This window comes from Alkalicoccus saliphilus, from assembly GCF_003044065.1.
Lineage (GTDB): Bacteria > Bacillota > Bacilli > Bacillales > Salisediminibacteriaceae > Alkalicoccus > Alkalicoccus saliphilus.
On record NZ_PZJJ01000019.1, the window covers coordinates 1 to 57671 of the forward strand.

Here is a 57671-nt window from a genome sequence, read left to right on the forward strand (position 1 = left end):
CTCATCTGTCCATTCGATAGACATTCAGGGTCTCCCTGATTGTCTATCGAATGCCACCAAGCGAGAGCGCGGTAGAAGAAACGATCAAATCCCAATTATACGTGTCTAGTTTCTTGACAGAGTATCAATCCTAAAACACTTTTCAAAGGGAGTTCATCATCAATTCTTTCTAAATCATCAAAACATAATAATATATTCCTCTTAATATTATTATTTATATATTCTTGGACTTTATTAATACTTTCAGCTAAATCCATACTAGCTCCAACCCCTAATCCCCCTATATTAATACTATTTATATTTTTTAAAAGAGATGTGGTAGTGCTTATCACTTTTCCTGTGTTTATTCCCTTACCTTGATTTGAAAACTTAATTAAAGAAATAACTTCCATGAAAACTTTATCTGAAATCTCTTCCAGAGTTCTGATCCCATTTAATGAAATATAGATAATTTGCCATTCGCCGTCCTTTTTTTCTAAATGCTGCCTCACATCATTTTTTAAAAAATAAGTTTTTCCGGAACCCCAGTTCCCATTTACATGAATGGCGTAATCGGTATCTTTTCTTTTTAAATAATTTTCTAATATTTTATAAAACGATTCCATATAAATCCCTCCTTTATTTATGTGAGTTATGAGCGTTTTTTTTACTAAAGTTAAAACTGTACGAGTATATTTGCTTATTTTATTCAAGAAATCTTTATGCTTTAAAAACTTTTTATTCTTTTTAAAACAGTAGATTTTTAAATAGTGTCTTTTACTTTAGACACTGTGTTAATGGGTCTGAAAAATTCATTCTCTTCGTATTTATACGAAGCTTTCTCAAGTCTTTTCCTGAAATACTCTTCCAGCTCTTCATCCGTGCAGTAAATAAAGCAGCCTTTCTGCCCTCTTGTCATGAGTGTCCGGTACGTGTTTCGTATAATCTCATCAGCCAGAGAAGCAGCTTTTTCTGGATCTTCTTTCTGCATTTTTTTAATGCCTTTTAAAGAACTGTCTGTTTTTGCCCGTTTAGAGGAATCCGTGACGACTTCCCCATCTCGGTAAACGAGATCGTCGCCGATAATGACCCCTACATATTCAAACTCCAGCCCCTGGGAAGTATGAATGCAGCCGATTTCGTTGACCGATTCCGAATCGATCGCCCACGTGGCGGTGTTTCCGAGATTCCAGCTCATTTTAAAACCATACTCCTCTAGAACTATGTCGTAATAATTGGAGTCGGCTTTTCCTTCCTTCTCCCAGTTCCAGCAGTAGCCTGCGACGAGCCTGGCTTTGTTTCTTTTTTCGTTCAGCTTTTCAATGTCCTGTTTCAGCTCCAGGGGATCGGAATACACCCGGAAATCGTAGGAGGCTCCCATGTGATGCGTGTTTGCTGTTTCACGGATTTCGAGCACATCATCCAGCCAGGCAAGGTAGCCGTCGGAACCGTTGCACCGGAACTGGGAGTCGAGCTTCATTGTGGTTATGTTTGCTCCTTCCGCTTCCGCAAACCGTTTAATTTCATCCATACTTCCCTTATCTTTCAACGTCACCCGCTGCCGTTCATCGATAAAATAAATGGCGAGCTTGGAGGCGTTCATGATTTCTTTCGTCTGGTTCTCCCCTAAATGAGAAAACATACCCGACTTTTCATTCAGACGGTGGGCTTCATCGACAATCAAACAGTCGAATTCATCTTTAGGAGCCTCCACGTACGATCCTGATCCTTTAAATAAATTATCAATACTGCCCTTCTTAAAATCCTGTTTCAGCTTTGTCGCATAGATATTTCTCGGTGCGGCGTTTTTTGTTACGTACTGTGCCACAAGGTGCTTTTTTGTCATTTCCACCAGCAGATTCACGGCCAAAACCGATTTTCCAGTACCGGGCCCTCCTTCGATCACAAGCACTTCCTTCGTTTTTGTTCTCAGTGCCTGATCCGCCAGCTGCAGGGCGGTCTCATACACAACTTTCTGGTCATCGATCATGACGAATTCCCTGTTTCCTTTCAGCATGCTGTTAAGAGCATCCTGGAGTGACTTGGACGGCCGGATTCTGCCATTTTCGATCTGATAAAGGTTTTTCTTCTGGTCCCCTTTATGAATATACTGCTTAATAAAATCCCGGAGTTTCCCTGCGTCCCCTTTAACGAACACCGGAGCCTGATCTACGTAAAACTCGTAGAGAGGAGCTGTCAGCGGATCTTCTTTCTGATTGATATAGTTATGTAAATAAGCACACGGGTAAATCTGTAGGTCGTCCTTCTGCGCATTTTCATTATAATCTTCAATTAAGGCAGCGTAAGACCACGCCTGATACGACGGGTGGGTTGTTTCGTGAAGACCGCCCCTGAACATCGTTTTGACGATCGCTTCTTTCCCTTCTATTTTCTCAACCGCTTCCCACTGCTTAAGCTCCACAATGACAATTGATCCTTTGCTTTCTTTGTATCCGGAAATAAGCATGTCGACCCGCTTGGAGGTGTAAGGAATTTTAAACTCGATCGCTACGCCGGCATCCTCCGGAATGTCCCGGTCCGACAGCACCCGATACATGTACTGCATGGAATTATCCCAGGAGCGCACCTCGCTTTTGTTGACCCGGCCCACCTTCGATTCATAGTTATCACATATATGCTTAACAAGCTCGTCCTGAAAGACGTCCTGCAGAAAATCCCGTTTCGTCGCCTCATAAATAATCATTTAATCACCACGTTCTATCATTATAGTTTGTATATTGAAAATATTAACATTGTATAGGCCTATTTTATCACATTAAATGAGTTTCGTTGGGATATCTTGAGAGATTGACAAAACTACTTTTAGTTTTGCTAATACCGATAAAAAAATCTATTAAACCAGAGTTTATTTTCCTTATATTCATTCTAAATTACAGTATTAAAAAACTCTCCCATTAATCCAATTAGGTTATGGGAGAGCCCTTCATTATATATAAATTAAAACAGACGTTTGCGACCCGGTGAATTAAACGTTTACCTCTAATGAATGCAATCTCTTTCTCGTATGCAGCAAATAAGTGTAAACTTTGTCTATAGAGTTATCTTTAAAGAAGAATACTTTTAAAATAATTACCATTCTAAAGGTTGTTCATTATTCCAAACGTTCAATTTAATTTCTGTCATCTCGTCCATAGTAGATTTTATGCCTTCCCACTCATACAAATCATTATAAGCATTTTCACTAAATCAGCTTCCTTAAAAATACATTTTTTCTTCGTTTAACACCTCATTCTAATTATCTTCCTAAGACACCACCATCGACTGGAATAAGTGTCCCTGTTATATAGTCGGAAGCTTGAGATGATAAAAACAAGGCTACACCCTCTATATCCTCCGGAGTCCCCCAACGTTTGGCCGGAATGCGATCTTCCACTTGTTTTTTTCTAACGGCATCTTTCATTAAATCATCGTTCATAGTTGTTAACATATATCCTGGAGCAATTGCGTTCACTTGAATATTATACTGGGCCCATTCATTGGAAAGCGATTTAGTTAACTGCATAACAGCACCTTTACTGGCTGAATAAGCAGAAGAATTGTAGGCACCGATAATTGAGACTATCGAACCGAAATTTATTATTTTTCCACCCTTATTTTTTTTCATACTTGCAGCTGCCAATCTGGAAAGCTCAAAAACTGCACGAACATTTACACCCATTATTTTGTCCCACATATCTATTGGAAAGTCTTCTGCAGGATGACGTTGAATTAAACCGGCACTGTTTATAAGAATGTCCATCTCTCCGTTAAGTTTTTCTAGAGCTGCTTCATACCCTTGTCTTAAACTGTGCGAATCCAATAAATCGGTTTGAAAAACATGTAAAGAAGGTTCTGATGGAAACAAATTAGGGAGCTCTTTTATATTTTCATCAATATCAAGAACTGCTATTTCTACTCCTGCTTTATGAAAAGCTCTGACTAGCGACAAACCAATACCATTTCCACCTCCGGTAATAATAGCTTTTTTTCCGGTAATATTAAACATAGGTTCACTTCCTTTAAAATCACTTAAGAATGTAGGGGCTTATTAAGTGCAAAGTTCGCAACTTCTAATAAAATTTCAGATAAAGAAGGATGCGGCTGAACCATCTCAGCCATTTCATCTATAGTACCCTCAAGATACATATAAGCAGAAGCCTGACTTATTATCTCAGTTACATTAGGTCCCACCATGATCACTCCATAAATTTCCCCCAGATCTTTATTAAACATGATTTTAGTGAAACCATTATTTACTCCCAGCGTTCCTGCTTTTCCATTACCTTCTAATGGTAATTTTTTTGTTGTGTAAGTGATTTTTTCATTTATTAACTCCTTTTCAGTTTTCCCCACACTTGCTACTTCTAAATTCGTGTAAACGCATCTAGGCATGACACTATAATTTATACGTTCTCTTTTCTCATATAAATTATTAACAGCAGTTAGACCTTCGGCGCTTGCTGCATGAGCTAGTTGCCAACCTCCTATTACATCTCCCACAGCAAAAATTCCTGGTTCACTTGTTTCCATAAAGTCATCTACTAAAATGGCATTTTCCTTTGTTCTTAAATTCAGCCTCTCTACCACTTCAGTGTTAGGCTTTCTTCCTGTAGCTATAAGTATTTTATTGAAATTTAATTGGATAGTTTCTTCTTCATTTCCTTTACATTCAATAATTACTTCATCGTTATGAGACTCCATATTTTTTACAGAGGTATTCGTGTAAATAGATACTCCTTTTTCAGATAAATATTCTTGTATGAGATAAGCAGCTTCTTTGTCCTCAGATGGAATAAGTTGTTCACCCATTTCAATAACTGTCACTTTTGTACCAAAAGAAGAAAATATATCTGCACATTCAACTCCGATAATCCCACCTCCAATGATACACATAGAAGCAGGTATTTCTTTTAAATCAAAAATGGAGTCTGTCGTTTCATATTTAATTTTTTCTATGCCTGGGATTGGCGGAATAAAAGGTTGAGACCCGGAAGCTATTATAATTTTCTTACCCTGAAGGTTTTCGCCACTGGAAAGAGAGACTATTTTATCCTCTGAAATTTCGGCATAACTCTCAAAATGGTCTATATGATTTTTTTTCAACAAATAGTCAATTCCGCTTCTGAGTTTGGTGAGGATATTATTTTTATGTTCTACCATTTTTGGCATCGAAATTGATACTCCTGAAAAATCTATTCCTTTCTCTCCAGAATTTTCTACAGAAGTTAAAACATCTGCGTTTTTCAAAAACGTTTTGGAGGGAATGCAACCACGATTCAAACAGGTCCCCCCAAGCTCCCTCGCTTCTACTAATGCTGTTCTATATCCCTTGGTAGAGGCACGTAAGGCAGAAACATATCCCCCCGGCCCACCGCCAATAATAATTAGATCGTATTTCTCCATAAGATCTCTCCCTAAATAAGTAGTTTAAAAGGGTCTTCCAGCAGGCGTTTTACGTCACTTAAAAAGGCAGCTGCCGGGGCTCCATCCAAGGCTCTATGATCAAAAGATAAGCTGACACCCATAATAGAACGAACAGTTACCTCTCCTTGTTTTACTGCTGGTTTTTTTGATATTTGTCCAATTCCTAGAATTGCGGCATTTGGCTGATTAATTATAGGATTGAAATGATCCACTGCATATTTACCTAAATTACTTACAGTAAAAGTACTCCCTTTCATTTCTTCTCCCTTTAATTGGTGAACTATTGCCCTCCTTCCAAGGTCTTTTGTTTCTTTCGTAATATCAGAAAGAGTTTTGTTGGTGATATTTCTTATAACAGGAACTACTAATCCATCCTCAATAGCTACTGCCATTCCTATATTAACTTTTTCATGATACGTAATTTGATCCTTGTTAAAAGAAATGTTCATACCTGGGTGTTTGTGAAGAGTGTCTCCTACTGCTTTGAGAATAATGTCATTAAAAGAGATTCTAACCTTCTCTTTTTCTTCTATAAGTGGCAATAACATATTTCTCAACTGCACAGCTTCTGTCATATCAATTTCGCTATAAAGCGTAACGTGAGGTGCTTCGAATGCACTTTTTTTCATACTTTCTGCGATGGCTCTTCGTAAACCTTTGATTGGTTTAACCATTTCACTTCTTTCTTGAGAGGTGTCCGCTGGTGAGTTAGAAGATAGAGTTAATACATCTTCTTTATTTACTTTTCCGTAATGACCGCTTCCCTCGACCTCATTAATATCGATATTCTGCTTTTCTGCTACTTTTTTAGCTAAGGGGGTAGCTCTTTTGGCAGGCTTCGCCTCCTTTTCTGATTGATATATTAGAATATCTTTTTTCTGTATACGACCGTTTGGTCCAGTTCCTGTCACTTGGTCTAAAGAAATGTTCTCTTCTTCTGCTATTTTTCGAGCGAGAGGAGTACGTGGAGTTTTAACATTACTTTGCTGTTTTTCCTCTTCTTTGTTTTGACTCCCTTCCACCTTCGCTTTCACCTTCTCTCCTTTCTCTCCTATGTAAGCTATGGGAGTATGTACTGGCACTGCCTCATTTTCCTCAAATATTATTTTTATTAAATGTCCTTCATGTTCTGCTTCTACTTCCATCGTAACTTTATCGGTTTGAATTTCTACTAGAGGATCTCCTTTTTCAATAAACTCTCCAAGTTCCACAAGCCAGCTCACTATAGTACCTTCTTCCATTTGTGCGCCCAGTTTGGGCATTAAAACTTCTGAAGCCATAACGATCCCCCTCCTTATTTTCCAATTAATTCTTTCACTTTTCTTATAATGTCTTCCACTTGAGGTACTGCTGCTTTTTCAAGTTTTGGATTATAAGGGATCGGGGTTGCCTTTCCTCCTAAACGACCCACTTGTGCATCTAAATAATCAAACGCTTCGCTTTCAGCGATCATACTTGCTATTTCGGCTCCATATCCGCTTCGTTGAACACTTTCATAAACCACAAGAACTCGATTAGTTTTTTTAACCGATTCGATAATAGTAGCTTCATCCAGAGGAACGAGTGTGCGCGGGTCAACGATTTCTACGTCGATGTTTTCATCAGCTAACTTTTCAGCTGCCTCAATAGACCGAGAAACCATTATGCCTGTAGCTACAATAGTCAGGTCTTCACCTGACCTCTTTATTGCTGCTTCTCCTATATTAATTTCATACGCTTCTTCAGGAACTTCTCCTTTTGTACTGTAAAGCAATTTATGTTCATAAAATAAAACTGGATTATCGTCATTTATTGCAGCTTTCATTAATCCTTTAGCATCGTAAGCAGAAGATGGCTGTACAATTTTCAGACCCGGGACATGAGTCATCCATGCTTCCAAACTCTGGGAATGCTGAGCTGCGAAGCCAGCTCCAGATCCTCCTGGTAATCGAAAAACTACAGGAACTTTCGCTTTTCCTCCAAACATGTACCTATTCTTCGCAGCTTGATTAACAATGTTATCCATAGCTATCATTACGAAATCTGAAAATTGAAATTCTAATATTGGCCGCATCCCAGTCATTGCGGCCCCCACTGCGGCTCCGCTTACAGCTGCTTCTGATATCGGTGTATTGCGCACTCGAAAAGGACCAAATTCTTCAACCATTCCATTAGTAAGTCCAAAAGCACCGCCATACACTCCTATATCTTCTCCCATAATAAATACATTCTTATCATCTCTCATTATTTGAGACATAGATTCTCTGATAGCTTCTAGATATGTTATCTCTCTCATGTATATACACTCCTCCCATTATGCAAAAATATCGGTCATTAATGAATCCAAATCTGGTTCCTTACTTTCTTCCGCAAATTTCACAGCTTCCTCTATTTCTTTAGTAACTTCGTTTTCTATTTCCGCTATATCTTCTTCTGACAATACATTGCCCTCTAATAATTCTAATTTCATGCGAGTAATTGGATCTTTATTTTTTCTCCACTCTTTTTCTTCATCACGTGTTCGATACTTTTTTGCGTCACTTCTTGAGTGTCCTTTCCAACGATATGTTTGAGCTTCAATAAGTGTAGGTCCCTTGCCTTCTCTGGCTCTATTTACTGCCTGTTGTGTAGTTTCTGCTACTTCTTTCACGTTATTTCCGTCGATAGTAACTCCTGGAATTCCATAAGCCGCCCCACGCTCAGCTATATTTTCGATATTCACCATTTCTTTAATAGAACCAGACATCCCGTACAAATTGTTTTCACAAAAGAAAACCACAGGTAACTTCCAAACAGAAGCCAGATTAAGGGATTCATGAAAAGCTCCCTCGTTTGTAGCTCCGTCTCCGAAAAATGAAACTACCACATAACCTTCTTCTTTCATTTGCGAAGTAAGGGCTGCGCCTGTAGCCAGGGGAAGCCCCGCTGCCACAATACCATTGGCTCCTAAATTTCCGACTTCCAAATCAGCAATGTGCATGGAACCGCCTTTCCCTTTGCAATATCCTGTTTCTTTACCTAAAAGCTCTGCCATCATTCTTCGAATTCCTGTGCCTTTTGCTATACTGTGTCCGTGTCCACGGTGTGTGCTGGTAATTTTGTCGTTGTCAGATAGAGGGAGACATGCGCCTACTGCTGTAGCTTCCTGCCCTACACATAAATGCATGGTTCCGTGAATTTTACCTTCTTGAAATAATTTCTCCACTGTTTCTTCAAAGCTACGTATAAGTATCATGTCTTTAAGCATTCCTTTTAGCACTTCTTTAGTAAAAGGTTCTTTTTCATTGATTTGACTCACTTTAGTTCCTCCTCTAAATATATTTACTACTAATAATTAAGAATGCAATTTTCGTGCCATTTCAAAAGTGTTGGTAAATAAGTATTCAAAAAATAAAACGATGCAAAAATGAAACGCTTTCATTGCATCAATGCATCATATACAATAAAACACATAGGGAGGTGACGACATTAATAATTTTTTAAAACAAATTAATAACATTGGAACTTTAACTCTAAGCCGACGCGGTGAGGTTTTGTATTCTAATAATCTCGCTAAAAAATACCTTTATCAATTTGAAGTTATTAGTAATACTGTTTTACAAGGAGGGACTAATTTTTGTTTAAATGATTACCCTTCCGAGATCAACAGCTTTTCTTATCGGGATCAATATGTCGTTTTCATACATCCTATGGATAAATTAGTTAGATTACAAAAAGAAAAAGCCTCTCTAAAAGAGGTTCGGCAAGAATTAAACGAAGTTATTAATTCTTCTTTTGATGGAATTGTGATAAGTGATGAAAACGGAGTTATTATTCACCAAAATCCTTCCTATGAAAAAATTACTGGTTTATCTGTAAAAGATTGTGTGGGAAGAAGCTTGAGAGAATTAGAAGAAGAAGGCATTATCGATAACTCAGCTACTTTAAAAGCATTGAAAGAAAACAAAGGAGTTACTATTACTCAAAAAATCAACACCGGTACAATGGTTTTAGTCTCCGCAGTTCCTATTAGAAACCGGCATGGCGAAATAAAAAAAGTTGTAAACAATGTTCGAGACCTAACATTGCTAAACCAATTGCAACAGGAGATTGAACAGTTAGAAAAGCAAAAAAAAGAGATTGATAAAGAGCTTAAAATGCTTAAAAAACAGAAAAATCCTAAGCTGTCGATCATTGCTCAGTCAAAAAGTATGAAAGAAGTAATTAATCGATCATTAAGAGTTGCAGATATAGATTCGAGCGTTTTGATCCAAGGAGCTTCTGGAGTTGGTAAAGAAAAAATATTGGAATTAATCCATCATAATAGTGTAAGAAAAAGCCATTCTTTGATTAGAATCAATTGTGGAGCACTTCCTGAAAATTTATTAGAATCTGAGTTATTTGGTTACGAGAGCGGAGCATTTACAGGAGCTAATAAAAAAGGGAAAGTAGGACTACTAGAGGCGGCAGATAAGGGCACTGTATTTTTGGATGAAATAGGAGAGATGCCTTCTTCGCTGCAAGTAAAGCTTCTCCGAGTGCTACAGGAACACAAAGTGACTAGAATAGGTGGGACGAAGGAAACTTCTATTAACATAAGAGTGGTTGCAGCTACTCATAGAAATTTAGTGAAACTTATAGAAGAAGGTAAATTTAGAGAAGATCTGTATTATAGATTAAACGTTATACCCATTCAAATCCCTTCTTTAAAAGATAGGAGGGAAGACATTATACCCCTTATTTACCACTTTCTACACGTGATAAACCAAAAATATGGGATTCACAGAAGAATATCGCCTGAAGCATTAGACATGTTTAAATATTATGATTGGCCAGGAAATGTAAGAGAACTAGAGAACTTTGTAGAAAGAATTTCTTTAATGACTGCAACCACTGAAATTGGGATGGAAGATGTAAGAAAGGAACTCCAGGGAAACGACGCTCTTCAAACAGCTGCCGACAAGACAAAAATAAAATCCCCACCAGTTAAACCTTTAAAAAATTCACTAGCAAATTATGAATCCCAAATTATTAAAGAAAGTCTAGGCAAACATGATAGTATTCGCAAGACAGCTTTGGCATTAGAGGTGGATCAATCTACTCTAGTAAGAAAAATGAAAAGATATGGAATTGAAAAATAACTTTTTATGAAACTACTATAAATATAGTAGGCATGCATGTAAAAAAAGACCTTTACAGACAATTAAATTGTCCTAAAGGTCTTTCTTTATTTCTATTGATTTCTTATTCTTTTAGATATGTTCCTCTTTTAAGTAAATTTTATATTAGCTTGAACCAAATCGAAAAGATCGGTAAAAAAGAAATAAGCAGTACTGCTAGTATCATTACAATAATAAAAGGAATAGTTGATTTTGAAATAGCACTTATTGATATTTTTGATATTTGAGAAGCGGCAAATAAGTTTAAACCTATAGGGGGGGTAACTAGTCCTATAGCTAAATTCACCACCATTATGATCCCAAAATGCACAGGATCGATGCCCATGCCAACGGCTAACGGGAGTAATAAAGGGGTGAGTATTAATATCGCCGCCGAGCCTTCAATAACCATACCCACCAGGAGCAAAAAGATGTTTATTATAATTAAAAAAACATAAGGATTTGTTGTAATATCCCCCATGTAATTTGAAAGCATTTGAGGGATACCATTTATTTGAATGAAAAAACTAAATGCACCAGAAGTTCCAATAATAATCATAATTATAGAAGTTGTTATAGATGAGTTTATTAATGTGTTTACGAGTTTTTTGAAATTCAATTCCCTGTATATAAATCCAATCACAAAAGCGTATGCTACTGCTATAATCGAAGCTTCTGTTGGAGTGAAAACACCACCGTATATTCCACCTAATACAATTACTGGCATTGCTAAGGCTGGAACAGCTACGACAAAGCTCTTCAACAAATCTTTAAATGAACATCTAGGTTCCTTTGGTAAATTATTTTTCTTTGCATGATTTTTAGAATATATGTAGGCATATATCAATAAAGATAATCCCATAATAATTCCAGGAACAATCCCGGCTAAAAACATATCGCTAATCGAGACTTCTGCACTGATCCCATATAATATTAATGGAATACTAGGTGGTATAACTATTCCTAAGGCCCCTGAAACAGCTACATTGGAACTTGCAAATCCAGTATTATATCCTTTCCCAATCATTGCTGGTATCATAATAGTTCCTATAGCAATAACTGTTGCTGTACCTGAGCCTGAAATAGCCGCAAAAAACATAGCAGTGACAATTGCTACCATTGCTAAGCCGCCATGAAAGTGTCCAACTAACTTGGTCGAGAAATCTATTAGTCTTTTAGCTATTCCTCCTGATTGCATTAATCCACCAGCAAGAATAAAAAATGGGATAGCCATTAAAGGAAAAGAGTTCAAAGAGACCAGCATTCTTTGAGGAACAATTGACAAATCAAGTGTTTGACTCATGATAATTCCAAGCATGGTAGATAACCCTAAAGCCACTGCAACTGGGACGCTTAAAAACAGAAATATAAATAATGAGATAAAGAATAGGAGAATCATGATCTCACCTCTTTCGCGTCTTCAAGTATATTTGCCACTGCATTAATCACTAGAAAAAACCCACCTAATGAAAGGGCGAAATAAAACCAAAACATAGAGATTCCAAGCCCTGGAAGCCTTTGTCCTGACACACTTTCTGCTAAAGTAAATCCATAATAAAGCAAAATAAAGTAAAAAAACAAAGATAATAAATTAACAAATAGCTTTAATCTGCTTTTATTCTTTTTTTGAAGAATCTCTGGCAGTACTTCAACCGCCAACAATTGTCCCTTCCTTAAGGCTAATGCAGAACCTAGCAGTACAATATACAACATTAATATTCTTGCTAATTCTTCGGACCAAGGAATAGAAGTTCCTATGAGATACCTGCTGAACACCTGCCAGAATATCGTTATAGACATAATTGCTAAAAATGCTGCTAAAACATACCCTACAACATTATTAATATTGTCAACCACTTTTATATAATATTCACTTATTGCCTTCATTCTTCCCCCCCCTTGTAAAAGGAAACATAAGGTGACGATTCTTCGTCACCTTTTAAATTTTATTGGTTGAAATTCTGTATCCGTTCAATCAAATCTTCTCCAATAACTGGCCCCCATTCATCATAAACTTCTTGAGTCATTTCTCTGTACTCTTCTTTTTGTTCGTCTGTGAATTCGTAGATTGTTTGGCCGCCTTCATTTTCCAAGTATTCCATAGCATCTACTTCCATTTGATCGATTGTTTCACGACCTACATCCCGTCCATATTCTGCAGCTTCGATAAGCGCTTCTTGATGCTCATCTGACATCGAATTAAATTGATCAGCACCCATAGAAATAGGTGCAGCTACAAACCTAGCATCAGTTATAGTAATAGAGCTTTGGATTTCATCAAATCCTCCGGTTTCTAAAACCATAATGGCTTGGTCATGTCCATCAATAACGCCCTGTTGCAAAGCTGTATAGACTTCAGGCCAAGCCATTGGTGTAGGGTTTGCCCCAACTGCTTCCCATGTATCAATTTGTACTTCACTTTCCTGTACTCGAATAGTATAGTTTTCCAAGTCGGAAATTTCTTCTATGTCTTGACCTGCACTTCCAATCACTACAAATCCATTTTCAATCCAAGACAATATCTTTACATTAGCGGCTTCTTCAAAGCTATCAGCTAGCTCTTCCCCAATTTCCCCGTCCAATACACCCCTGGCATGTTCTTTTCCTTCGAAAATGTAAGGAAGATCAAAAACAAGCATTTCTTCTTCAAAAACTCCCATAGGTCCACTGGATTGTAAAGCTAGGTCAACTGTCCCCTGTCCCATCATTTCATACACTTCTCTTTCTCCACCAAAGGCGTTACTATAATGTATGTTAACGCTTACTTCATTATCGGTAAGTTCCTCCAGCTTTTCTCTAAAAGCTGAAGCTCCAGCGTCATTCTTAGTGTCTCTTCCTTCAGGAAGACTCATATCTAAAACGATTTCCGCTTCTTCATGAGCTCCCGATGTATCTTCCTCAGAAGTATTATTGTTTTCATTAGCAGTGTTATCAGCACTTGCTTCATTGTTATCGTTTCCGGAAGCTGTATTAACCTCTTCATCTCCTGAATCTGCATTATTGAAACCACAAGCCGAAAGTACAAAAACACTAGAAAGCACGGAACATACAAATATTTTTTTCAATGTATTTCCTCCTAAAAGTTTATTTATAGTTATCGGGGATTAAAAGGGTTTTAAAACCTATATTTTTTTCTGCTAAATCAAAGCCTTCTACCCAATTCGAAAGAGCAACTTGATTTGAGATTAAATCTTTCACATTAATTTTGTTAGTCCGTAATAAGGTCAAAGACTTGTGCCATGAGGCAGCAGTCGTACCGAAGCCATTAATCATTTCCAATTCTTTCATTAAGATCAAGTCCGCATCTATTGAAACATTTTTTCCAAAGAGACCCACTTGAATTAATTTACCACTCTTTTTCGCTAAACTTATACAGTTTGTCAATGAAGATTCTACACCAGCACATTCCACTGTAACGTCAAATTCCTTTTCGCTAATACTTATATCGTCAGGAATATGATCAGTTATCCAAGTTTTTTCGGCCCCCAACTTTAAAGATAATGCTAAACGATCTTTATCCTTTGCAGTGCCTAAGACAGTAACATCAGCACCATTTGCTCTGGCAACTTGAAGTGCCAGTAGACCAATAGTTCCCGGTCCTGATATTAAAACAGAATCTCCGGCTTCGATATTCGTTCTTTCACTCATACACCTTACTACACAAGCAAGTGGTTCCGTCAGAGCTGCTTCTTCATAACTCAAGTTATCAGGTATAGAGTATACACTGGAAGCTGGAACGGACAAATAGTCTGCAAATGCTCCATTTATTCCCGACCCAATGGATCTTCGCTCTTTACATAGCATCATTAACCCTTTCCTACAATATTCACAACTACCGCAGGTATCTATGGCAGTCAAAGCTACGACCCTGTCCCCAGAATTTAAAGTTGAAACATGATTCCCCACCTGAACTATTTCACCCGAAAATTCATGACCAAGGATAACAGGTGGGTTGATAGGATATTCACCTTTTTTTATATGAAGGTCTGTTCCACATATTCCGCAGGCCTTTACTTTAATTAACACCCATTCTTCTCTTACTACGGGAAGTTGAGATTCTATTAACTCCATCTCCCCATCACCTATTGCTTTTTTAATTAAAGCTTTCATTCACTTCCCCCTTTTGCATTGATGTATTTTTGCATCACTAATGCAAGAATGCGCTTACATTTCGAGAAATTCAAAGTTTTAGTGACTACAATTTTAGAAGCAGGAATATTTGCAGCTCTAACAATGTGATCACCTACCTGTAACTATCACTCATTAACAGCCATTTTTTTAACCGGCAAGTAATGAAATTCGTAATACGTAAGAAGCTGAATCGTGCTAAAGGAAATTGCTTTACATATTCTGCTTTTTTAAATTTAAACCGCCGCCTCTCTGATAATTGTGGATGGTTGGGAGCCGTAATTTGTTTAGGATATAATAGTTATTCAATTTTTATATTATCCCCCTTTCTTAATATTAATAGTATCTGCAAAACCCATGCCAAAAAAGAATGAATTTTATTGGAATTTCTAAGAATCCCTATACTAGAAGAGGTTTCTATTCATAAAAATTTCTTGAGTCAGGTGAATACTTCGTTTTTTCATTAATAACAACAGCATAATAATTATGAAAATTAATAAATATGAAAACGATATGCAAAAATGCAACACTTTAAATTGTATTTTCATTTAATATTTGATTCCTAATTTCTTTCGGAGTTCATATAATATACTGATGTTGGAAATCAAACAAAGCAAATTTTTTTAATAGAAGGTTAGATTGGTCATCTATGACACACATATAATGAACAATCATTAAATTTTAAAGAAAATGGGATTATGGATGTTAGCTGAAAATATTAGTTAAGTAATTTAAACATTTACTTCTAAGAAAACACTCTTATTATAAATTGACAAAACCAGAGCGATACCGTTCTCTAATTAACCATACTGGAGCAACGTGTGATCATGCTCCTATATCTCTTTAATGGTGAGGACAGTTTATCAAGGGTGGAAGTGAGTAAGGCTTTAAGTATTTCTTTACAGAGAGTGTATCAGATGGAGAAGTTGACTTTGAGAAAGCTCAAGCTGAGTATGGAAATCAACTTTTGATTTCACTTATAATAATCGTATATGTGCTTTAGAAGCTCATTCTAATATAGCCTCCTGTAAAAATTCACGCCTCTCTGCCTCAAAAATTATCATCATTCCATCACCACGATTGATTTGTATAGTCTTCAAAAAGAAAATAATAATTTTGCATAGATCTATTCCCTCGTCTCAAGAAAACTGTAACCGTCAAGTGTAATTTAGCAGTTACAAAAACTTAGTTGAAACAGGCATAGGGATTGAATAAACATTATTTAAATTAGGCCTCCACTGCTTATATGTAGTAAAACAGAACTTTTTAAGTATTAAAAATTAAACGGAATGGTCTAACTTTTTCTATTTCTAAAAAAGATGAACAGAGATTTTAAATCCCTGCTCATCTTTTTAAATACCTTAAATTCACTATATTAATCATGCTATTCTTATAGTTTAATCTTGAACAATAGATTGAATAAATATATGTGGTTTCTTCAACTTATCTTTCATCATCTCTATCTGTTGGGTGAGGGGGTGGAGTCGATAAGTCCGATATGGCCTGTCGTAAATCCTCCGTCATATTTATTTCTAAGGATTTTAGAGCTGTATCTAATTGATCCACGTTTCTTGCCCCTATTAAAGGAGAGGTAACTGTAGGTTCTGATTTCACCCAAGCTATGGCTAAAGGTACGGGATCAAATCCATTATCATAAGCGAATCCAGTAAATTTCTCCGCTATATTATAATTAATTGTATCAGCATACCTCTTTGAGTAACTCTCTTGCTCAATTATTCTTCCAATTTCCGGTTTTTTCCCTTGATTATATTTACCTGTTAAGAGACCGGCTCCTAAAGGACTATAAGGCATAACTGCGATATTTTCTGAGCTAGCCAAAGGAAGTATCTCAACTTCCACCTGACGTTTCACCAAACTGTACATTGGTTGTATAATTTCAAAACGAGCTAAATATTCTTTCGCTTGCACACCTAAAGCAAGTGCAATCTGCCACGCTGCCCAATTACTAACTGCGGGATATACTATTTTCCCTTGCTTTTGTAAATCATCAAGAGTTCGCAGAGTATCTTCCATTCTAGTGTTTTCATCAAATTTGTGTAAAAAATAGAAATCAATTCTATCAGTATTCAACCTTCGCAAACTATTTTCTACTTCGCTCATGATATGGTGTCTAGAGAGCCCCTTGCTGTTAACATCATTACCCATTTGATTATACACTTTGGAAGAAATTAAAACTTCATTCCTGCAATTCGAAATACATTTTCCAAGTATTTTTTCTGCTTCTCCCTCTGCATATTTATTTGCACAATCGAAAAAATTAATTCCTGCTTCCCTAGCCTTATCAAACATCTTCATCGACATTTTTTCGTCTGCACCGGCTGAAAAAGACATAGTACCAAATGCGAGTTCTGAAACTTGGATACCAGTTTTTCCTATACTGCGGAAATTCATTCTACGACTCCTTTTAATAAGCGTATTTTTGAAGCAGAAAGTGCAATAACAATAAATTGATCTCTAGTATTAAGCAGATTTAAGATATAATTATTACTCCATTTTAAGAGTTCACTACATTTTGTGTTTGACTTTCCAAGAAGCTTTTTACGTTTTCTACACTAATATTTAAAAGTCTTTCACGGGCTTCTTTCGTTCCCCAAGAAATATGAGGAGTAATTATACAATTAGGAGCGGTTAACAAAGGATTATTTTCTTCGATTGGCTCTTTAGACACCACATCTAATGCCGCTCCTCCAACCTTTCCTTCGTTAAGTGCTGCTGCTAAGTCCTCTTCATTAATAAGAGGTCCCCGTGAAGTATTTATAATCATTACTCCCTTTTTCATTTTTTCAATGCTCTGTTTATTAATCATTTGGTACGTTTCATCAAAAAGAGGGGTATGAAGGCTAATTACATCCGCTTCGGATACCACTTCCTCCCAAGATTTGTAGGCTAGAGTATCACTTTCTAAACTTTTATCCGGATACTTATCATATGCCAACACTTGCATTCCTAAAGATTGGACTACTTCTCCGAAAGCTCTTCCTATGCGACCGTACCCAACTATTCCTATCTTTTTCCCTTCAAGTTCTACAAGAGGATGTTTCCAATAGCACCAATCTTTATTTCTCGACCACTCCCCCTGCTTCACGCTATGGTTGTGTTCTCCTACATGATGGCACATTTCAAGAAGAAGAGCTGTCGCCATCTGAGCAACTGAAGAAGTTCCATACGTAGGAATATTGGTTACAACTATATTATTGTCTTTAGCAGCTGATACATCCACTACGTCATAACCGGTAGAAAGCATTCCTATATATTTCAGTTTAGGTAGCGCTTCAATAACCTCCTTGGTAATGGGAGTTTTGTTTGTAAAAATCACTTCGGCATCTTGAGCTCTTTCGATGACAAGTGATAAATCTTCCTTCGAATAAGTCGTACGATCATAAATTGTTACATCCATCAGTTTTTCTAAAGGCTCCCAGCTTAAATCTCCTGGGTTTAGTGTATAACCATCTAACACTACTGCTTTCATAATATTTCGCCCTCCTTTTAAGTGATTAGCTGTTATAAAGTTTCGTATCAAATATTTTCGTTTTTCATAACTTCTCCAAATAACTCTTCGTCCGTAGGTACTTTATAATTTTTTATTTCTTTAGCTACCCAGGTAGTATTTATATAATGTTTGTACGTGATGTTTTCAGACGTAATATTATTTCCCCACGTCCCACATCCTAAATTAATGGTAAAAGGCATCCCATTATTCCAATTTCCCGCGTTGGATTTTCCAACAGGCATATTAACTGCTACTCGGCTTGTTTTAGTTTTTAATGCAAAGTCTAATATTCTATCTTCTAAAGCACTGTGAATGCCACACGAATGCCCTGCTCCACTATAAGCTTGAATATTATTCACCTTATCTATGGCTTCGTCGAATTTTTCATATTTATATACAGCAACGACTACAGATAACTTTTCTCCTGAAAAAGGGTACTGCGGACCAATTCCTTCTTCTTCTACAATGAGCCAAGTTTTATCTTCTGGTAACTTAAAACCTGCTTTTTCAGCTATAAAGGAAGCCGGCTTTATAATTACTTCTGGATTCAAGTTCCCATCTTTCCAAAGAACCGCTTGTAATTTTTCTTTTTCTTCCAGACTACATACATAGCCTCCCGAAGAAGCCATGGCCTCTAAAGTCTTATCATAAACTTCTTCTTGAATAATCGTTGCGTTTTCAGTAGAACAGCCACTAGCTAAATCATTCATTTGTGCTTCCATGATTTTATGAGCTGCCTCTTCTACTTCTGCGGTTTCATCAATAACCACTACTACATTTCCAGCCCCAACCCCATAAGCCGGAGTTCCAGAGGAGTAAGCCGCTTTCACCATTCCAGCTCCACCAGTTGCAACTATTAAATCACAAGCTTGCATTAATTCGTCTGTTTTACTAAGGCTTGGTTCTTCAATACATAATAGGAGATCTTCAGGGACATTTAACCTCTTAAAAAGTTCTCTAATTTCGTTCACAACTTTTAATGTGGTTTCCTTGGCTCTAGGATGGGGAGCACAAATCATAGCATTTCGCCCCATAATAGCATTCATCATACCGATAAATACAACACCTTCTGGTACTGTCATCGGAACCAGAGAGGCGACTACCCCTACTGGCTTGCCAATTTTAATTAGTTGCTTTTCGTGATTATCTTCAATTACCCCTACCGTTTTTGCATGTTTAATATCTCGCATAATACCTCTCGCACGAGCTTGTGTGCGATTGATTTTACTTTCAATATCTCCAATTTTTAATTCCTCATAATTATAGTGCGCCCAATCCTCTGCTTTTTTTACCGCAAACCAACCGATACTAGCTGCAATATTTCGCACTTCTTCTTGGGTATAACTATCAGCCATTTTTTGCGCTTCTTTTGCTCGATATACTAATTTGTCTATCCCTTGTGATGTACTTTCCGTTTTACTCATATCAAATACTCTCCTTTAGAATGTATTTTATAAAGTTGATTAATTAGTTAGTAACCAACAGCCTCACCTTTAGCAACGAGCTTTTTAGCTCGTTCAGCGATAGGGTTGTCAATCATTTTCCCCTCGAACATACAAACACCCTCACCTGAATTTTTAGCCTTTTCAAAAACTCTCAGTAGTTCTCTCGCTTTCTCTATCTCTTCTGCCTTAGGAGTAAAGACATCATTCACAATTTCCACTTGACTCGGATGTATACATGTTTTACCAGTAAAACCGATACTTTTCGCGTAACTTGTATCTTTAATCATATTTTGTTTATCACCAATATCTGTAAAAGGAGTGTCCAGAATATCTATCTTACAAGCATTACCCGCATGAACAATAACGTTTCTAGCATATGCCACTTCTTTTCCTTCTGAAGTTCTCTCAATTCCTAATTCATTTGTTAAATCCTCTGCTCCGAATTGTACCCCTGAAATTCTTTCACTAGCGGAGAGAATGGAAAAGGCATTCGCAATACTATAACTTGTTTCTAGCAATGGGATGATATTAACTTCAAAATCCTGAATATCGAACCGTATTTCTAATGCTTTAATTAAAACATCAGCTGTTTGAATAGCATGTTCGTAAGCTTTAGGTATGATAATAGTGTTGGGCTGTTCTTCAACTACTGCTTCTAAATCGAGTATTCCATCCCGAGTAGTAATGTCATTTATTCTTATCATCACTTCTTTATTAATTTCTTTAAAAGAGCCAATATGTTTTTTAACTAACTTTCTGGCATTTGACTTCTCCGTAAGACTAACCGCATCTTCTAAATCTAAAATAATGCTGTCAGCCTCTATTTTCAGCGACTTTTCAATCATTTTTTCTGAATTACCTGGCACATATAGTAGAGATCTTCTAATTGATTTGTGGACCAATTTGTGACCCTCCTTTTTAAGCTACTCTTTTTTATTCGGTTCAATAATAGCCCGGGTAACTTCCTTAGTAGCAGCTTTTCTCATAGCTATTTGAGATTCGTTTAAACTATATGTCCTGTCTGTTAAACTATCGAAAGGATATTTTTCGGAATACTTCTCCAGAAATTTCAGTGTTTTGTATAGATACCAGGGCTGGTACCTCAAAATCCCTTTAATAGTCAGGCATTTTCTTGTGATTAGTCCAGGAACAATCGGAATGTTCTGACTTTCATCCACACTGACATTTCCTAGTTCAATCACTGTACCTCCTAATTTTGCAATACGAACTGCTTCATTAAATGCTGCAGGGACCCCGGCAGCATCCAGTACAAAATCAGCACCTTCTCCATTTGTTATATCCAAAATTTTCTCTTTTCTTTCTTCTATACTAGGGAAACTATTCATATCAATTACGTGCGAAGCTCCAAATTTTGTGGCCTCTTCCAAACGAGCAGCCACACTGTCAATTACAATAACATTAGCACCCATCGTATCTGCTATAGCGGAAGCAAAAAGCCCTAATCCGCCTGCCCCTTGAACGACGAGCGTATCATTTACTTTCAATCCCGCTTGATCTATAGCGTAGACCATTTGAGACATTCCACAGTTAGCGCCTGCCGCTACGTTATCAGGAACTTTGTCTGGAACTTTATAAAAATATTGATTGGATTGAATAACATAGTGAGTAGCAAACCCTCCAGTAAAGTGCGGATGTTTTTCGGCTACTTGGCCTTGATAATCACTGCCATGAGTGCAAATATTGAAATGTCCGTTCAAACAGGCCGTACATTTCTGACAGGTAAGGTAATATACTGGTACTACTCGATCACCCAAATTAACTTTCTCACCTGAATAATCTGTTTCCACACCTTCCCCTAATTCAATAACTTTTCCTACCATTTCGTGTCCTAAGACATGGTTTTTAAACAAATGCTTACCTTCCCACATGTGTATGTCGGATCCACATATATTACTTTTTGTAACTTCTATATTCAGACAGCCTTTATCTGGTTTTGGCAACTGATATTCTTTTATTTGAATTTCTTCTATTCCAGTCATTGCTGCTACTTTACCTTTCATTTTTCATTCCTCCCAAGATATAATAATTTTTCTTGTGTTAACGGGCCTTTTTATACTCTCCCTTACAATTACTGCCACCATAAGGTAAGGGCAGGAACATAAGTTATAATTATTAAACCAATTATTGAAGGTATTAGAAACCTCACTATATAAGGCCACATTTCTACCAACGAAGATTTGTTGATTCTAGCTGATACAAATATATTTGCTGCCATAGGAGGGGTTATTAATCCAATTTGTATATTGGTCACTAAGATTATCCCAAAATGAATTGGGTCTATTCCGAAATTCATTGCTGATGGGTATAATAAGGGCGCCATTAACAACACTGCTGCGTTCGTTTCCATAAACATACCAACTAAAAATAGAACTAAGTTGACAAATATTAAAAATAATAAAGGATTTTCAGTAATTGTAGTAGTAAAGTTTGCAATAGTTTGAGGAACTTGCATTAAAGTCATCACTCTATTAAAAATGCTTGCGAAAGCTATTATTACCATGATAGAAATTGAAATTAAGGAAGCTTGATAAAATATATTTGGTATTTTATAGACAGAGACTAACCTACCTAACACAATTACTAGCAAAGCATAAACTCCTGCTATTGCTGCTGCTTCTGTAGGAGTAGTAATTCCTGAATAAATCCCTCCCAGAATAATTACCGGAAGCAAAGCTGCTGGTAAAGATTTAAGTGTTAATAAAGGGGCTTTTTTAAACAAATCTTTATCAAAACTTGACTTTCTTTCCATTTTTCCTGCTTCCTCATTAGTTAACACGGTAGGAATACTTAACCAATGCACAATCATATAAATAAGCGCCATCATAATCCCTGGAACGATTGTTGCTAAAAAAAGATTAGAAACAGAAGCCCCAACAGCAGCACCGTATACAATTAGTGGAATAGATGGAGGTATAAGCACTCCTAATAAACCAGAACAACCTGTAAGAGCTGCTACATACCCTCTCTTATAGCCTTTATCTATCATTCTTGGTCCGACGCTACTACTCATAGCAGCTACTGTAGCAATAGAAGATCCTGTCATAGCCCCTAGAAAAGCACTAGATAGCAAAGTAACGTGACCTAATCTTCCAGGAAGCCAGGATAGGAATACTTCTATTAGATCGATTAACTTATCGATTAGTTTTCCCCTGTTCATTAATTCCCCAGCTAATATAAAAAAGGGAATAGCTAAAAGCGGAAACGACGCGACGGCGTAATAAGGCATCGAAGCTATCATACCGAACGGTAAATCTGCCATCCAAGCTCCCAGTAACCCAGCAAGAGCAAACGTAAAACCAATCGGTACTCCTATTATTAACAACAATAGTAGTAAAACAATCATTGCTGAGAGAGTCACAACTCTCACCTCGCTTCTATATTAAGGATTACTTAGTTTGCAGTTTTATATTTATTAAACAAAACCATAAGATTTCCGATCGTATGAACTAACATCAAAACAAGACCAATAACTAAGGAGGTGAAGGGGACAGCCAGAGGAATACGCAAAGCCATTGTAGCTTCCCTATTTTCAAAAAAATACATTAACAAAGCGAAGCCTATATTTAGAAGTATCGCTCCAATGATTAACATAGCTATATTAGATAGCACATCAAAAATAAATACTATTTTCTGTGATTTTATTAAACTAGTAATTTCAATTAGAATATGCCCCTTCGTGTAAACCAAAAGTCCTGTTCCAAAAAATGTCATCATAGCGAAAGAAACTAAGCTAATATCGCTAGTGTCAGGTATAGGCAGGTTAAAAAACCTGGAAAGAACTTGTATAAACACCGAAACGAACATAATCATCATCATTAAAGTCACTAGTATTTTTTCTAATTTGGATAAATTTTTCTCTAATTTAGAATAAAAATTTAACAACCACATTCCCCTCCTTTGAAGGCTTTCTCTTTTAATGTCTCCGGGTAAAAATCATTTCACCCGGAGACAATTAAGTTAAGTCAGGTTTTGTTAGTGATCGTTACTCTCTTGCTTCCTCTACTTCGTTTCTTAACTCCTCAATATTTTCACTGCCATATACATCTTCTAATTCATCCCACAAGTCCATTCCAATCTCTTGAAAAGTCTCAAGTTGATTGTCGTCTAACTCAATAACTTCTACTCCCTCGCTTTCCATCATTTGTGCATACTCTTCAACTTCAGCCCTTTGAGCCTCAATTTGCCACTCCTGTGCTTCTTCTGCCGCCTCTTCCAAAGCAGCTTGATGCTCCTCTGACGAGTTCCCCCAAATTTGTTCACTCATAGCAATAGTTCCAGTAGCAAAAACATGGTTTAATCTAGTGTAGTATTCATTCGTTTCATGTAGGTTGTTATCATATGTTATGAGCAACCCATTATCTTGCCCATCTACAGTACCTTGTTGCAGCGCTGTATATAATTCTGGCATAGCTACTGTAACTGTTTGGGCTCCTACTTCTTCAAAGAAAGACATTATTGCTTGAGAGCCTGGCACTCTTAATTGCAGGCCATCAATGTCCTCTGGATTTTCAACTGGACCACTAGAATTAGACAAACCACGGAATTCTAATTCATACCAACCTAAAGCCCTAATATTGTTATCTAGCAGAGTTTCTTCCATCGTTTGCGGAATAACTCCATCTCCATAATATATTTCATCCGCTTCTTCATAAGATGAAACTATATACGGGAGGTAATGAAAATCTAGCATTTGATCCATTCCCGAAAGAGAACCTTGATTAAGAAAAGCAAATTCTAAATTACCGCTCCCTAAATCTTGGCCCAGTGATTCATCACTTCCGATTTGTCCGCCCGGAAATACATCAATTGAGATTTCCCCATTAGTCTTTTCTTCTACTCTTTCAGCAAACATTTCAGCACCTTGATGTTGAATACTGTCTTGGGCAGCTACCATACCAAGTCTATACTCTCCTCCATTCTCATTTGAAGAAGCCTCAGTCGTATCATTCTCCGAATTATCAGCTGAATCATTTACGTCTGCGCACCCTAACAAAGCTATACTAGAAAATGCTACTCCTGTTATTACGAGCTTATTTCTTTTCTTTTTCATAGAAATTACTCCCTTCAATTTTTTGTTATAATAACTTAAAATAACTTCTAAATTCTCAATAAGTTATCTTTTATACTAATTTCTTGTGACAACTCTTCTCACTAGTGTTCCAAAGCCGCATGGTTCGTTCGGTTGTACTTTCTATAAGTGAAATCCCATTTTTTAAAGAATATTCCAGAGTTTGTGGAGAGGGAATTATATCTACAATTGCATCAATACCATGTTCATAAGTCTTCTCAGCTCCTTCTCCTATACTTCCCACTAAAGCGATAACTGGCAGGTCATATTTTTTTGCTTTTTTGGCTACGCCCACAGGAACTTTTCCATTAATCGTTTGAGAATCTATTCTTCCTTCCCCTGTGATCACTAAATCCGCATCTTTTAAATAATCTTCGATATGCATGAGATCTATAAGCTTATTTACGCCGGAAAAACTTTCCGCTTTACAAAAAGCAAACAGCCCAGCTCCTACTCCCCCTGCCGCACCTGCCCCAGCCATACTTAATACATCTACCGAAAGTTGTTCTTTCACGATTTGACCGTAATGCTCTAAATTTGAATCAAGCAACTCAATGGTTTTAGATGTAGCACCCTTTTGGGGGCCATACACGTAAGAGGCTCCATTTTTGCCGCACAGGGGATTTTTCACATCTGATAAAATTGAAATATTCGACTTTTCGATCCTTGAGTCTATTAAGGAAGTATCAATCGTTTCAATTCTGCTTAACTCAACTCCCCCATAGCCAATTTCTTGACCAGATTTGTCTTTAAAACTAACACCTAATGCCTGAGCCATACCTACTCCTCCATCATTGGTTGCGCTCCCCCCTACTCCTAAATAAATTGTTTTACAACCATTATCTAATGCGTCGATTATTAGCTGTCCTGTACCATAAGTAGTCGTTGTAAGGGGATTTAATTCGTAGTTACTTAATAGAGGGAGACCTGAAGCAGCTGCCATTTCAATTACTGCTATATTCCCGGGTAACACCCCATATTTCGCTTTCACTTCTCGACCAATCGGATCTAAAACGTTCGCATATTTAAACTCCCCCTCTAATGCACTTACCAATGTGTCAACTGTTCCTTCACCTCCATCGGCAATAGGTATTTTTGTAACCTGAACGTCATCACGATAGTATCTAAGACCTCTTTCCACTGCATCGGCCGCTTCAAAGGTTGTGCAACATCCTTTGAAAGAATCAATGGCAATCACTATTTTCATTAAGCAAAACCTCACTCTACAATGTTATCGCTTACATTTTTGATTATTTGAAAGTTTCAGTTATCTTTCTTAATGAAAGTATAGTTAATATTTTATGATAAAACTATATTACAAATAACATGATTTCAGTTAATTAGTTATCACGCATAACATATACTGAAAATATTCCTTTTAATAGTTAGAGGCCAAATATAAGAGAAGCATATCTTTATAGATTCTTAGATCATAATCTGTTTTGTCTTTTAACTTTTGTATTTTATATTGAACGGTGTTTTTGTGCACATGATTTTTTTTAGCTAATAAATTTAACGAACCATTTAATAAAACATAGTCTTGTATAAAATTAACAAACTCTTTAATTTCTTCATTAGTGCATTCCGCAAAAACTTGGTTTTTTAGAGTCTTTTTGTATGCTTCAGGAATTTTACTAATTGCTACATTTAAAGCCGCTTTATAGAACGGATATACACCTTCTCTTTGATTGAGAGATTCAAGTATGCTTATGCATTCGTTATAAGACTTTGGTATATCCCCGTAAAAATCATAAGTGTTTCCTATGGTACTTAACAATGATACTCCATGAATTTCTTTTAATTTAGAAATTAAATATTCTATTTCTTTTGTCACCGACTCAATATCTAAATTAGTGATGATAACAAAAAGATTGCCGTTATAAACAGCCAAAATATTTCTGTAACTTAATTTATCCAGAATATAATTTGTTACAATATTTTGTTTTGCATCGTTAATTTTACTATTAATTAATTCATTTCCCGTTTCTACTACCTTAAGCAAAGCAACGTTATAAGGTCCTTTAGTATTTAAATTATATTTTTGTAGTCTTTCTTCAACATTAAAAAAAGAAGAGTGTAAATTACCACTTATCAAATCGTTAACAAATAGTAACTTTACCTGCTCTCTGCTAGTTCTATTCCATAAATCAAAGTGTTCATACAGAACCATTTCAGTCATTTTTTTAATAATTCGTGCATACTTAACTACTTCATTTGGGTTTCCTGTGAGCCCTACTACTCCAACCAATTCATTCGAAAAATATATTGGAAGATTAACTCCTTTTTTACAACCCCGATATTGTTCATCATATTCCACTATAATTTCTGTACCATCGTTTTCAATTACAATTAAAGCTCCTTCATGGTAGCCATCGACTCTTTGTAAGTCTGTACTTGCAATAATAAATCCATTATTATTAATAATATTAATATGGTATTCTATAGCATCTTTTAATTCCAAAATGATTTTTTCAGCAATATTTTTGTTTAGAAACATAATACTGGCTCCTTCTCCCATATTACTTTCTTAAAAATGCTGTGAGACTTTAATAGAGCATACTTTATCACACTAATCCCATTCATTTTAAAGCTCTTTGAATAAACTTTCTTTTAAAAAGTTGTTCGTTTCTATTGAATATACTGAATATATTTCACCACTATATTTATCTTTTAGCTTATGTACGAGTCTTATAATTTCATTATTACAATGAAAAGGCTCTTTTTATTGCTTTTAAACACAATTTATATTATCTTCACTATTTATTTGATTGTTTTTAGAAATTCTTTCAAATGGGGTTTGGCTATTTTCTAAAGCACAGATGACCTGTGCTTTAGAGTAGTTTATTCTTGAGTGGCATTCGAAAAATATTTAATCCAAATCAATATTTACCCCATTCACTTTCAATTGAAAGACCCCTACTTGCTGAAAATCCCCCGTATACTCCGTCTTTAAAATATAATCAAATGGATCCCCAGCGTACTCAAATTCACCTTTAGATAAAGTTCTCAAATTTGTGATTTCTACGTCTGCTTGATTCTCGTCAATATCTAGAAGAGAAGAGTCTTCAACATTTTCATTAAAGAAGTCTTTTATCGTGCTTTTAACATCACTTTCTTCTATCGATACATCGTTTGTTGACTGACCAAAATCATAAGCAATGACATCGTCCATATGGGTTCTCATGAATTCCTGCAGTTCGTCTGCCGATTCATTATATTCGCCTGCTAGTTCTTCGAAAAGATCTTCTTCCGGCTTATCTGGATAGGATACAAGATAGTCCATAATATCGTTGTATTTCTCGTAATTTTCTTCGCTGATTTCTGATTCTGGTTCGTCTATATTTGTAGTGAATGTTGTAGTCATTTCCGTGTTGAAGATATCTTTTTCTTTCTCCACCGTTTCCTCTTCCCCAGTTATCGTATTCGTTTCTTCCTCTTCATTCGCTGCTTCATCCGTAACTTGTTCTTCTTCCTTTTCTTCTTCACTGTTCTCCGTTTTATTTACTGCCTCGTTTTCAGGCTCTTCATTAGTTGAACTTTCTTCATTATTCTCCGATTCTTCCAAAGTTTCCTCATAAACATTCTGGTTATTTTCTTCGGCTGCGATTTCTTCTTCCGTGTCCCCTCCTATAAGGATGGAAGCACAGGAGCCGAGCATTAAGATATAGGCAGCAGAAGCTGTGGCCATTTTTGTTTTGCTTCGGCTACGAAATCCAAAAATTTTGTTGTACCAGGCTCTTTCCACTTCAATAAATGTAAGGTCGGTATTTAATTTCAGGTATCCGACGATGCTCTTTCCATCACTCATGAGCTGAATAATCCGTCTGCTGTCATCAAATATGAGTTCTGTTTTCATCGCATAATTGTCTACCGTGACCTGTTCATACTCCTCCAATCGTATTTTGTTATGTATAAATACACTATTTAAGGCTTTCTGCATTTTTTCTTCTTTTTCGCCATCTTTGTAAAACAAACCAGCATCGGTTATTTTGAAAGTAACAATTTCCTCGTCATTGACAGCTGAATAAAATTGGCCTGCAAACCCGGCTTCCGGAAAGCTGGATTCAACCACGTGGATGTGAGGAATAGCGTTTCGTTCACAGTAAGTTCGAATAATCTCGGGCGCTTTAAGCATGTGCCTCTTTTTCTTTTCTTGTTTCTCGTTTCCCATACGCTCCCTCTTCTCTATTCTTATTTTCTCTGTATTATACCTTAATTATCCAGAATAAAGTGTCTTTACGTACTTTTTAGAGGGAAAATTTGTATATGGTTATTAAGTATTATATACTTTTTTGCTTTGTTCTACCGATTCTACAGCCGCCTATTTTATTAATATAAAAATAACCCCTGGAATGTTTTCCAGAGGCGTAATAAAAGAAAGTTTGGAGCCGGGATAGATTAGTTCCCTTGCTTTGCATAAGCTATTACTGCTGGTTTTGAAGTCGCAGCTGAGAGGTGTTTGAATTAAGCCCGAAAGCCTGCAGGCCGATTTCCGCCAGTCTGGCCTGTCCCGCTTCGGTCGGATGGACATCTCCTGGTAAAACGTAAGTCGCCTGGTCATTGCCGAAGGCGCTGTAGGCATCCGCCAGATAAACATTTTGATCTGATAGAGTCAGCTGATCCAAGGTGGCGTTGATCTGCGGAAGAAAAGCATTCGCGAGATCATGGAGCGGATCACCTACCTGGAAAGGGTTGTACACATTGTATAAAACGACTGGTGAGTCTGTCAGCGAGCGGATTTCCTGGAGTATTTGGGCGATATTTTGAAAAACATCACTGTCGTTCAGCTTCTGCTCCAGCAGTTGCTGAAACAGCGCCTGATCCCCGCCGCTTTCTGCCGCTGCCGTCCGCAGGATATCGAGCAAATCGTTACTGCCGATGGTCACTGTGACATAATCCGAGTGAATAAGAGCCTGCCGGTACTTTTGATCGGTCTGCAGGGCAGTCAATAACTCATCCGAATCCCATCCCGAAACGCCGAGGTTACGCACCCGCAGATCACTCAGCTCCCCGATCACATAAGGATAGCTGACCTTTGCCGGATTTTGGTTCGTCTGTCCGAGATTGAACCCGAACGGTATCGAATCCCCCACAGAAACAAGCGACTCTTTCGCATTATCACTTTTGGCAAAAACAGCAGAAGACGGCAGAAGACTTGCCAGAAAACAGATAAGCAGAACAGCAGTAACGAGTTTTATGAACCTTTTCATCAAACCCCTCCCTTTTTTGTACTTCATATACAGTATAAGTCCAAAAGTCAGAATATTCTACCAATATTTTACGTTTGATTACTTGTTCTGCCTGGACAGGTACAGCGGTACGGGCGGGAATGCTGCGTCGGCTGCCCGGTTCCTGTGCCATTTATCAGTTCCGGACCGCTTAGGCGTCTTTAGATCGGAGACCTTTTCCTCCCTAATACAACCTTCTCTATACACAAAGGTACCCACTCCTAACGTTTGTGATGTTAACCGCTTTCGATAAGACGATCCGCCGTCTGCTCGCTGCTTATTGTTCAGCACTTTCTTGGCTTATTGGCTCCCCCTTGCTGGAACGCTTAATACAGCTTAGTATAGTGAAATAGTCAGAAATCTCATACGCAGACCTTTCATTACATACTAAAACGACAGGAGATGACTTCATGCTGAAGGAAAAAGTCCATATTGCTGTACCTACCGCCTTTTTTGAAGACGAATCGTTGAATGTCCATGGAACGATCGATCACATTAAAAATCTGCACCATCAGGGGATAAAATCGGTTCTTGTGTGCGGTACGACCGGCGAACAGCACAGCCTGAGCCTGGAGGAAAAAACAGCCCTTCTGGACGGGCTCGTTTCAGAGAAGGAACTGTTAAACGAAATGGAGGTTCTATTCGGGGTCGCTTCCATCCGGCAGAAAGAAGCGGAACTACTCGCTGACAAAATCAGCACAACGAATATCTCGGGAGTGATGCTCGGTTATCCTCCTTATATTATTCCCTCCCAGGAGGAAGCCGTCGCTTATTCCAGGAGTATTATCCAAAGGAGCAGCAAACCCGCGATTCTGTACAACAATCCGAAAAGAACCGGGTTCGACTTGTCGACTGCGAGTATTGTTAAATTAAGCCGCCTTGACAGCGTCATAGGGATTAAAGAAGCCGGAAATAAAGAAAAAGTGACAGAAATGAAGCAGCTCATCAATAAACAGGCGTTTTATTTTTATATCGGTGGAGAAATCGACGCGGCGGCAAAAATAGCCTCCGGGTTCAACCGCCTCTCCTCCATGGCCGGCAATATCGCACCTGTGGAATTTAAAAACTGGTTTCTTAAAAAGCTTGCGGATGAAGATCTCACGGATCAAGAAAACGAAACCATCAAAGGTGTCACAGCAGAGGTTAATGAAGGAAATCCGGTCGTGAACATTAAGCGGCTGCTTCATGAGGAGGGGATTGATCTTGGAACCTGCCGGAGTCCAATAGGCAGTGTTCATCGTTAAGAACTTCCAAGCGACAGGAAAACGGGAGCGGCTGATCAGCCGCTCCCGGTCTTTTCATTTTTATTTGTCATTCAGCCGCCGCACTTTATAAAAAAGCCTTCATTAGTACGTCAAATCGTACTTCTTAATTCTTCGCATGATGGCCGACTGTGTAATCCCGAGGGCCTCCGCAGCCCGCCGGGTCGTTTGATGCTTTTCCAGCGCCTGATACACGATTTCTCTTTCCATTCTTTCCACCGCTTCCGGAAGCGTCTCCTTCTCCTGCATATATTTATGAGCGCCCCCGGCGTACGATTCCCTCATTTTTTCCGGAAGATCTTCTTCTGTAATCTCCTCGAATTTTGAAGTTATCACGAGCCTTTCCACGAGATTTTCCAGTTCGCGGATGTTGCCCGGCCAGGAATAATTCTGCAGTTTGTCGATCAGTCCCGGAGCGAATGATTTGTTCTGGCTGTGTTTTTTATTAAAATGAGTCAAATTCATATGCAGAAAGGAAACAATGTCCTCCTCCCTTTCCCGGAGGGGCGGAATGCGTATCGGAAGAATATTTAAGCGGTAGTATAAATCCTCCCTGAACGTTCCTTTCTGCACCATCTCAAAAAGATCACTGTGCGTGGCGGCAATAATACGGATATCGGCGCTCTGCACGCTCGTCGCCCCGACTGGAAGAAATGTTTTATTCTGCAGAAGCTGAAGCAGCTTCGGCTGCAGATGGAGGGGCAGTTCACTGATTTCGTCTAAAAACAGCGTCCCTTTGTCCGCCATCGTGACCAACCCCGTCTTTCCCCCCGCGTGAGCTCCTGTAAAGGAACCTTTTTTATAGCCAAACAGCTCGGATTCGATCAGCGTTTCCGGGATCGAGCCGCAGTTAATGTGCACCAGGGGATGTTTACAGCGGTCGCTTAATTCATGAATCTGTTCTGCAACCGTGTTTTTCCCGACGCCGGTTTCCCCCGTTAAAATAACCGTCGTATTCACTCCTGCCGCTTTTTGAATCAAATCCATCAGTACCGTAAAACTTTTCCCTGCCCCTAAAAACTGTTCATTTATTTGAGAATGTTTTTGGCTTTGAATATGACGGATCTGCTGGCTGTAGAGCTTCAGCAGGTTTTCTGTTTCTTCAAGCTGATTGGATGTTTCCACCGCCTGGGTAATATCCCGGGAGTGCGCCATGATTAATTCTTCCCCGGAAATCGTGATTAAATGCCCTGTCACCATGTACTTTCTTTCTTTGGAAGAAGATTGAATCGTCGAGATCGTGTTTCTTTTCTCCAGCACCATCCGTGTAACCGAAGGCTGCATAATTCCCTGCCTTTCCAGATCCACTACGTTTTTTCCGATCATTTCCCCGCGGGGCATATCAAGAATTTTTTCACTCGCATCGTTGAGCCAGAGCGTCGTTCCTTGATTATCAATAAAATACAAGCCGTCATTAATGACGTTTAAAACAGAGGTGTACACTTCGTTTTGAAACATCTTCTTTATGCTCACAGGACCAGCTCCATAAAAAATAATTTGTAAAATTTTCTGACAGTAAATGAAATTTTTAAAATAGTCAGATATATTGAGTTGATTTCGACTCAATTGACAGAAATCCGCCTCGTTAAATGAGTCGATATCAAATCACATTGATTCTTTTTCGACTCAAATACGTATTTTAAACTTATTTTAGTCGTTTTTTACGCCGAATACTACCTGTTTCTCAGGAAAAATGCCATTTATTGTTGGCATGCATCTTGCTTATACTCTAGGGTAGATTGATCCGGAGGTGAAAAATATGAACATGGATGTTTTTATTCTTTTCTTTAATGCCTTTATGACGACAGTGCTTTCTTCTGCGGTTGTCATCTGGATTTTACGCAAGCAGTATCTTCCCGTTATAAGGCAGTTGGAAGCGGAGGAAGAAGAAGCTGAAGATAGTTCAATGGAAAGTGACCGAAAAAAAGAAGCATCAAAATAAGGGGGATGATGTCAGATGACGGCAGTTATATTTTTTGTAGTGCTCGCTTTATATGTAATCATCGGCGGTTTTGTCGCCCGTCTCGTTAAAAACAAAGACGATTTTTACGTCATGGGAGAAAGAGGTTCGACCGTTTTGATTGTCGGAACGCTGGCTGCCACGTATTTAAGTGCGGTAACTCTCCTCGGTATAGCCGGCCAGTCGTATGCGGAAGGCCCGCTCGTTATTGCCGCCTTAGGTTCTTTCGGCGCCTGGATAGGAACGCTTCTGGCGGTGATTTACATAGGTCGTAAAATGAAGGCTCTTGGATGCAAGACAATGCCGGATTTCTTCGAAAAACGGTTTAAAAACAAATCAGTCAGTATTATTTCTCTCATCATTATGATTATTGGTCTGTTAGGGTACGGGGTTATTCAATTGATCGGTGCCGGCCTCGTGCTTAGTGAAGTAACGGGAATATCCTTTCCGTTTATGATCGTTCTCTTTACGATTGCGCTGCTTGTTTTTTGTGCACTTGGCGGCATGTACGGAGTTGTTGTTACGGATACGATCATGCTGTTTACGATGCTTGCGATTTCCTGCATTATCGCCCCAATGATTATCGGTCAGGCAGGGTTTGCAGATATGAAAGCGCTGGCAGACACGATTCCTTTTTACTGGTCGATTGAAGGAGCGGAGCAGCGGCCGCTTGGGTGGTCCATTTCGCAATTTCTCGTCTGGATTTTGTTTTTTGCCTGTACTCCCGCGCTCGTATCGCGTGTTTTCCCGGCTAAAAACGATTTCGTTATTTTAAAAGCTGCCGTCATCGGGGTGTTTCTTGCTCCTTTCATGCAGGTCATCGTCTTCTTGGCTGCCGGCGGCATGCGGGTGCTTGAGCCTGGAATCGAAAACACGGATAACGTGATGGTCATCGGCTTTTTGAATCACGTACCGGCAACGCTTGGCGGCATCGGCCTCGCCGGATTAATGGCTTCCATCATGTCCACGGCTTCCACTTTGTTTGTTCTTACAGGATTTGCTTTAGCGCGTGACTTGTACGAAAACGTGTACGGAAAGAAAATGAGTGACGAAAAAGGCCTGCTTGCCGGACGGTACGCGCAAATTATCGTCGCGATTATTGTTTGTGCCATCGCTATCGCTCGTCCTTCTGCTATTTACTGGATTTCCATTTACGCAGGAGCTATTTTCGCTGTCGGCTGGCTGCCGACTGTCGTAGGCGGTCTCGAATGGAAACGGATGAACAGCAAGGCAGCTGTCGGGAGCATGCTGATCGGTACAACGTCCTTTGTAGTAATTGATGAACTTGCCCGGCGCGAATTCATTACTCTGCCGGTGCATATCGATTCGCTCATGATTTCTTTTGCTGCAGGGGTAATTTCCTTAATTGTTATCGGCCTTTTAACGAAGCCAAACCAGTATGAAATGGACTATTTCAAGGAAATGAAGCAGACAAGTTTATCCACCAAAACGATCAATGACATATTAAAGCAAGAAAACGGAGCAGCAAAGCTGAAGAAAGAATACAAGCAGACGATGGTGATTTCCATTTCCTTTATCGGGGTGGCTGCCGTTGTCTGGGGGTACTTCCTGATGATGCTCGGTTAATAAATACAGCTAAGGAGCGATAGTAATGACTGCAGTAGATGTTCATGAACAAATAAACAAAACGTTTCAGAAAGTCGATGACTTATGGGAGGAAGAAGTAGAATTTCTCCAGCATATCGGCCGGTTCCCAAGCACGCTTGGGAATGAAGGAGCGTTACAGCGGTATCTTGCCGGTTATTTTCAGGATGTGTTAGAGCTGGAGGTGGATTCATTCGTTCCTGATGTAAAGGAGCTTTCGACCCACCCCGCCTTTTCCCCGCCGGAATGGTCTTACGACGGGCGTCCGGTCGTCGTCGGGAGCGCCAGACATCACGGGACTAAGAAAGGAAAAAGCCTTATCTTCCAAGGACATATTGACGTTGTTAGCCCGGAACCTTCCGCTGCCTGGGATTATGACCCGTGGTCTTCCACGATCGTTGGAAACAAAATGTTCGGCCGCGGTATCCAGGATATGAAGTCCGGCGTCGCTGCGATGATATTCGCCTACCGGGCGGTAAAGGAAGCAGGGATCAACCTTGGAGCGGACGTCAGCTTACAGACCGTTATTGAGGAAGAATGCACGGGCAACGGAGCTTTAGCTGCCCTGATGAGAGGTCACACTGCCGACGGCGCTTTAATTCCGGAACCTTTCGCGCAAAAAGCAGTGAAAGCCCAGGTAGGTGTTATCTGGGTGAGGGTGAAAGTTTTCGGCGTAGGTGCCCACACGGAACGGGCCGACCGGGCGGTGAATGCGATTGAAAAAAGCACTCATATTATCGAGGCACTCGGAGAGTACCGGAAGTATATTAACGCGAAACCTAAACATAAAGATTTTGAAGAGCACGCCCATCCTTTAAACGTTAACATCGGTACGCTTCATTCCGGCGCCTGGCCGTCTTCCGTTCCTTCCGAATGTACACTGGAAGCGAGAGTCGGCTTCTATCCGGGAGAAGATCCTGAGGATATTAAAAAAGAAGTAAAGGAATGGATTTTAAACGCGGCTAAAGAAGATGAGTGGCTGAGAGAGACCCCGCCTGAAGTAACCTTTTACGGATTTCATGCGGAGGGAGTTTCTGTAGATACGTCATCGGAGCTTTTTGAGCAGCTGGATGAAAGTCACCAGCTCACAACGAATCAGCCGCTTGAAACAACTTCCATTACGTGTACAACAGATATTAAATACTTTAACCTTCATTACGGCATCCCGGCTACCTGCTACGGGCCGCTCGGCGGAAACATGCACGGTGTCAACGAGTGGGTAGATTTGGAAAGCGTCAAAGAAGTAACGAAAGTATATGCCGACTTTTTGATACGCTGGTGCGGCGTTCAGGAATAGAAGCTACTTCCACGCTGTTTACTGCAGCACTCTGGAACGCAGACTATTACTACTAATTAAAATGCTATATGAAGATTAGTTTTGGACCTGGAAAACTTCGCTTCCTCTCGGCGGCTTGCCGTGGAAGAGATATGGAGGGACTCTAGAGCGATGAAGGACGAGCCCCAATCTGATCGACAAAAGAAAGACAGAATTAGCTGAGGCCGGTCCGCTCGGAAAGCCTCTCTATGGAAAAAAAGCGGATATTCATTTTGTATTTTCAAAGCAGCCCACTAAAAAAGGAATGATCGCCGTGTCAATTAATGAAGCTCGTCTGTACGACAGATTTCAAACAATGAACCGTATTGGAGAAACGGAGCGGGGCGGGCTCCACCGCCTTGCTTTAAGTGATGAAGACAAGCAGGCGAGAGATCTTCTCGTCGACTGGTTTAAAGAGCTTCATCTTACTGTCCGGGTCGATGACCTCGGGAATATATACGGAATAAAGCCGGGAAGCGATCCTTCTGCAAAACCTGTCGTGATTGGCTCTCACCTGGATTCTGTACCTAAAGGCGGCAAATACGACGGAACGCTCGGCGTACTGGCCGCACTCGAAATCGTGGAAAGTTTAATCGATGAGGGCGTCTCTCACGAACAGCCTGTCATTGTTGTGAATTTTACCAACGAAGAAGGAGCACGCTTCCCTAAACCGATGATATCCAGCGGTGTTCTCTCAGGTGTGTACCAAACAGAAGATATGTTTCAACTGGCGGATGATTCGGGGATCACACTCGGAGACGAATTGAAGCGGATCGGCTATGCCGGAGAAAAAGACTTCCGCCTTAAGGACGTGGATAAATTTATTGAACTGCATATTGAACAGGGGCCTGTACTGATTGAGCAGCAGGCTGCGATTGGAATTGTTGAAGGAATACAGGGACTTTCCTGGCATGAAGCGACGTTTATCGGAGAAGCTGATCATGCAGGTCCAAGCCCGATGAGTACGAGAAAGGATGCGGCGGTCGGTGCTTTTAAAGCTATGACCGCTCTCCATGAATGGGTCCTGTCTCTGGAAGATGAAACATCCATCACGTTTGGGCGGATTGCCGTAGAACCTCATGTAGTCAATGTGATCCCGGGCAAAGCGGTTTTTTCCATCGACATCCGACACCCTGAAAAAGAAATTCTCGAGCAGCGAATAGATAAGATGAAACAGATCCTCACCGAAACAGCTCTCCGTTTTGATCTGGACAGCCAGCTGGAAGATTTATCATTCATGCCCCCTGCCCCTTTTTCACAAAAACTTGTGCAGGATCTTGAGAATGTCTGTCTTTCAGAAAAAGTTTCTTACCACCGGATGTACAGCGGAGCGGGGCACGATGCGATGTACATGAACCGCCTGGCCGAGACGATCATGCTGTTCGTGCCGAGTATCGACGGAAAAAGTCACAATGAAAAAGAAGAATCCAGATGGGAAGACATTCACCAATGTGTGAAGGTTATGTATGAGCTCGTTAAAAAACAATTGTAAAATCAGCAGTAGAGCTTCATAAGTTATAGTTATTCCCCGTTGACCAGGAAAGGACATTTTCGTCTTTTCCTGGTTTTATTTTGCATCCACACTCTTCTGTTTACTCCTCTACTTGTAGTCGGTCCAGTCTGAAAACAGTTACAATACTACCCTCCCTTCTTCCATTCACCTGTTATACAATTATGAATAATCTATTCAAATATGAATAATTTCATTGTTTAAATATTTCCAATAGTTAAATTACTTTATCAGCGGTTTATTTATGATATTTTTTATCCTTTCCTACTGCTGTAGTGGTTATAACTTTTATTTGGTTATTCATTTTTAAATAATTCGGAGGTTTTACGGATGACTCATGACCAGACAAGATCCCATCACGAAAGTGAAGCTATTTTACAGGCGTTAAAAGATGACCTGCTTGTTACCGACAGAAACGGAACGATTATGTCGGTCAGTGACGCAACGAAAAAACTGTACGGGATAGAAGACCGGGACGTGCTCGGGACAACCGTTTATCAGCTGGAAAAAGAAGGAGTTTTTACACCGATCGTCACTCCCGTCGTCATCGAGCAAAAAGACCGCGTCAACGTGATTCAGACGACATGTTTCGGGAAAAAACTGCTGATTACCGGGGTGCCCGTATTTGATGAAAACGGCGACGTGTGGCGGATCGCTTCCTATTCCCATGACGTCACCGAAATGGCGAAGATGGAAAATCACCTGAAAGACGTCCAGGACGAAATGGCCCGTGTCAAAAGCGAACTTGATCAGCTTCGGCGGAAAAGTCTCGGCTACAGCGGTTTTTTTGCGGAATCTCAGCTGATGAAAAACTGCCTGCAGACGGCCGAACAGGTGGCGGATGTCGATGTGAATGTTCTTCTTCTCGGGGAATCCGGCGTCGGTAAAACGCACATCGCGAAAATGATTCACCAGACGAGCCCCCGGCGAAACGGACCTTTCATTGAAGTAAACTGCGGCTCAATCCCCGAGTCTCTCTTTGAAGCAGAGTTTTTTGGTTACGAGGGCGGTTCCTTTACCGGAGCGAGCAAAAAAGGTAAACCCGGCCTTGCAGAAACGGCCGAAGGAGGCACGTTATTTCTTGATGAAATAGGCGAACTGAGCCTTCCACTTCAGGTGAAAATTTTAAAATTTATTCAGGAAAAACAGTTTTACCGGGTCGGCGGAACGAAGCCGAAAACGTTGGATTTCCGCTTGATATCGGCTACCAATCAGCCTCTGGAGGAGCAGGTAGCGGCAAAAGCATTTCGGGAAGATCTGTACTTCCGTCTCAGTGTCGTACCGATTCATATCCCTCCGCTCCGGGAGCGGCCGGAAGATTTGACGCCTCTTGTCACCCACTTCATGAAAATGTTCGGTGAAAAATACGACCGAAACAAACTGCTGGATGATGCGGTCATGCAGGAGCTCTACCGGCAGAAGTGGCAGGGCAATGTGCGGGAGCTGATGAACTTAATTGAACGGCTCATCGTCACCTCCTCCTCCCACGTGATAACTAAAAGTGAGCTTCCTGAAACGTACAGGCAGTTTACCACTTCCCTTCCTCCCGGTGCTGAAATGCCTCTGAAGGATACGCTGGAAAAAGTGGAGGAACAGGTGCTGCGCCAGGCCAAAGAGCAGTGGGGCACCACCGTTAAAATGGCCGAGGTGCTCGGTGTCAGCCAGCCCTCTATCGTGCGAAAATTAAGAAAGTACGGAATTTAGTGTTAATGTGGCACAAACCTTGCATGTATTAGAGGGGTAAGAAAGCGAATACAAAACTTTTGTTTTTATCCCAACTGAGAAAGGTGTGTGCGTGTCATTGAATGAGCAAACCCCCATGAGAGAACCTGACAACTCGAAAGACATCTCTCAAATTATGAACCGGTCCAACAAAATGAAGTTTATCATTCCCTCCCTGTTTGGTCTGCTCCTGTTTCTTGTTCCGGTGCCCTACGCCGGCCAGTGGACGATAGGAGTCGGCATTCTCGCGGAATTCTTCCTTGGTTTATTTGCCGGAGTCATCCCGCTGTTTATGACAGGGGTGCTCCTCCTGTCCATTATCCTGACGGTTGCTGCCCGCGTCGCGAGCCCGGACTGGATAATGAAATCGCCGTTCCTTGCAGGACTTTTTCACGTCTCGAATTTCTGGCTGATCATGCGTCTCCTTGGTGCGGTGTTTGCCGTGATGGTGCTTTTCGAGCTCGGTCCTGGCTGGATCTGGGACGAATTCACAGGCGGTACGGTGCTCTATGAATTAATCCCTGTACTTACGACATGGTTCTTTTTTGCCGGCCTGATGATGCCTCTCCTTCTTGAGTTTGGGCTGATGGATTATATCGGTACCGTCGTAAGAAAAATCATGCGGCCGGTATTTAAAGTGCCTGGCCGGTCGTCTATCGATGCGGTCGCTTCCTGGATGGGAAGCGGGACCGTCGGGGTGTTAATTACGACGAAGCAGTACGAAAGCGGCTTTTATACGAAGCGGGAAGCTGCTGTTATTGCGACCAACTTCTCGGTTGCTTCCATCGCGTTCAGTCTTGTTGTTATCAGCTTTATCGGGCTGGACCATATGTTCGTGCAGTTTTATATTACGGTCGTTGTGTCCGGGCTGATCGCAGCGGTCATCTGTCCAAGAATTCCACCGCTCTCCTGGAAGAAAGATACGTACTATGAAAAAGTCGGCCAGCAGATTTCTGAGGAGGCCCCGTCCGGCATTTCGCGCGGGCGCTGGGCGTATGAAAAAGCGGTTTCCAGAGCTTCTGAAGTAAAAAGCGCCGCAGGCGTTGCGAAAAGAGGCTTCCAAAACGTCCTCGATATCTGGTTCGGACTGATTCCGCTTGTTATGGCTCTCGGAACGCTGGCGCTTATCACTGCCGAGTACACGAATTTTTTCGTCATCATTTCCGCTCCGCTCGTGCCGCTGCTTGAACTGATGAGAATACCGGAAGCAGATGCAGCTGCGCCGGCGATGGTCGTCGGGTTTGCGGATATGTTCCTGCCGGCTGTTATCGGAAGCGGTATTGAGAGTGAACTCACTCGCTTTATTGTAGCTGCTCTTTCTCTTACACAGCTGATTTACATGTCCGAGGTCGGAATTTTACTGCTTCGTTCTAAAATTCCACTGAACCTGCTCGACCTGGTAGTTATCTTTATTCAGCGGACCCTTATTACGCTGCCGATCATTACGCTGATGGCCCACTTTTTATTCTTTTAAGGAGGAAGGGCTGCTGAACGTACGTTTATTTTTAACTAAAATTAAAAAAAGAGGTGTCTCTCTATGTCAAAAAACTGGGACGAACTGTCTGCAAAAATGCCGGAGCGCCTTGCCCCGAGCATGGCCAAGGATCACCCGAACCTCCCCGTCGTAAAAGAAGAAGGCTGCTACTACTGGGGCCGGGACGGCAGAAAATATCTGGACTTCACTTCCGGCATTGCTGTTACGAATGTCGGCCACCGTCACCCGAAAGTAGTGGAGGCCATTAAAAATGCCGCGGATGAACTCACCCACGGTCCAATCGGTGTCGTACAATACGAATCGATTCTTCAGCTCGCCGATGAGCTTGCAGAAATTATGCCCGGGGACATCGACTGTTTCTTTTTTGGAAACAGCGGCACCGAAGCAATCGAAGGAGCGCTCAAGCTCGCGAAATACGTCACCCGCCGCCCTTATATCGTAAGTTTTACCGGCTGTTTTCACGGCCGGACGATGGGAGCTCTAGGCGTAAGTACATCAAAGAGCAAATACAGAAAGTACCTGCAGCCGGACAATCTTTCTTATCAAATCCCCTACTACCGGCCGGCTGATTTTGAAAACGAAGATGGCACGATTGATGAAAACAAAGCGATCAGCCAATTAGAAAAGGACTTTGAAAATTTGTTTAAATACAGTGTTTCACCGGATGAAGTGGCCGGGGTTATTCTCGAACCTGTTCTTGGAGAAGGAGGCTATGTCATGCCCCCTGCGTCCTGGCTGCAAAAAGTGCGGGAATTATGCACGAAACACGGCATGCTCCTTATTTTTGATGAAGTGCAGACCGGTTTCGGCCGCACCGGCAACTGGTTCGCGGCGCAGACTTTCGACGTCCAGCCGGACATTATGGCCGTGGCAAAAGGCATTGCGTCCGGTATGCCGCTGAGCGCTACCGCAGCGAATCATAAGCTCATGCAGCAGTGGCCGATGGGCAGCCACGCGACGACATTCGGCGGTAATCCGATCGCCTGTTCTGCCGCTCTCGCGACAATCGACGTGATTAAAGAGGAGAAACTGCTGGAAAATACGGTAAAGACCGGTGAATATGCGGTTCAGAAGCTTCAGCAGCTGCAGGAAAAGCATCCCGTCATCAACAGAATCCGTCACCTCGGTCTGATGATCGGACTTGAAATCAAAGACCTCAACACCGGCCATCCGGACGGGGAAGCAGTTCTCCGCATTCTGGATCTGGCCCTGGAAGAGGGTGTACTTTTCTACCTGTGTGGAAATGAAGGAGAAGTGATCCGCATGATTCCTCCGCTTACCGTAACGACGAGCCAGATCGATGATGGAATTCAGGCGCTGGATAAAGCACTGACCCGCTTTGCCGAGGAAAAAGGTATTCCATCACAAGTATAAACAACAAAAATTTCTATTTTACCCTTATATAATCAACTTATTACTAAAACAACTCTATTACTGGAGGATTCTATGATTAAATATCAGCCTAAAGACTCGTCTCTATCCCCCCGTTTCAGCGGGATTCGCACGTTTATGCGACTGGAACATGTCCGTACAGAAAAAGATGTAGATTTTGTCGTTCTTGGTGTCCCCTTTGACACCGCGGCATCGAACCGCGTCGGAGCCCGCTACGGCCCGCAGCACGTGCGGGACGCATCCGTGCTTCTACGTCCGTACAATCCGGATCAGGAAATCAACATTTTCGACTACTGCTCCGGCGTGGATTACGGAGACCTTGATGTCGTACCGGGAAACATCCACCGGACGTATGATCAAATGACCGAAGGACTGGCGCCTCTTCTTGAGAAAGGAGTTGTCCCGATCATTCTCGGCGGAGACCATTCGATTTCATTAGGAAACCTTCGAGCATTCGCCAAGCAGTACGGCCCTGTCGCGATGGTGCATTTCGACTCCCACGGCGATACATGGGACAATTATTTTGGGGAAAAGTATATGCACGGTACGCCGTTCCGGCGGGCTGTGGAAGAAGGCCTCATTGATACAGATCATTCGATTCAGGTCGGCATGCGGGGGCCTCTTTACGGACCCGGGTGTATTGAAGATGCGAGAGAACTCGGCTTTGAAGTCATCACGATGCGGGAGTCGAGAAATCTCGGGCAGAAAGAAGTCATCCAGCGCATCCATGACCGCGTCGGCCCCGACCGGCCGGTGTTTGTCACCTTCGACATCGACTTTGTCGATCCGGCCTACGCCCCAGGAACGGGCACTCCGGAAGTTGCCGGTCCGACAAGTTTTGAAGCACTGGAATATGTACGAAGCCTCGACGGCTTGAACATGAAAGGGTTTGACTTAGTGGAAGTGCTTCCGGCCTACGACACCGGAGATATTACTGCCGGTCTCTCTGCCGCCGTAGCCTACGAAATGATTACGCTAGTGGCTTTGCAGAAAAGACGCAACGAACAGTAATAAGAAAAAAGGGACTGCCTCGATGCCGGGCAGTCCCTTTCCATTTATAAAAGCGGACAGTTTGGAATTCCGTATTTGATAGAACAAGGGAACTTCTTTATTTTTCTTTTTGGTCTATTAAAGCTCTAGGTGATTATTGAGAGTTGCCTGCGGCTCTTTTTTCTTCGCTTGCCGCGGAGAAAGCCTTCAGCTATCCCCTCCTTCCGTCCGGGAGGATCTTCACGCTTTCTTTTTCCGCAGGCGTCTCGAAAAATCGCCTTGGCACCGGTTATTACAGAATAAAGAGCAGCGTTCATGAAAAGCAGAATCATTTCTTTTTCCTTGAAGAAAAAATGAAGCAAAACCGGCCCGTGGAAGAGAAGATTGGAGATCTCACAGAGCGCAGCCTACCCGGAAATTCCCTCCACGGCAGTCCAATTGAAAGCGAAGTTTTTCTTCAGGCGTCAGCGAACTTTGACATAGATTTTTTTTTTGAAGAAGATATTAAAGGCTTGAACGAACCCAGACGCCGTACTGGAAAAGCAACCAACCATTCAAGAACTGTGAGAATACGAATCCATTTCATCCGTTTATTTTTTAAAACATACTAGCAGATAATCTGAAGATCTGCTTTCGTAAAAGTCAGCTGAAGACAAGCCAACGGTAAGGCCTCCGTCTGCAACGGAGGCCTTGTCAGAATGTTGATTAAGTCTTAATTTCAGAATAATAATTCTTTTGAGCGTACAGCTTTCTCCTGCGCTAAGCCCTGCCGTGGGGCTCGCCGTCAGCTGTTTGCCCTCCGGCGTTGAAAAGGATCTTCCGACTTCGCTCAATCCCACCGGCGTCCCCGCCGGACGTTTTGGAGGAAAAAGCATCTCCTTGATGAAAGAACGAACAGTATCCACACACTTTTCAGGAGAGGAAACTTCTTTTTGATTTCCTGCTGGAGCTGCAGCAGGCGACTCCAGGGCGATGAAGGACGAGCGGAAGATCCATTTCTTCCGAGCAGTGAGAGGAAGAAATTAGCTGAAGCCGGCCCGCCCGGAAAGCGTCCTGTGGAGGCGGAAGCAAGGAAACGTATAGGCCTGTATAAAAAACACTTTATAAACAGGCTGAAAGGGACTTCTCCACAGCGGATAGTCCCTTTCAATGAGTGTTTATTTTAACCCGCCGATCGACAAATACTTTGTTTCAAGGTACGGCTCGATCCCTTCGGATCCGCCTTCGCGGCCGATTCCGCTTTCTTTCATGCCGCCAAATGGCACGTGGGCACCGGATGGGGCACCGTCGTTCCAGCCGATGATCCCGTAATCGAGGTGATCATGCAGATACATGCCCGTCCGGTAGTCGTTCGTAAAGAAATAGGCGGCCAGGCCATAAGGTGTATCGTTGGCAATGGCTACTGCCTCATCCAAGTTACGGAAGGTGGTCACCGGCACGACCGGACCGAACGTTTCTTCCTTCATGATCGTCATGTCCTGCTTTACCCCGGTGAGAATCGTCGGCTGGACAAAATAGCCTCCGTTCTTTCCTTCTTCCCCACTCGTTTTACCAAGAGCAAGTTCCGCTCCTTTGTCCACGGCGTCTTCAATTTGGTTAATAATTTTATTGTAGCCTTTTTGGTTAATGATCGGACCGATATCCGTTCCTTCTTTCATTCCGCTTCCGACCTGCAGTTTCGCTGCAGCTGCCGTGAGCTTTTCTGTAAAAGCGTCCGCCACGTTTTCATGGACGAGCACCCGGTTGGCGCAGATGCATGTCTGACCGGCGTTACGAAACTTGGAAGCAATCGTCTGGGTTACCGCATAATCGAGATCCGCGTCTTCCGCGACAATCAGCGGCGCGTGCCCTCCAAGCTCCATCGTCACATGCTTGACCGTATCGGCGCTGTCACGCATAAGCAGCTTGCCTACTTCCGTGGAACCGGTAAAGGTGATTTTTCGGACATGCTTACTTCCCGTAAACATTTTCCCTACGACTGGTCCGTCGGCCAGTACGTACTGAACGGCTGCTTCAGGAAAGCCCGCTTCATGGGCCAGTTCAATCAGACGGATCGTTGTAAGCGGCGTTTCATCTGCCGGCTTTATGATGAAGGTACATCCAGCGGCAAGAGCCGGTCCTGCTTTACGGGTCATCATCGCCGCCGGAAAATTCCACGGTGTAATGGCTGCAACCAGCCCCACCGGCTGACGGCTCACCATGATCCGCTTTTCCGTGGAGGGGGAAGGAATGGTACGTCCATAAACGCGTACCGCTTCTTCCGCGTACCAGTCCAGGTAGCTTGCGGCATAGTTAATTTCGCCGGCCGCTTCTTTCAGCGGCTTGCCGTTTTCCTTTGTCACGAGTTCAGCGAGCGCGTCGACGTTTTCCCGGATCAAAGCGCTCCATTTTTTCAAAAGACCGGCCCGGGTATGGGCATCGGTTTTGGACCAGGAGGCAAAAGCTTCGTGTCCTCGGACGATCGTATTGTTGATTTCTTCTTCTGTATGAGCGGAAAGTTCCTGAATAAGCTCTCCGTTTTCCGGGTTTCTTACGGCAATGGTCGTCATAGTTTCCCTCCTCTATTTTTATCCGTGATGAGCAAATGCGTCTTCCAGAATGCGGATTCCTTTTTCCAGCTCGTCTTCTGTGATCACAAGCGGAGCGAGAAAGCGGATAACGTTTCCTTTGACACCCGCCGAAAGAAGCAGCAGGCCATTTTCATTCGCATAGCGTGCAATCTGAGCCGTTTTATCTTTATCCGGGTTTTTCGTGTTCTGATCCGTGATGATTTCAGCGGCGGCCATCGCTCCGAGACGGCGGAATTCGCCGATGCAGTCGTACTTTTCTGCAAGCCGGCTGAATACGTCTTCCAGACGCTGGCCGAGTTTTTCCGCTTTTTCTGCAAGTTTCTCTTCTTCAAAAATGTCGATCACCGTCAAAGCTGCCGCACAGGCTACCGGGTTGCCGGCAAACGTGCCACCGAGCTCTCCGGGTCCGGGAACGCTTAAAATTTCTTCCCGGCCGACGACTGTGCTCAGCGGAAGCCCCGCTGCCAGGGATTTAGATATCGTCATAAGATCCGGTTCCACATCAAAATGTTCCATCGCAAAAAGTTTTCCGGTCCGGCCGAAACCTGTCTGGATTTCGTCTGCTACAAAAACGATGCCGTGTTCTTTACAGAAATCAGCGACAAACTGAACGAACTTTTTCGGAGGAACGATAAAGCCCCCTTCTCCCTGGACAGGCTCCATCACGACGCAGGAGACTGTTTCCGGGGCTACGGCTGTAATGAAATACTCCTTAAATTCTTCGATTACGTGATCCACGTACGCTTCTTCTGTCATTTCTTCCGGCTTACGATATGGATAAGGAAATGGAGCCTGGTAGATTTCAGGGGCAAACGGGCCGAACCCGAATTTGTACGGCTTAACTTTGCTCGTCATCCCCATCGTAAGGTTCGTCCGGCCGTGGTAGCCGCGGGCAAACGTAACAACTGCCTGCCGGTTCGTGTAGCGCCGGGCTACTTTTACCGCATTTTCTATTGCTTCTGCTCCGGAGTTGAACATCATCGCCTGTTTGCTGAAACTCCCCGGCGTAAGTTCACACAGCTTTTCTGCAAGCTCAATATATCCTTCATACATAATGACATTAAATCCAGGATGGAGAAATTTATCCGCCTGATTTTTCACCGCTTCTGTCACTTTCGGATGGGTGTGTCCTACGTTCAGGGTACCAATTGCTCCACCAAAGTCGATCCATTCCCTGCCTTCGACATCGGTCACTGTTGCTCCTTTTGCGTGGGCAGCCACGTTCAGGTTTCCGTTACCAATGGCTCTCGGTACATACTTTTTCCGTTTTTCAATCAGCTCTTCTGTTCTCGTCATGTTCTTCCCCTCCTTTTAATTCTACGGTAATCTTAACTGAGTTCTGGTACAATAAAAAGAACCAGTATTGTTTTTTAGAAGGTACCAGATGGAAGGATGAACCGATGATTTTTTTTACGATTGATAAAGACAGCCGTCACGAACATGTGTATCAGCAGATTTATAAGAAATTAAAGACGCAGCTGCTGGAAAAACGCCTGCAGGTCAATGAAAAACTGCCGTCCAAGCGGCAGCTTGCAGAGCAGCTGCAGGTCAGCGTTAACTCTGTCTCCTCTGCCTATGAACAGTTGCTGGCAGAAGGCTACATATATACGATTGAGCGATCCGGGTACTACGTGGAATCACTGGATCAGTTTATCGAACATGCCGCTGCCTCTTCGCCGATGGAGGAAGATTTAAAAGAAAAAGAAGTGGACCGAAGCGGATGGCTGAGCCTTTCCCATATGTCCTCTGATTTGAGCGGGTTTCCCTTTAAGGAATGGGCGTCATGCCAGCGTTCCGCATTGGCCCATCATAAAACAGACATTGCAGAAGTGCCCGGTCCCCAGGGGCCTTACAAAGTCCGGGAAACGATAGCCCGCCTTATCTCCCGTACACGCGGCGTACGATGCGAACCAGAGCAGATTGTCCTCGGCAGCGGTACCCAGGCGCTTCTTCAGCAGTTTGTCAGCCTTCATCCGGAGCATATCCGCTTCGGTATTGAAAACCCCGGTTATACCCGTGTCTACAAACTGCTCCGACAGTTAAACATCGAAACCGCCCCCATTGGTCTTGATGAGAAAGGAATTCATATGGGAGAGGTTAAAAAAATTTCGCCGGATACTTTATTCATTACCCCCTCCCACCAGTTTCCCACGGGAACGATCATGCCGATTTCGCGCCGGATTGAATTGTTGAACTGGGCAGCCCTCAAGGAGGGGCGCTATATTATAGAAGACGATTATGACAGTGAATTTAAGTACGGGACGGATAACATTCCTTCTCTTCAGAGCCTCGACAGGAATCAGAACGTTGTGTATATGGGTACGTTTTCCAAAACGCTCGGCCCGGGCTTCCGCATCAGCTATATGGTCCTTCCAGAAACGCTTCTGAGACGCTACCGGACCATCTATGATCACTGGATTCCCGGCACGGACGCCATCAGTCTGTTTACGCTTCACTATTTTATTGAAACAGGAATGTATGAAAGACATTTAAAACGGATGAATCACCGCTATGAGGAGAAAAGAACCCTCCTGATTACAGAACTGCACCGGGTACTCGGCAGCCGTATTCATATTCGTGATATTCCTGCGGGTCTGCATTTCCTGGCTGAGATTCAAACAGAAAAGTCCGTTGAAGAATTTCAAAACCGTGCCCGAAAGGAAAAGCTGGAGCTGTATATGCTCGAACGATTTAAGCTTTCGGAAGCTGCCGATGAGAAGCCGGGTCATATAAGTTTAGTTATCGGATTTGCGGCGATCGACGAGAAGGATATTCCAGAAGCTGTGACACGTTTAAAAAAGATTATGTGAGAAGAAAGTATTTTTCCGTAGCGTGAACACAAAGATCCGGGTGCGAAAAAAATCCAGTCCAAGCATAGCGCCTGACTGGATCCTCGTATAAAAACGTGCCTTTTTAGTAAAACTATCTGGTTTGTATTATGGAGAAGATTACTGCAGGATCGGCATGCCTAAAAAGAAGTGGGTCAGGAGAACGGCGGCGGTCATCATTACTAAACCAACAAAGAGCCCTCTAAATGCTTCCCTTACGCCGGAGTCGTCTTCATCTTTTTTAAGATTTGTTCCCACTTCCGCTCCTCCTCTTTGCAGTAACTGGAACTATTTTACTGATTACACTCAGTATAGAAGGTTTTCTTTTTTCTGTAAAGAAAATAGAAAGCCTGTCCGGCCGGGAAAAGTTATCCCCGCTCTGACACGCTGTGATTCATAAAACGAGAAGCGCTTCTGCGGCTGTCTGCACTTCCACCGGGGTTTCTCCGACTACTTCCCCGTCGCTTTGGACGAGCAGGGGAACGTCGGCTTCTACGAGGATCTTCTTCCCTTTCAAAAAGCTGATATGTTCATTTGCACTGTGCTTTCCTGTAAATATGTTTGGGAGCTGACGAAGAAGCGGCCATTTGTGTGTACTGTGAAGGACGCAGATGTCGAGCCGCCCGTCATCATTTACGGCTGCCGGGCAGATGCGTATGTTGCCGCCGTAGTTCGGAGCGTTTGCCACCGCTGTCAGCCAGACGTCGGAAAACTGCTGCTTGCTGCCATCGATGGTGAGCGTCACGTCGACCGGCTTGAATGATGTTAACACCCGGAACACGCTGGCAGCATACACTAACCGCCCGAGCTTTAAAACGTTCAACCATTTTTTAAACGATGCTTCGTTGACTGTTTTGGCCACCTCTCCGTCAAAGCCGATACCCGCGACTGTCAGGCAGTATCTGTCCCCGAGCTGAAGAACGTCTATTTTTTTCGGGTTTCCGGCAAATACGCGGTCAAGCGCCTGGGACACGTTTCCCGGGATACCGACGCTTCTCGCTATATCGTTGCCGAAGCCGGCAGGTATGATGCCAAGCGGAATGCTGGTATGGACGAGAGCTTCCGCCGCTTCGCTGACGGTGCCGTCTCCCCCGACAACGACGACGGCTTTTACGCCGCTCTCCAGCAGTTCGTTTGTCCGGCGGACAGCATCCCGGGAGGTTTCTGTAAACGACATGAGGTACGGCTCTTTTTTTGTTTCGAGGGCACGTTCAATCTGTTTCCACGTTGTGTGCCCTTTTCCACTGCCTGCGGTTTTATTTACGATAAATCCATACATACGCTGGACGCCTGCCTTTTTTATTTGGTTCTGTTTAAGCTCTGTTCAGCGGGAATCCCCGCGGCTCTTTCCGCCTACCGCTTGACCCTTTACGGAAATTTTTTGTATTTTCAGCTGTAAAAATTTACGGGACACGGTTATTTTTCATCCATGGCGGAAAGCACATTGTTTAAGGAATCGTTAATCGTAATGACACCTAGAAACTTTTTCCCTTCCATCACGACAGCGAGCTGCTCCCTGGACTGCTGCATGCTGGTAAGCGATTCGTGCAGAAGCACATCCGACTGCAGGACAAACGACGGACGCGCAAGTTCTCCTGCCGGGCGGTCTCCCGGCTCGAGGAGCGTATCGCGCACATGGATGATACTCGGAATTCGTCCGTCTTCGTCCATAAGAAGAACACGTTTATGACCCGTTCGTTCCGTAGCCTTCTGCACGTCTTCCACTGTGGCATCCACACCGACCGTTGTTGGGGGGATGTCTTTTGGGAGCAGGTCCGCCACCCGCAGCGTTTTCAGATCAAGAGCTCCTGAAATAGGTTTTCGGAGAGAAGCTTGAAGCGACCCGACATTTGCCGAGTGTTCCACCAGATGGCGGATCGTCGCCGCATCATGCCCGCCGACCGCAGCGGCGTTAACCGGCTCGATACCCGAAGCTTTCACGAGACGATTGGCAATATTGTTGATCCATACAAGCATCGGCCGCAGGGTCCAGATGTATAACCGGGCGGGCGCACCGATCAGCCTGGCGGAAACTTCAGGGTGGGCGATCGCCCACGATTTCGGTCCCATTTCTCCAATGACGAGATGCAGAAAAGTAACAATCAGCAGGGCCAATACAAAGGAAGTACCATCCGTGAGCCAGTATGGGAGCCCCCATTGAGCAAAGAACAGCGAAAACCAGGCATCGACAGCTGGTTTCGTTACCGCTCCGAGAGCGAACGTGCATACGGTGATTCCGAGCTGGGCCCCGGCGAGTGTAATCGTAAGCTCATTCACCGAGCGCAGGGCGTCCCGGGCCCCCCGGCTGGAAACCGCCGCTTCTTCCAGACGGTGGCGCCGGGCGCCAAGAAGGGAAAATTCCACAATGACAAAAAATGCGCTTAAAGCAATAAGAGCGGTGGTGACGTTTAAAATAATCCAGGGGTTCGTCATTCGTTTCCTCTCCCAATCTGATCTGCAGGCGATGCCGCTTCCATATTATCCTGCGATTCATCGAGCGTTATTTGCACTAAAGTAGGAACCCATTTATCTATCTCGATTACCTGCACTTCGAGGAACCGGCGGACGGGCTCCACGTGTACGAGATCGGCCGGATCTTCCGGCAGCTCGATTCTTATCGTCTCATTAAGGGCCGGCAGAGTGCCGCAGTGCGCAATAAGCATTCCCGCTACTGTTTCAAAATCCCCGCGCGGCATATGATGGCCTATTTCGCGCTCCGCCTCGTCGACGTGCACATCCCCACTCATCTGCCACACTCCTTCCCCTCCGGATTCGATAACTTCCGGCAGGTCGCTGTCGTGCTCATCCGAAATTTCTCCAAATACTTCTTCCGCCAGGTCTTCCAACGTCAACAGCCCGGTAAATCCACCGTACTCATCGATGACACAGGCCATGTCGTTTTGCGAATCGATCATCTGCTTCCGCACTTCCGGCAGAGACATTAAGGCAGGAACAATCAGCGGGCGCTGCATAATGGTATGAATCGGAGCATCATCCGCTGAGGACGAGGACAAAACATCGGTAAGATGCACGACGCCCACCGGTTCGTCGTCGCTGTTTACGACCGGATAGCGGGTGTGTGCTTTCGCCATCAAAGACCTTACTTCACCGACAGGGACGTCCGGTTCGACCGTGTCCGCACGCGAGTGGGGAATCATGGCGTGCTCCACGTCCCGCTGCGGAAAATCGAGAATACGGTCGAGCATAATGGACAAGTCTTTAGGCAGATCCCCGCTTTCCCGGGAGTCAGCTACGATATACTCCAGGTCGCGCGCTGTGGCACTGCTGTCGATATCATGGACCGGCTCGATTTTTAACAGCCGCAGAAACAGATTGGCTGAACCATCAAAGATTTTAATCAACCATCCGAACATCCCTAAATATATATTCGTCGACTGGGCAAGCTTCAGAGCTAACGGTTCGGGTTTGGCAATCGCCAGGTTTTTAGGGTACAACTCGCCAAAAATCATCTGTACTATCGTCGACACAGCCAACGCCAGAACAGTAGCGACGAAAATGCTCACCGCAGCAGGCACTCCCACCCCGCCGAGCAATAAGCCGAGACTCTGTCCGACAAGCGGTTCTGCCACGTACCCGACGAGCAGCCCCGTCACCGTAATGCCTAATTGAGCACCGGAAAGCATAAACGACGTCCGGCGTGTGACCGCCAATGCCCGTTCCGCTGCTTTGTCGCCTTCCTTGGCCAGGACACTCAGCCGGGAACGGTCGACCGACATGTAGGCAAACTCCTGGGCGACGAAATACCCGTTGGCAGCAATGATAATAAGAATGACGAGAATTCCGAGCAGCAGCGTCAATACCGCCATCAGCATCCTTCATTCCCCGCTTTATCACTGCAGAGAACTTGTTTCAAACAACGGGGCTTCTGAGGCGGGGTTTTCGATACGCCCTTTGTTTCACGCTTGATCGTTCGTGCTGACATGAATTTCATGTTCATTATTCATCCTCCAGGATAGATAACTCTTTTTTATTTCACACAGAATACTGGATATACAACATAAGAGAGAAGCGCATGTTACCTCATTCTTACACCGTGCCATCCCCCGTTTCGTGTATTTAAAAAAAATCATCCGCCGCACCACACTGCTGCAGTGATCAGTTTTTTCCTGAACTTCTGTGATGAGACAGCTTCGTTAATAAATTAACTTATTATACCATTCTTTCAACATGAAAATAATGTAAAATTTCTGAAGATGCGACAAGAAGCCGGTCCGACCGGCTTTCTGCGTATAATTTTCAGGTGATGATGGACAGAGAACGTCCGGTTACAGCTTTCCTTCCCACCATTTATCCGCCGGCAGGCTGCGCTTCCCGGTTAACTGTACCGTTTCCCCGATTCTCGGGGCGAGCAGGTTTACTTCGTTTTTTTCCGCTGCTTTTAACGCCCGCTCGATCGGTTCGGTCCAGCTGTGCTGGGAAAGGGTGAAGGCACCCCAGTGCGCGAGCATCATCTGCCTGCCTTTGCTGTCGATGTGGGCCTGCACCGCCTGCTCCGGAAACATATGCGCCCACGGCCAGCGTTTGTTGTACTGGCCGCCTTCGATAATCGCGATATCAAACGGCCCGTATTTGTCGCCGATTTCTTTAAAATGCCTGTCGTATCCGCCGTCCCCGCTCGTGTAAAAACGCGTCTGTGTTCCAAGAATGACCCAGCCGCCCCAAAGCGTAGTATTGCGGTTGAATACCCCTCGTCCCGAAAAGTGTTTTGACGGCGTCAAGGCGATCGTCAGGCCTTCAAATTCCGTCTCCTCCCACCAGTTCAGCTCGGTAATTTTTTCTTTGTCGACGCCCCACAGCGTTAAATGACTGCCGACGCCGTACGGGACGAAAAAGCGGCCGACCCGGTCTTTCAGCTGACGGATCGACGGGTAGTCGAGGTGGTCATAATGATCGTGGGTAATAAACACCGCGTCCACTTCCGGCATGTCTTCGGTTATCCCGAGAATATCTTCACTGTAGCGCTTCGGCCCGAGAAAAGGGATCGGGGAGGCGATTGGTCCGAGCATCGGGTCGAGCAGAATTTTCTTCCCGTCCAGGTGAAGAATATACGATGAATGGCCGAGCCAGACGAGGTGGTCTTCTCCCGAGTTTATTTCCTTCCAGTCGATTTCCGGCACGGGAATGGGAGCTTCCGGACTCGTTTTCCCTCCGGAAAGCAGCTCCGGCACGGGCGGAGGATTTTTCTTCGGACCCCGGTATACAAACTTTCCGTCCTCATAGTTATCAAACGTTTGAAACAGCTCTCTCTGTTTTTTCCCCGGCCGGCTTCCGAACACGGGATGTACGGGTGTGATCAAGGCATTGCAGCTCCTTTTTTATAAATTCTCAGGGTTTCTGTATAGTTTTATTTTCCTTCTTTCACCGGCCAGTTGACAAGGAAAATGCCGGAGAAGATAAGCGCTCCGCCGAGGACGAGCGACCAGCCGACCGTTTCGTCCAGAAGCAGCCAGCCGGAAAGGACCCCGAAAAACGGTGCGAGAAACAAAAACGCACTCACTTTGCCCGGGTGGCCTTTTTTCAGCAGAAAAAACCAGATGGCGAACTGAATGATCGACGCAGGAATGGCCAGCCATACAAGCACGAAGATGGAGACCGGGTTGAAGATGAGCAGCGCGTCCTCGAGCAGCGCACTGCCGAAAAGCAGAATCAGTCCCCCGAACAGCATCTGGTACGCAGTTAATACCCACGTGTCAAACAGCATCCCCCACTTTTTAATCAAAAGCGTGCCGACCGCCCACGAAACAGCGGCCGCAAAACCGAACAGCGTGCCGATTTCCAGATCAAGATGGGCGCCCATCGTAATAAATACGCCGGTAAAGCCGATAAAGACTCCCCACCACTGAAATCTCCGGTAGCGCACGCCCATCAGGAGCGTGCCGAAAATGACGACGAGAAGCGGGTTCGTAAACGTTAAAATCGCGGACTCCCCGGCGGTAATCGTACGAAGGCTTAAAAAGATCGCTCCCATGACGCCTGCGGTCTGTACCGCCCCGACAACGGCCATCTTCAGCCAGTCCGCCGCCCGCTTCGGATGTGTTCTTTGAAACAGCAGCACGAAAGCGGCCATCAGTATTCCCGCCACCGTAAAGCGGATACCGACAAGCAGCAGCGGCGACACGTACTCGAGGCCGATTTTAGCAACGGCAAAGGAAGACCCCATCAGGCTCGTTGTTGTGATTACTAAAAGGGCAAAGATCAATTTTGTTTTCAAATCGGGTGTGCTCCCCTGGTATGACGTGTGCTTCTTTTTTTGTGAGGTTTCTTTCTGTCTCGATTTTACTAAAAGATGTCTGTTTAAATGTATCATAGGATAGCCGTCAATTTGGAATAACTGCCTGCCAAAGAAAATTTCGGTATGAAAACGGTGCTGCCCCATTTTGTAGAGAAGGGATCGGGTAAAATCGTTAACATTGCCTCCCTGCCTGCCCATATCGGCCTTACCGGGCTCCCGAGTTATTCTGCATCGAAAGGCGTAGTTGTCTCCATAACCCGTCAGGCCGCTATGGATTATGCCGGAAGAAACGTCCAAATAAATGCACTATCCCCGGGGATCATTGAAACGCCGATCCTCGCAGATATTACCCCCGGAATGAGAAAGCAGTTTTCCTGCCAACCGTCTCGGACGTCCGGATGAAATTGCCAGTATGGTGCTGTTTTTATGTACCGACGAATTTGATTTCTTTACTGGACAAGCAATGATCGTCGACGGCGGATGGGGATCCCAGTAAACGAGCCCTGCTGAGAAGTGCCTTTACGAAATCATACAATAGAAGATTTGATAGAAAGCAGCAAGGCACCGTCCCATGCTGCTTTTTTTATGCTTTGAAGGAGGTCTTTTACAAAATGAAGAAAAACTTTTCCACTTTCCCTTGAAACATTGTGAAATTATGTTTATACTTACTAATCGTAATGATTACGATTTGAGAGGAAGGTTATACATATGAAAAAACAGTCATTTCTACTTTCAGCTTCCATGTTAGCGTTAGTGCTCACAGCCTGCGGTACTGAGGAAAACAATAATGCAGAAGCTTCAGCCAATGAAGAACAGACAAACAACGCAGCAGCTGAAAATGAAGAGAATAATAATGCAGACGATGCCCTTGAAGAAGAAAACCGTGACCATGAAAATAATCACAGTCATGAGGACGATCATGAGGATAATCACAAGCACGATCATGAAAACGATCATAGCCACGAAGAAAATCACGACCACGAAAACGATCATAATCATAATCATGATCATGACCACGACCATGACGAAGAGGATCAGGCTATCTATGACGGATACTTCGACGACGAACAGATTGAAGACCGGGAGCTGTCCGACTGGGAAGGCGAATGGCAGTCTGTTTATCCATTCCTTATGGAAGGAGAGCTGGATCCGGTAATGGAACAAAAAGCAGAAGAAGATGAGTCCATGACAGCGGAAGAATATACGTCTTATTATGAAACAGGCTACGAAACGGATGTAGATTACATCGATATTCAGGATGACACCTTTACTTTCTATACGGATGAAAGTGAAATGGAAGCCTCTTATGCATACGACGGATATGAAGTCTTAACTTATGAAGCAGGAAACCGCGGAGTCCGGTATATATTTGCTAAAGACGACGGTGATGAGGGAATGCCCGAATTTATTCAGTTCAGCGACCATGCTATTTTCCCGACAGATGCTCATCACTTTCATCTTTACTGGGGAGAGGATAGAGAGCAGCTCCTGGAAGAGGTGACAAATTGGCCGACATACTACCCCGCACACATGGATGAAGAAGAAATCCGTGAAGAAATGCTGGCTCATTAAAAGCCTTTTGAAAGAAAAGAAAGCACATGACCAAAGAGGGAACCGCGCTGGCCATCGGCGCGGTTTTCTTTGTTTTTATCCCTGCCGTCATCCGCTGTTGTTATTCTCCAAGCCTCCCCTCCCGCCCCGGACTTATGGAGTCTGCGGGGAGTCAGGGAGTTTTTTAAAACGGACTCCATATACCGCGGAGCGATAGTTGAATCCAGAAATAAAATAGTTGTTTTTAAAAGCCTTCGTTAGGAATATAATGGAACTAGAAGCACCTTTCCTCAGCTGCAAACCTGTCTGCTCTATAGAATGAGAGGAGTGAACGTAGTGAAAGCACAATGGATCTTTCTGCTTGTCTGCCTCATTTTCCTGGCTGCTGTGAGCCTGCCGACTGGAACTTCTGCCTCTTCTTTAGAGCCGGAAGAGCTGGAGAGTTTTCTGGACGAAGTAGTGCAGGAGCAGATGGAGGAATGGCACATTGCCAACCTGACGCTTTCTGTCGTTTCTGACGGGGAAATCGTCACAGCTAAAGGATACGGGGCGGCGGACCTGGAAAGCGGTGCCCCCGTCCAGCCGGAGACGACGCTTTTCCGCATCGGCTCGACCGGCAAACTGTTTACGTGGACCGCTGTCATGCAGCTCGTGGAAGAGGGAGCACTCGATCTCGATACAGACATTAATGAATACCTCGACTTTGAGATCCCCTCCCATCTGGAATATGGACAGGACCGCGGGGAGACCGAACCGATCACGCTCAGGCATCTGATGTCACATACTCCCGGGTTTGAAGACTACATGACCGAAGTGTTTGCCATCTCCGCAGAAGATCTGCCTCCTCTCGAGGACTACGTCCGGGAAGAAAGACCCGCAAGAGTTTTCCCATCAGGGGACGTTCCGGCTTATTCCAACTACGGCGCCGCCCTCGCCGGCTATATCGTGCAGGTGGTTTCCGGGATGCCTTACGCCGATTACGTGGAACAAAACATTTATGAACCACTCGGCATGGAAAACAGTTCGTTCCGCCAGCCCCTGCCGCCGAACCTGGAAGACGATATGTCCGGAGCGTACCGGTATGTGGACGGAGAATTTTTGGAAGGCGGTTTTGAATATATGCAGGAGCCGGCCGGCAGTATGAGTTCGAGCGCTGCGGACATGGCCCGCTTTATGCTCGCCTACCTCCAGGAAGGAGAGCTGGATGGGGAAAGAATCCTTGCAGAGGAAACGGTGGAGGAAATGTTTACGGAAGAGTTTACCGTTCACCCCCGCCTGAACGGGACGGCCCACGGCT

48 protein-coding genes (1 of these 48 running past the window's edge) are annotated in these 57671 nt (G+C 42.9%); 16 read left to right on the forward strand and 32 right to left on the reverse strand.

The window, feature by feature from the left end:
* Nucleotides 1-95: 95 nt before the first annotated feature.
* The 7 genes from C6Y45_RS11425 to C6Y45_RS11455 form a co-directional block, all read right to left on the reverse strand.
* Nucleotides 96-605: a P-loop NTPase fold protein gene (locus C6Y45_RS11425; protein WP_107585355.1), complete on the reverse strand. Its 510-nt coding sequence runs from the start codon at nucleotides 603-605 to the stop codon at nucleotides 96-98.
* Nucleotides 606-742: 137 nt separating this feature from the next.
* Nucleotides 743-2683, reverse strand: coding sequence for a DUF2075 domain-containing protein (locus C6Y45_RS11430; protein WP_107585356.1), 1941 nt, complete (start codon nucleotides 2681-2683; stop codon nucleotides 743-745).
* Between the two features lie 552 nt (nucleotides 2684-3235).
* Complete coding sequence (locus C6Y45_RS11435; RefSeq protein WP_107585357.1) at nucleotides 3236-3985, reverse strand: SDR family oxidoreductase; 750 nt, start codon at nucleotides 3983-3985, stop codon at nucleotides 3236-3238.
* Nucleotides 3986-4008: 23 nt separating this feature from the next.
* Nucleotides 4009-5382, reverse strand: a complete 1374-nt coding sequence (gene lpdA, locus C6Y45_RS11440; RefSeq protein WP_107585358.1) for a dihydrolipoyl dehydrogenase — start codon at nucleotides 5380-5382, stop codon at nucleotides 4009-4011.
* An 11-nt stretch (nucleotides 5383-5393) separates the two neighbouring features.
* Nucleotides 5394-6683 (reverse strand): 2-oxo acid dehydrogenase subunit E2, encoded by a 1290-nt coding sequence (locus C6Y45_RS11445; protein WP_107585359.1) that lies wholly within the window; start codon nucleotides 6681-6683, stop codon nucleotides 5394-5396.
* Between the two features lie 14 nt (nucleotides 6684-6697).
* Nucleotides 6698-7678, reverse strand: coding sequence for an alpha-ketoacid dehydrogenase subunit beta (locus C6Y45_RS11450; protein WP_107585360.1), 981 nt, complete (start codon nucleotides 7676-7678; stop codon nucleotides 6698-6700).
* An 18-nt stretch (nucleotides 7679-7696) separates the two neighbouring features.
* The gene (locus C6Y45_RS11455; protein WP_107585407.1) at nucleotides 7697-8629 is read right to left on the reverse strand and encodes a thiamine pyrophosphate-dependent dehydrogenase E1 component subunit alpha; all 933 of its coding nucleotides are present in this window, start codon (nucleotides 8627-8629) and stop codon (nucleotides 7697-7699) included.
* Between the two features lie 442 nt (nucleotides 8630-9071).
* On the opposite strand from C6Y45_RS11455, the gene C6Y45_RS11460 reads away from it, so the two are divergent.
* A complete protein-coding gene (locus C6Y45_RS11460) occupies nucleotides 9072-10502 on the forward strand; it encodes a sigma-54 interaction domain-containing protein (protein WP_245922648.1) in 1431 nt (476 codons plus the stop codon).
* Between the two features lie 139 nt (nucleotides 10503-10641).
* Here the strand turns inward: C6Y45_RS11460 and C6Y45_RS11465 are convergent, their stop codons facing one another.
* Genes C6Y45_RS11465 through C6Y45_RS11480 form a run of 4 tightly spaced genes read right to left on the reverse strand, consistent with a single transcriptional unit; the run spans nucleotide 10642 to nucleotide 14630 of the window.
* Nucleotides 10642-11919 carry a TRAP transporter large permease gene (locus C6Y45_RS11465; protein ID WP_107585362.1) on the reverse strand — a complete coding sequence of 426 codons (1278 nt, stop codon included), beginning with the start codon at nucleotides 11917-11919 and terminating at the stop codon, nucleotides 10642-10644.
* Complete coding sequence (locus C6Y45_RS11470; RefSeq protein WP_107585363.1) at nucleotides 11916-12407, reverse strand: TRAP transporter small permease; 492 nt, start codon at nucleotides 12405-12407, stop codon at nucleotides 11916-11918. Before C6Y45_RS11470 ends, C6Y45_RS11465 begins: the two co-directional genes overlap by 4 nt.
* A gap of 59 nt (nucleotides 12408-12466) precedes the next feature.
* Nucleotides 12467-13585, reverse strand: a complete 1119-nt coding sequence (locus tag C6Y45_RS11475) for a TRAP transporter substrate-binding protein (protein WP_107585364.1) — start codon at nucleotides 13583-13585, stop codon at nucleotides 12467-12469.
* Nucleotides 13586-13604: 19 nt separating this feature from the next.
* On the reverse strand, nucleotides 13605-14630 hold the full coding sequence (locus tag C6Y45_RS11480; RefSeq protein ID WP_107585365.1) for a zinc-dependent alcohol dehydrogenase: 1026 nt from the start codon (nucleotides 14628-14630) through the stop codon (nucleotides 13605-13607).
* Between the two features lie 839 nt (nucleotides 14631-15469).
* Between C6Y45_RS11480 and C6Y45_RS18200 the strand changes: the two genes are divergently transcribed.
* The gene (locus C6Y45_RS18200; protein WP_160058331.1) at nucleotides 15470-15619 is read left to right on the forward strand and encodes a hypothetical protein; all 150 of its coding nucleotides are present in this window, start codon (nucleotides 15470-15472) and stop codon (nucleotides 15617-15619) included.
* 472 nt (nucleotides 15620-16091) lie between these two features.
* On the opposite strand, the gene C6Y45_RS11490 is transcribed toward C6Y45_RS18200, so the two are convergent.
* The 12 genes from C6Y45_RS11490 to C6Y45_RS11545 form a co-directional block, all read right to left on the reverse strand.
* Nucleotides 16092-17060: an aldo/keto reductase gene (locus C6Y45_RS11490; protein ID WP_107585367.1), complete on the reverse strand. Its 969-nt coding sequence runs from the start codon at nucleotides 17058-17060 to the stop codon at nucleotides 16092-16094.
* A 103-nt stretch (nucleotides 17061-17163) separates the two neighbouring features.
* Nucleotides 17164-18138, reverse strand: a complete 975-nt coding sequence (locus C6Y45_RS11495; protein WP_107585368.1) for a D-2-hydroxyacid dehydrogenase — start codon at nucleotides 18136-18138, stop codon at nucleotides 17164-17166.
* A gap of 47 nt (nucleotides 18139-18185) precedes the next feature.
* Nucleotides 18186-19583, reverse strand: coding sequence for an aldehyde dehydrogenase family protein (locus tag C6Y45_RS11500; RefSeq protein ID WP_107585369.1), 1398 nt, complete (start codon nucleotides 19581-19583; stop codon nucleotides 18186-18188).
* Nucleotides 19584-19630: 47 nt separating this feature from the next.
* Nucleotides 19631-20506: an HpcH/HpaI aldolase/citrate lyase family protein gene (locus C6Y45_RS11505; protein WP_107585370.1), complete on the reverse strand. Its 876-nt coding sequence runs from the start codon at nucleotides 20504-20506 to the stop codon at nucleotides 19631-19633.
* Between the two features lie 21 nt (nucleotides 20507-20527).
* Nucleotides 20528-21625 (reverse strand): zinc-binding dehydrogenase, encoded by a 1098-nt coding sequence (locus C6Y45_RS11510; RefSeq protein WP_107585371.1) that lies wholly within the window; start codon nucleotides 21623-21625, stop codon nucleotides 20528-20530.
* Nucleotides 21626-21693: 68 nt separating this feature from the next.
* The gene (locus tag C6Y45_RS11515; RefSeq protein WP_218017811.1) at nucleotides 21694-22983 is read right to left on the reverse strand and encodes a TRAP transporter large permease; all 1290 of its coding nucleotides are present in this window, start codon (nucleotides 22981-22983) and stop codon (nucleotides 21694-21696) included.
* Nucleotides 22984-23015: 32 nt separating this feature from the next.
* A complete protein-coding gene (locus C6Y45_RS11520) occupies nucleotides 23016-23507 on the reverse strand; it encodes a TRAP transporter small permease (protein ID WP_160058333.1) in 492 nt (163 codons plus the stop codon).
* 100 nt (nucleotides 23508-23607) lie between these two features.
* On the reverse strand, nucleotides 23608-24675 hold the full coding sequence (locus tag C6Y45_RS11525) for a TRAP transporter substrate-binding protein (RefSeq protein WP_107585373.1): 1068 nt from the start codon (nucleotides 24673-24675) through the stop codon (nucleotides 23608-23610).
* A 70-nt stretch (nucleotides 24676-24745) separates the two neighbouring features.
* Nucleotides 24746-25900, reverse strand: coding sequence for a glycerate kinase (locus tag C6Y45_RS11530; protein ID WP_107585374.1), 1155 nt, complete (start codon nucleotides 25898-25900; stop codon nucleotides 24746-24748).
* Between the two features lie 171 nt (nucleotides 25901-26071).
* The gene (locus C6Y45_RS11535; protein ID WP_107585375.1) at nucleotides 26072-27211 is read right to left on the reverse strand and encodes a sugar diacid recognition domain-containing protein; all 1140 of its coding nucleotides are present in this window, start codon (nucleotides 27209-27211) and stop codon (nucleotides 26072-26074) included.
* 351 nt (nucleotides 27212-27562) lie between these two features.
* The gene (locus C6Y45_RS11540; protein ID WP_107585376.1) at nucleotides 27563-28864 is read right to left on the reverse strand and encodes a hypothetical protein; all 1302 of its coding nucleotides are present in this window, start codon (nucleotides 28862-28864) and stop codon (nucleotides 27563-27565) included.
* Nucleotides 28865-29117: 253 nt separating this feature from the next.
* On the reverse strand, nucleotides 29118-29903 hold the full coding sequence (locus C6Y45_RS11545) for an SGNH/GDSL hydrolase family protein (protein ID WP_107585377.1): 786 nt from the start codon (nucleotides 29901-29903) through the stop codon (nucleotides 29118-29120).
* Between the two features lie 428 nt (nucleotides 29904-30331).
* On the opposite strand from C6Y45_RS11545, the gene C6Y45_RS11550 reads away from it, so the two are divergent.
* On the forward strand, nucleotides 30332-31165 hold the full coding sequence (locus tag C6Y45_RS11550) for a dihydrodipicolinate synthase family protein (RefSeq protein WP_107585378.1): 834 nt from the start codon (nucleotides 30332-30334) through the stop codon (nucleotides 31163-31165).
* A 102-nt stretch (nucleotides 31166-31267) separates the two neighbouring features.
* Here C6Y45_RS11550 and C6Y45_RS11555 read toward each other — a convergent pair whose 3' ends face one another.
* Nucleotides 31268-32656 carry a sigma-54 interaction domain-containing protein gene (locus tag C6Y45_RS11555; protein ID WP_245922649.1) on the reverse strand — a complete coding sequence of 463 codons (1389 nt, stop codon included), beginning with the start codon at nucleotides 32654-32656 and terminating at the stop codon, nucleotides 31268-31270.
* Between the two features lie 286 nt (nucleotides 32657-32942).
* Here C6Y45_RS11555 and C6Y45_RS11560 point away from each other — a divergent pair, with 286 nt between their 5' ends.
* From C6Y45_RS11560 to speB, 8 genes are all read left to right on the forward strand, one after another.
* Complete coding sequence (locus C6Y45_RS11560; protein ID WP_107585379.1) at nucleotides 32943-33125, forward strand: hypothetical protein; 183 nt, start codon at nucleotides 32943-32945, stop codon at nucleotides 33123-33125.
* A 15-nt stretch (nucleotides 33126-33140) separates the two neighbouring features.
* Nucleotides 33141-34730 (forward strand): sodium:solute symporter family protein, encoded by a 1590-nt coding sequence (locus C6Y45_RS11565; RefSeq protein WP_107585380.1) that lies wholly within the window; start codon nucleotides 33141-33143, stop codon nucleotides 34728-34730.
* Between the two features lie 25 nt (nucleotides 34731-34755).
* Entirely contained in the window at nucleotides 34756-36045 is a 1290-nt protein-coding gene (locus C6Y45_RS11570; protein WP_107585381.1) for an ArgE/DapE family deacylase, read from the forward strand.
* Nucleotides 36046-36337: 292 nt separating this feature from the next.
* Nucleotides 36338-37555, forward strand: coding sequence for a Zn-dependent hydrolase (locus C6Y45_RS11575; protein WP_218017812.1), 1218 nt, complete (start codon nucleotides 36338-36340; stop codon nucleotides 37553-37555).
* Between the two features lie 348 nt (nucleotides 37556-37903).
* A complete protein-coding gene (locus tag C6Y45_RS11580) occupies nucleotides 37904-39277 on the forward strand; it encodes a sigma-54 interaction domain-containing protein (RefSeq protein WP_107585383.1) in 1374 nt (457 codons plus the stop codon).
* Between the two features lie 115 nt (nucleotides 39278-39392).
* Nucleotides 39393-40769: a YjiH family protein gene (locus C6Y45_RS11585; protein WP_107585384.1), complete on the forward strand. Its 1377-nt coding sequence runs from the start codon at nucleotides 39393-39395 to the stop codon at nucleotides 40767-40769.
* Nucleotides 40770-40832: 63 nt separating this feature from the next.
* The gene (locus C6Y45_RS11590; protein ID WP_107585385.1) at nucleotides 40833-42164 is read left to right on the forward strand and encodes an aspartate aminotransferase family protein; all 1332 of its coding nucleotides are present in this window, start codon (nucleotides 40833-40835) and stop codon (nucleotides 42162-42164) included.
* Between the two features lie 72 nt (nucleotides 42165-42236).
* Nucleotides 42237-43193, forward strand: coding sequence for an agmatinase (speB, locus tag C6Y45_RS11595; RefSeq protein WP_107585386.1), 957 nt, complete (start codon nucleotides 42237-42239; stop codon nucleotides 43191-43193).
* Between the two features lie 1136 nt (nucleotides 43194-44329).
* Here speB and C6Y45_RS11615 read toward each other — a convergent pair.
* Both C6Y45_RS11615 and gabT read right to left on the reverse strand, forming a co-directional pair.
* Nucleotides 44330-45721, reverse strand: a complete 1392-nt coding sequence (locus C6Y45_RS11615) for an NAD-dependent succinate-semialdehyde dehydrogenase (RefSeq protein ID WP_107585390.1) — start codon at nucleotides 45719-45721, stop codon at nucleotides 44330-44332.
* 18 nt (nucleotides 45722-45739) lie between these two features.
* Nucleotides 45740-47038, reverse strand: coding sequence for a 4-aminobutyrate--2-oxoglutarate transaminase (gabT, locus tag C6Y45_RS11620; RefSeq protein ID WP_107585391.1), 1299 nt, complete (start codon nucleotides 47036-47038; stop codon nucleotides 45740-45742).
* Nucleotides 47039-47142: 104 nt separating this feature from the next.
* On the opposite strand from gabT, the gene gabR reads away from it, so the two are divergent.
* Nucleotides 47143-48552, forward strand: a complete 1410-nt coding sequence (gene gabR / locus C6Y45_RS11625) for a MocR-like transcriptional regulator GabR (RefSeq protein WP_107585392.1) — start codon at nucleotides 47143-47145, stop codon at nucleotides 48550-48552.
* A gap of 138 nt (nucleotides 48553-48690) precedes the next feature.
* Here the strand turns inward: gabR and C6Y45_RS17580 are convergent, their stop codons facing one another.
* From C6Y45_RS17580 to C6Y45_RS11650, 6 genes are all read right to left on the reverse strand, one after another.
* Nucleotides 48691-48828 carry a hypothetical protein gene (locus tag C6Y45_RS17580; RefSeq protein ID WP_160058337.1) on the reverse strand — a complete coding sequence of 46 codons (138 nt, stop codon included), beginning with the start codon at nucleotides 48826-48828 and terminating at the stop codon, nucleotides 48691-48693.
* A gap of 136 nt (nucleotides 48829-48964) precedes the next feature.
* Entirely contained in the window at nucleotides 48965-49849 is an 885-nt protein-coding gene (locus C6Y45_RS11630) for a diacylglycerol/lipid kinase family protein (protein WP_107585393.1), read from the reverse strand.
* 137 nt (nucleotides 49850-49986) lie between these two features.
* Nucleotides 49987-51003, reverse strand: coding sequence for a CNNM domain-containing protein (locus C6Y45_RS11635; RefSeq protein ID WP_107585394.1), 1017 nt, complete (start codon nucleotides 51001-51003; stop codon nucleotides 49987-49989).
* The gene (locus C6Y45_RS11640) at nucleotides 51000-52403 is read right to left on the reverse strand and encodes a hemolysin family protein (protein WP_107585395.1); all 1404 of its coding nucleotides are present in this window, start codon (nucleotides 52401-52403) and stop codon (nucleotides 51000-51002) included. Before C6Y45_RS11640 ends, C6Y45_RS11635 begins: the two co-directional genes overlap by 4 nt.
* A gap of 453 nt (nucleotides 52404-52856) precedes the next feature.
* On the reverse strand, nucleotides 52857-53888 hold the full coding sequence (locus tag C6Y45_RS11645; RefSeq protein WP_107585396.1) for an MBL fold metallo-hydrolase: 1032 nt from the start codon (nucleotides 53886-53888) through the stop codon (nucleotides 52857-52859).
* Between the two features lie 47 nt (nucleotides 53889-53935).
* The gene (locus tag C6Y45_RS11650) at nucleotides 53936-54802 is read right to left on the reverse strand and encodes a DMT family transporter (protein ID WP_107585397.1); all 867 of its coding nucleotides are present in this window, start codon (nucleotides 54800-54802) and stop codon (nucleotides 53936-53938) included.
* 144 nt (nucleotides 54803-54946) lie between these two features.
* Here C6Y45_RS11650 and C6Y45_RS11655 point away from each other — a divergent pair, with 144 nt between their 5' ends.
* From C6Y45_RS11655 to C6Y45_RS11675, 4 genes are all read left to right on the forward strand, one after another.
* A complete protein-coding gene (locus tag C6Y45_RS11655; protein WP_107585398.1) occupies nucleotides 54947-55225 on the forward strand; it encodes an SDR family NAD(P)-dependent oxidoreductase in 279 nt (92 codons plus the stop codon).
* A 10-nt stretch (nucleotides 55226-55235) separates the two neighbouring features.
* Nucleotides 55236-55319 carry a hypothetical protein gene (locus C6Y45_RS18205; protein ID WP_425427868.1) on the forward strand — a complete coding sequence of 28 codons (84 nt, stop codon included), beginning with the start codon at nucleotides 55236-55238 and terminating at the stop codon, nucleotides 55317-55319.
* Between the two features lie 212 nt (nucleotides 55320-55531).
* The gene (locus C6Y45_RS11665) at nucleotides 55532-56395 is read left to right on the forward strand and encodes a metal-binding protein ZinT (RefSeq protein ID WP_218017813.1); all 864 of its coding nucleotides are present in this window, start codon (nucleotides 55532-55534) and stop codon (nucleotides 56393-56395) included.
* A 315-nt stretch (nucleotides 56396-56710) separates the two neighbouring features.
* A protein-coding gene (locus tag C6Y45_RS11675) for a serine hydrolase domain-containing protein (protein WP_218017814.1) crosses the window boundary here: on the forward strand, nucleotides 56711-57671 show its beginning. The gene runs 980 nt beyond the window's last position; only the first 961 of its 1941 coding nucleotides appear in the window; its start codon is at nucleotides 56711-56713; its stop codon lies off the right edge, out of view.

Excerpts from the sequence above, each read along its gene's own strand:
- C6Y45_RS11425 (WP_107585355.1), bottom strand. The coding sequence starts at position 605 with ATGGAATCGTTTTATAAAATATTAGAAAATTATTTAAAAAGAAAAGAT.
- C6Y45_RS11430 (WP_107585356.1), bottom strand. The coding sequence starts at position 2,683 with ATGATTATTTATGAGGCGACGAAACGGGATTTTCTGCAGGACGTCTTT.
- C6Y45_RS11435 (WP_107585357.1), bottom strand. The coding sequence starts at position 3,985 with ATGTTTAATATTACCGGAAAAAAAGCTATTATTACCGGAGGTGGAAAT.
- lpdA (WP_107585358.1), bottom strand. The coding sequence starts at position 5,382 with ATGGAGAAATACGATCTAATTATTATTGGCGGTGGGCCGGGGGGATAT.
- C6Y45_RS11445 (WP_107585359.1), bottom strand. The coding sequence starts at position 6,683 with ATGGCTTCAGAAGTTTTAATGCCCAAACTGGGCGCACAAATGGAAGAA.
- C6Y45_RS11450 (WP_107585360.1), bottom strand. The coding sequence starts at position 7,678 with ATGAGAGAGATAACATATCTAGAAGCTATCAGAGAATCTATGTCTCAA.
- C6Y45_RS11455 (WP_107585407.1), bottom strand. The coding sequence starts at position 8,629 with ATGCTTAAAGACATGATACTTATACGTAGCTTTGAAGAAACAGTGGAG.
- C6Y45_RS11460 (WP_245922648.1), top strand. The coding sequence starts at position 9,072 with ATGGATAAATTAGTTAGATTACAAAAAGAAAAAGCCTCTCTAAAAGAG.
- C6Y45_RS11465 (WP_107585362.1), bottom strand. The coding sequence starts at position 11,919 with ATGATTCTCCTATTCTTTATCTCATTATTTATATTTCTGTTTTTAAGC.
- C6Y45_RS11470 (WP_107585363.1), bottom strand. The coding sequence starts at position 12,407 with ATGAAGGCAATAAGTGAATATTATATAAAAGTGGTTGACAATATTAAT.
- C6Y45_RS11480 (WP_107585365.1), bottom strand. The coding sequence starts at position 14,630 with ATGAAAGCTTTAATTAAAAAAGCAATAGGTGATGGGGAGATGGAGTTA.
- C6Y45_RS11490 (WP_107585367.1), bottom strand. The coding sequence starts at position 17,060 with ATGAATTTCCGCAGTATAGGAAAAACTGGTATCCAAGTTTCAGAACTC.
- C6Y45_RS11495 (WP_107585368.1), bottom strand. The coding sequence starts at position 18,138 with ATGAAAGCAGTAGTGTTAGATGGTTATACACTAAACCCAGGAGATTTA.
- C6Y45_RS11500 (WP_107585369.1), bottom strand. The coding sequence starts at position 19,583 with ATGAGTAAAACGGAAAGTACATCACAAGGGATAGACAAATTAGTATAT.
- C6Y45_RS11510 (WP_107585371.1), bottom strand. The coding sequence starts at position 21,625 with ATGAAAGGTAAAGTAGCAGCAATGACTGGAATAGAAGAAATTCAAATA.
- C6Y45_RS11525 (WP_107585373.1), bottom strand. The coding sequence starts at position 24,675 with ATGAAAAAGAAAAGAAATAAGCTCGTAATAACAGGAGTAGCATTTTCT.
- C6Y45_RS11530 (WP_107585374.1), bottom strand. The coding sequence starts at position 25,900 with ATGAAAATAGTGATTGCCATTGATTCTTTCAAAGGATGTTGCACAACC.
- C6Y45_RS11535 (WP_107585375.1), bottom strand. The coding sequence starts at position 27,211 with ATGGGAGAAGGAGCCAGTATTATGTTTCTAAACAAAAATATTGCTGAA.
- C6Y45_RS11540 (WP_107585376.1), bottom strand. The coding sequence starts at position 28,864 with ATGGGAAACGAGAAACAAGAAAAGAAAAAGAGGCACATGCTTAAAGCG.
- C6Y45_RS11545 (WP_107585377.1), bottom strand. The coding sequence starts at position 29,903 with ATGAAAAGGTTCATAAAACTCGTTACTGCTGTTCTGCTTATCTGTTTT.
- C6Y45_RS11550 (WP_107585378.1), top strand. The coding sequence starts at position 30,332 with ATGCTGAAGGAAAAAGTCCATATTGCTGTACCTACCGCCTTTTTTGAA.
- C6Y45_RS11560 (WP_107585379.1), top strand. The coding sequence starts at position 32,943 with ATGAACATGGATGTTTTTATTCTTTTCTTTAATGCCTTTATGACGACA.
- C6Y45_RS11565 (WP_107585380.1), top strand. The coding sequence starts at position 33,141 with ATGACGGCAGTTATATTTTTTGTAGTGCTCGCTTTATATGTAATCATC.
- C6Y45_RS11570 (WP_107585381.1), top strand. The coding sequence starts at position 34,756 with ATGACTGCAGTAGATGTTCATGAACAAATAAACAAAACGTTTCAGAAA.
- C6Y45_RS11580 (WP_107585383.1), top strand. The coding sequence starts at position 37,904 with ATGACTCATGACCAGACAAGATCCCATCACGAAAGTGAAGCTATTTTA.
- C6Y45_RS11585 (WP_107585384.1), top strand. The coding sequence starts at position 39,393 with ATGAGAGAACCTGACAACTCGAAAGACATCTCTCAAATTATGAACCGG.
- C6Y45_RS11590 (WP_107585385.1), top strand. The coding sequence starts at position 40,833 with ATGTCAAAAAACTGGGACGAACTGTCTGCAAAAATGCCGGAGCGCCTT.
- speB (WP_107585386.1), top strand. The coding sequence starts at position 42,237 with ATGATTAAATATCAGCCTAAAGACTCGTCTCTATCCCCCCGTTTCAGC.
- C6Y45_RS11615 (WP_107585390.1), bottom strand. The coding sequence starts at position 45,721 with ATGACGACCATTGCCGTAAGAAACCCGGAAAACGGAGAGCTTATTCAG.
- gabT (WP_107585391.1), bottom strand. The coding sequence starts at position 47,038 with ATGACGAGAACAGAAGAGCTGATTGAAAAACGGAAAAAGTATGTACCG.
- gabR (WP_107585392.1), top strand. The coding sequence starts at position 47,143 with ATGATTTTTTTTACGATTGATAAAGACAGCCGTCACGAACATGTGTAT.
- C6Y45_RS11630 (WP_107585393.1), bottom strand. The coding sequence starts at position 49,849 with ATGTATGGATTTATCGTAAATAAAACCGCAGGCAGTGGAAAAGGGCAC.
- C6Y45_RS11635 (WP_107585394.1), bottom strand. The coding sequence starts at position 51,003 with ATGACGAACCCCTGGATTATTTTAAACGTCACCACCGCTCTTATTGCT.
- C6Y45_RS11640 (WP_107585395.1), bottom strand. The coding sequence starts at position 52,403 with ATGCTGATGGCGGTATTGACGCTGCTGCTCGGAATTCTCGTCATTCTT.
- C6Y45_RS11655 (WP_107585398.1), top strand. The coding sequence starts at position 54,947 with ATGAAAACGGTGCTGCCCCATTTTGTAGAGAAGGGATCGGGTAAAATC.
- C6Y45_RS18205 (WP_425427868.1), top strand. The coding sequence starts at position 55,236 with ATGGTGCTGTTTTTATGTACCGACGAATTTGATTTCTTTACTGGACAA.
- C6Y45_RS11665 (WP_218017813.1), top strand. The coding sequence starts at position 55,532 with ATGAAAAAACAGTCATTTCTACTTTCAGCTTCCATGTTAGCGTTAGTG.